This is a genomic window from Burkholderia sp. WP42 (genome assembly GCF_000745665.1).
Lineage (GTDB): Bacteria > Pseudomonadota > Gammaproteobacteria > Burkholderiales > Burkholderiaceae > Burkholderia > Burkholderia vietnamiensis.
In genome coordinates, this window is the sequence record NZ_JQJT01000022.1 from 112,879 (window position 1) to 167,472 (window position 54,594).

Below are 54,594 nucleotides of genomic sequence, written 5' to 3' on the forward strand. Positions count from 1 at the left end.
AGATCGGATCGAGGCCGGCGAACGGCTCGTCGTACATGATCAGCTCGGGATCGAGCGCGATCGCGCGCGCGAGCGCGATGCGTCGCGCCATCCCGCCCGATACCTCGGACGGCATCAGGTCGCGGGCGCCGCGCAGCCCGACCGCGTTCAGCTTCATCAGCACGAGATCGCGGATCAGGTCGTCGGGCAGGTCGGTGTGCTCACGCAGCGCGAACGCGACGTTCTCGAACACCGACATGTCGGTAAACAGCGCGCCGAACTGGAACAGCATGCCCATCTTGCGGCGCAGCGCGTACAGGCCGTCGCGCGTCTGGGCGCCGACGTCGGCGCCGTCGAACAGCACCTGGCCGCGGCTCGCGCGCACCAGGCCGCCGATCAGCCGCAGCACGGTCGTCTTGCCGCAACCCGACCCGCCCATCACGGCCACGACCCGGCCGCGCCCGAAGCGCATGTTCAGGTTCGACAGCACGAGGCGGTCGCCGTAGCCGAAGTCGACGTCGCGAAGTTCCAGCAGTGTGTCGGGAGGAGTGGGGCTCACGGAGCTGACAGTCCTTTTACGCAGAACGCCGAATTATAGGGCCTGCATCGGAATGATGTCGCGACGGCGTTTCGAGCCCTGCGGTCAACGATTGTCAAATTGTCGGGCAAACCATTGCTGCAACGCAATAACCGCCGCCCGATAATCGGCCGCGCCCGTGATGGCGCTGACCACCGCGACGCTGCCGACGCCCGTCGCCAGCACGTCCGGCAGCACGTCCAGGCTGACGCCGCCAATCGCCACCAGCGGCGCACGCGCCGCCGCGAAGCGCGCATAGCGCGCGATCCGCGCGAGGCCCTGCGGCGGCGCGGCGACCGCCTTGGTCGCGGTCGCGAACACGGGACCGAGCGCCAGATAGCTCGGGCGCTCGTGCAACGCGCGCAACATCTCGTAATAACCGTGGCTCGACAGTCCGAGCCGCAGGCCGGCCCGCGCGATGGTCGCGAGATCGGCCGTGTCGAGGTCTTCCTGGCCCAGATGTACGCCGTACGCGCCTTCTTCTACGGCGATCTGCCAGTGATCGTTGATGAACACGCGCGCATCCGGATAGCGCCGGCCTGCCGCCACCGCGCGCGCGATCTCGCGGCGCAGCGCGTCCGGAGTCGCGCCCTTGACCCGCAGCTGCACGGTGCGCACGCCGCAATCGAGCAGGCGTTCGACCCATTCGGCGTCGGGCACCACCGGATACAGGCCCAGTTGCGCCGGACACGGCGGGAACGCGGGCTCCGGCGCGGCCGGCAGGCCGGCTACGCGCGGGAATCGTGCCGGGTCGACGGGCCAGGGGTCCGCGTCGCCGGTTTCGTCGCCGTCGCGCCACGCCAGCGCGAGCACCAGCGCGTCGAGCGGCGCGAAGCCGCAATCGAGGAACGCCGCGAGCGCGGCGATCCAGTCGTCGGCGAGCGGATGGGCACCTTCGAGCGCATGGCGCGCGCCGGCGGCATGCAGCACCGCGCCGCGCTCGTCGAATTCGATCGCGACCGCGTCGGCGGACGCCGGGCGCGATGCGGCCGACGCGCGCACCTGGGCCGCCCGGTCGCCGGCCGACACGATCAGCACGTCGCCGTCGGCCGGCACGTCCGGCGCGGCGACGCAGATGCGCCACGGCGTCGCCGCGGCCGGCCAGTCGCCCAGGCGCGCGCGAATCCGCTCGGCCGCCTCGGCCAGTTCGTCGGCCGGCGGCCAGAACGCGTCGGCGAAGCGCGCGCTCATGCGCCGCCTCCGTCCTGGTGCCAGAACGGCATGCCGACGACCGGCGTGCTCGCATGCGCGGTCTCGCGGGCGTCCATCGGGCCGGCCAGGTATGCGGCGCGGCCGGCTTCGACGCCCTGGGCGAACGCACGCGCCATGATCTCCGGATGCGTGGCCTGCGACACGGCCGTGTTCAGCAGCACGCCGTCGAAGCCCCACTCCATCACCTGGCACGCATGCGACGGCACGCCGAGCCCGGCGTCGACGATCAGCGGCACGTCGGGCAGCCGTTCGCGCAGCACGCGCAGCCCGTACGGGTTCACGACGCCCTTGCCGGTGCCGATCGGCGCGCCCCACGGCATCAGCGCCTCGCAGCCGACGTCGAGCAGGCGGCGGCCGATCACGAGATCCTCGGTGCAGTACGGAAGCACCTTGAAGCCGTCCTTGACCAGTTGCGCGGCTGCCTCGATCAGCCCGACCGGGTCGGGCTGCAGCGTGTAGTCGTCGCCGATCAGCTCCAGCTTGATCCAGTCGGTGTCGAACACCTCGCGCGCCATGTGCGCGGTCGTCACGGCCTCGGCGACGGTCTGGCAGCCGGCCGTGTTCGGCAGCAGCGGCACCGCGTGGCGCTTGAGCAGATCGAAGAAGCCGGCCTCGGCTGTGCCGCCCGTCATCTGCCGGCGCAGCGCGACGGTCACCATCCCGGGGCGCGACGCGTCGATCGAATCGGACAGCGACTGCAGCGACGGATAGCGCGACGTGCCGAGCAGTACGCGGCTTGCGAAGGTTGCGCCGTAGAGCGTGAGTGCGTCGGCGGAAGTGTGGGACGTCATGTCGTTTTCCTGGAAGAGCGGGGGCAACGCGGCGACGCTCAGCCGCCTGCGACGGGATGCACCACGTCGAGCTTGTCGCCCGCCGCGAGTGCGCGCGCCGCATGCTGCGTGCGCGCGACGAACGTGCCGTTCAGCGCGACCGCGTACGGCGGGCGCGCGCCGTACGCGGCGAGCGCATCGGCGACGGTCGCGCCGTCGGGCAGCGTCAGGGTCTGCTGGTTGATCTGGATATCCATGAGGCTCGGTCGGATTCGGTCGGCGGCGCGCGTCAGGCCGGCTGGCGCGCGTCGTCGCGGTGATGAAGGAGCGTCGGCCAGCGCGCGGCGTCGCGCCACGCGGCAAACGCGTCGGCATCGGCGAACGCGCCGCCGAGCGCCGCCTGCGCGAGCGCGGCGGCCGCCTGCGCGACTTCCGGCGCGATCATGAAGCCGTGCCGGTACAGGCCGTTGACCGCGAGCGTCGTCGCGCCGTCCCAGATCACCGCGGGGCGGTGATCGGGCAGCGTCGGGCGGCACTGCGAATTCAGTTCGAGGATGCGCGCCTCGCCGAACGCCGGGTGCACGGAGAACGCCGCGCTCAGCAGCTCGAGCGCCGAGCGCACGCTGACGGGCGACATGTCCTCGCCTTCCACCTCGGTCGCGCCGATCACGTACAGGTCGTCCTGCTTCGGCGCGATGTACAGCGGATAGCGCGGATGCAGCAGCCGCACCGGCCGCGTGAGGCCGATGCCGGGCGCGTGCACGCGCGCGACTTCGCCGCGGATGCCGCGCAGCGCCGGCAGCGCCGGTTTCGCGCCGAGCCCGCGGCAATCGATCGTGAAATGCGCGTCGGGACGGTTCGCGTCGTCGATCGTCGCGTGCCAGTGCAGCTCGACGCTGCGTTGCGCGAGGCCGGCCGCCAGCGCGTGCAGCGCCTGCCGGTTGTCGAGCTGCCCTTCGCGCGGCAGCATCAGGCCGCGCGCGAAGCGGCCGGCGAGCGCGGGCTCGGCCGCATCCACCTGCGCGCCGGCCAGCGCCACGAAGCCGCCGTCGAACAGCTCGGCCGGCGCGTTCGCGCGCACGCGGCGCTCGAACAGCGGCGCTTCCGCGCGATCGGCGTGATGCCAGACGACCAGCGTGCCGCGATGCTGGAAGAACACGGGTTCCGGCAACTCGGCGAGCCATTGCGGCCAGCGCGCGAGCGACGCGACACCGAGCTCGGTGATCAGCAGCTCGGCGCTCGCCGCCTCGGCGACGGGCGCGAGCATCGCGGCGGCGATCCATGCGGCCGACTGCTCGCCGCCGGGGCCGCCGCGCTCGTACAGGGCGACGCGATGCCCGTCGCCGGCGAGTCGCCAGGCGACCATGCGGCCGACGAGGCCGCCGCCGAGTACCGCGAAATCCGGGCGCGACGCGCCGAGGTTCGACGTGCGGAGATTCATCGTGCGCCCTCCATGCGAAGCGCGCGGGCCTGAACGGCCGACGCAGGCGCGTGCGCGCCGCCTCGTGCAGACGCACGCGGCAGCGGATCGGGAACAGCGAAAAAGACTGAAGATTGAGCGGTCATCATTCCTTCCGTAACGCGCGATGCGCGTACCCAAAAGGACGAAACCGGCAGCAAAGGCCGGCCGGGCGGGACTCGGGCGCTGACCATGTGGGATGGCGGCCAGCGCGGCCCGGCGGGATCAGAAACTTCCCTCGCCGGTATTACCCGGATCGGGTGCGAAGGGTCTTTCTCAGCCTCGCAGCGCTGCCCGGAACTACCCGCGGCCGCACTCGAAGCACCCCTGTTTCGTCGTCGGCCATTAGACCATAAAAGCGGAAAGCGCCGCAAACTGTCCCCGTGCGGCAAATTCGCCCGTCGCAGCGCGCCGCTCTGGCACAATGCCCGCAGGCCGGCTGCGCGAGCGGCCGGTTGCCGCGTCACCGCCGGCCTTAAGTGCCGTTTAAGGCGCGCGGGCGACCATCCCGACGCCCGCTGTCGGTCGGCACCTCGTCGCCGGCATCTCGTATCGCGGCGCGCGTCCGGTCCGCCCGGCCCGCGCGCCGGCCACTCACCAGGAAGCACATGACCCAATCGATCGATCCCGTCCGCTCCGACGCCGCGCCGCAGGACGAGCGCCCGGTATCCGCGTGGAGCCTCATCAAGCCCTACTGGGTGTCGTCCGAATGGAAGGTCGCGTGGGGGCTGTTGATCACGATCGTCGCGATCAACCTCTGCGTGGTCTGGATCAACGTCAAACTGAACAAGTGGAACGCGCAGTTCTACAACGCGCTGCAGTCGAAGGACGTCCACGAATTCCCGAACCTGCTGATGCAGTTCTCCGCGCTCGCGTTCGGCTTCATCATCCTTGCGGTGTACGGCCGCTACCTGCGCCAGATGCTCGGCTTCCGCTGGCGCCAATGGCTCACCGACCGCATTCTGGGCCAGTGGCTCGGCGATCGCGCGTTCTACCGGATCGAGCGCGACCACCTCGCCGACAACCCCGACCAGCGGATCACCGACGACCTCCAGTCGTTCGCGACGACGACGCTCGCGCTGTCGCTCGACCTGCTGTCGACGGTCGTCACGCTCGTGTCGTTCATCACGATCCTGTGGTCGCTTGCCGGCGCGTTGAGCGTCTCGCTCGGCGCGACGCCGATCACGATTCCCGGCTACATGGTGTGGGCGGCCGCACTGTACGCAGTGGTCGGCTCGGTGATCATCCAGAAGGTCGGTCACCCGCTCGTGTCGATCAACTACCAGCAGCAGCGCGTCGAGGCCGACTTCCGCTTCGGGCTGATCCGCGTGCGCGAGAACGCCGAGCAGATCGCGTTCTACGACGGCGAGAAAACCGAGACCGCCAACGCGCAGGGCCTGTTCATGCGCATTCGCGACAACTGGTGGCGCGTGATGAAATACACGAAGCGCCTCACGTTCGTGCTGAGCTTCTACGGGCAGATCGCGATGATTTTCCCGCTCGTCGTCGCGGCGCCGCGCTATTTCGCGGGTGCCTTCTCGTTCGGCGTGCTGATGCAGATCTCGTCCGCGTTCAACACCGTCAGCGATTCGTTCTCGTGGTTCATCAACAGCTACGGCACCCTCGTCGAATGGCGCGCGACCGTCAACCGTCTGCGCGAATTCAAGCGCGTGATGGGCACGTCGCATCTGAAGGAAAGCCTGTCGCCCGCGACCGAGCATGGCGGCATCAACCTGCACTACGTCGATGCGGCGAAGCTGTCGACGTCGTCGCTGAAGCTCGCGCTGCCGAACGGCACCGCGCTCGCGAACATCGGCAACGTGACGATCGAGCCGGGCTCGCGCTGGCTGGTGGTCGGCAAGTCGGGTTCCGGCAAGAGCACCTTCATGCGCGCGCTCGCGGGCCTGTGGCCGTTCGGCGACGGCGCGATCGACGCGCCGGTCGGCGCGCGGTTGATGTTCGTGCCGCAGACGAGCTATCTGCCGATCGGCACGCTGAAGGCCGCACTCACCTATCCGGCCGCGCCCGATGCCTTCACCGACGACGCATGCCGCGACGCGCTGCGCGCGTGCCGCCTCGAAGGCTACGTCGACCGTCTGGACGAAACCGGCCACTGGACGCGCGTGCTGTCGCCCGGCGAACAGCAGCGGCTCGCGGGTGCGCGCGTGCTGCTGCACAAGCCCGACTTCCTGTTCCTCGACGAAGCGACGAGCGCGCTCGACGCCGACAACGAAGCGCGGCTCTATCACTTGTTCGCCGAACGGCTGCCGAAAGCGGCGATCGTCAGCATCGCGCATCGCGAGGCGCTGGCTGAGTTCCACGTCGGCACGATCAACGTCGAGCGCGTGAACGACGACGACAAGGTTGCCGCGTAGCGCCCTGTAACGCTGCGTTCCTGCATGGCGCGGCATTCCTGAGTAGCGCTGCACTCGTTATGCAGCGAAGCAACGAGCCGGCGCGCTGCACCGGCTCGCCGTCCCTTCTGCCCTACCCGCCCGCAGCCGCGATCGGCGCCGACACGATCGGCACATGCGACACGCCTTCGTGCGACAACCGGCTTTCGAACAACGTCAGCGCGTCGAAGCGCAGCGCGAGCGGCCGGCCGATCGCGCCGCCATGCGCGGGCTGCCCGTCCGCGTCGCGCGGCAGCCGTGCGAGCGTCACGTGCGGCCGGAACGGCCGGTGATCGGCCGGCACGCCGAGCTCGCGCAACACCGCAGACAACGCCGCGTTCAGCGCCGCGCACGCGGGATCGGCCGCGAGTTCGGCCACGATCAGCCTGGCGCGCGGCAGGCTCGGCCACCATGCGATCCGCTCGACCGGCTGCAGCGGCAGCGCGTGGGCGGCCGCGAGCGCCGGCAGACGCGCGGCCAGCAGATCGCACCGCGGGCGTTCGATCGCGCCGATGAACGCAAGCGTCACGTGAAGTTGGGCCGCCGGCGTGCGGCGTGCGCCGCGCGTGACCGGCAACGCATGCAGCGCGTCGCTCGATGCCCGATCGGGCATCAGCGCGACGAATGCACGGAGCCGGTCGCCGTTCATGATTCGCGCGCCGCGATGCGCGGGTCGGCCAGCGCATCGGCGCCGGCCGGCAGCACGCATGCGCGTGCCGGGATCGTGTGGCGCGCGAACGCCGGCTTAGCGATGCGCTGCCGGCGATAGTCTCCCCACGCGGCACGCGCATGCTTGCCGGGCGCGAGGCTCGCAACGAAGTTGACGACCGCCATCGCCGGCACGATCCCGTAGACGGCGTTGAACAGACCAGGCACGGATGCGCTCATCCTCAATCCTTCTACAGGGCTCGGTCATATGCGCCGGCCGCGCGAACGCCGCCGTCGGGACGACATGATCGGATCGGGCAGCCCGCCCGAAAACCGCAAACGGAAACGATCGGCGCTCGCATGACATCGCGACCCGATGTGATCAGATTAGGCGACGCATCGCGAAGATGCGTCGACGCGCGCGATGCGACCGCGCACCACGGGCGGTCGGCCGCCATAAAAAAACGGGCGCCCTCGCGGACGCCCGTCTCGTCGAAACCTGCTCGCGGCCGAAATCAGCGCGGCAGTTCCGAATGCCCCATCAGGTACGCATCGACCGAGCGCGCGCACTGGCGGCCTTCGCGGATCGCCCACACGACGAGCGACTGGCCGCGGCGCATGTCGCCGGCCGCGAACACCTTGTCGACCGACGTGTAGTACGAGCGCTCGCCTTCGGTGGCAGCACGCGCATTGCCGCGCGCGTCCTTCGCGACGCCGAACGCGTCGAGCACCGGCGCCGCCGGCTGCGTGAAGCCCATTGCGAGCAGCACGAGGTCGGCCTTCATCTCGAACTCGGAGCCCGGCACTTCCTGCATCTTGCCGTCCTTCCACTCGACGCGCACCGCGATCAGCTTCTCGACCTTGCCGTTCTTGCCTTCGAGGCGCTTCGTCGCGACCGCCCAATCGCGCTCGCAGCCTTCCTCGTGCGACGACGACGTGCGCAGCTTGATCGGCCAGTACGGCCACACGAGCGGCTTGTTCTCCTCTTCCGGCGGCTGCGGCAGCAGTTCGAACTGCGTGACCTGCTTCGCGCCGTGACGGTTCGACGTACCGACGCAGTCCGAACCCGTATCGCCGCCGCCGATCACGATCACGTGCTTGCCCTTCGCGAGCAGCTGGTCGGTGAGCTTGTCGCCCGCGTTCACGCGGTTCTGCTGCGGCAGGAAGTCCATCGCGAAATGGACGCCGGTGAGCTCGCGGCCCGGCACCGGCAGGTCGCGCGGCGTTTCCGAACCGCCCGCGATCACGACCGCGTCGAATTCTTCCTTCAGCGTGTCCGGCGAAATGGTTTCCTTCGCGAGGTTGCCGATCGACTCGGGCAGCGGCTCCTTGCCGATGAACACGCTGGTGCGGAACGTCACGCCTTCGGCTTCCATCTGGCGCATGCGGCGGTCGATCAGCCACTTCTCCAACTTGAAGTCGGGGATCCCGTAACGCAGCAGCCCGCCGACGCGATCGTTCTTCTCGAACACCGTTACGTCATGGCCGGCGCGCGCGAGCTGCTGCGCGGCCGCGAGGCCCGCGGGGCCCGAGCCGACGACCGCGACCTTCTTGCCCGTCTTGTGCTCGGCCGGCTGCGGCTTCACCCAGCCTTCGGCCCAGGCCTTGTCGATGATCGCGTGCTCGATCGACTTGATGCCGACCGGATCATTGTTGATCCCCAGCGTGCACGCCGCCTCGCACGGCGCCGGGCAGATGCGGCCCGTGAACTCCGGGAAGTTGTTGGTCGAATGCAGGACCTCGATCGCCTGCTGCCAGTCCTGGCGGTAAACGAGATCGTTGAAGTCCGGAATGACGTTGTTGACCGGGCAGCCGTTGTTGCAGAACGGGATGCCGCAATCCATGCAGCGCGCGCCCTGGACCTTCGCGTCCGCGTCGGTCAGCGCCGCGACGAATTCCTTGTAATGCTTCACGCGCGTGAGCGGTGCTTCGTACGCCTCGTGGCGGCGTTCGAACTCCAGAAAACCGGTTGCCTTGCCCATAAGGTGCTCTTCTGTTCGGTGTATCGGGTGGGGGAGCCGCGCGCAGCCGTCAGGCGCGCGCGGCATTCGCTATGTCGTTCGTCGCTCAGGCGGCCAGCGCTTGCTTCGCCGCCTTCTTCGCACCGATCTCGCCCAGCGCGCGCTTGTATTCGTTCGGGAACACCTTCACGAACTGGCGGCGCGCCGCGTCCCAGTTTTCCAGCAGCGACTTCGCGCGCGGCGAACCCGTGAACTGGAAATGACGCTCGACGAGCCCCTTGAGCAGCGCTTCGTCCGTCGTACCCGCGTGCCAGAGCGCGCGATCGACCGTGCGCTCCTGCTCGGCCTGCTGCAGCACCGGATCGAGCGCGACCATCGCCTTGTTGCACTTCGCCGCGAACGTGCCTTCCGGATCGTAGATGTACGCGACGCCGCCCGACATGCCGGCCGCGAAGTTGCGCCCGGTTTCGCCGAGCACGACCACCGTGCCGCCCGTCATGTATTCGCAGCCGTGGTCGCCCGTGCCTTCGACGACCGCCGTCGCGCCCGAGTTGCGCACGCAGAAGCGCTCGCCCGCGACGCCGCGGAAGAACGCCTCGCCTTCGAGCGCGCCGTACATCACCGTGTTGCCGCAGATGATGTTCTCTTCGGACTTGCCGCGGAAGTCGTTGGTCGGACGGATGATGATCCGGCCGCCCGACAGGCCCTTGCCGACGTAGTCGTTGCCGTCGCCGACGAGGTCGAGCGTCACGCCCTTCGCGAGGAACGCGCCGAAGCTCTGGCCGGCCGTGCCTTTCAGCTGGATGTGCACGGCGTCGTCGGCGAGGCCGTCGTGGCCGTGCTTCTTCGCGATCACGCCCGACAGCATCGCGCCGACCGTCCGGTTCACGTTGCGCACCGGCTGGATGAACGACACATGCTCGCCGTTCTCGATCGCGGCCTTCGCCTTCTCGATCAGCACGTGGTCGAGCGCGCGCTCGAGGCCGTGGTCCTGCCCTTCGACGTGACGGCGGGCGACGTCCTCGCAGCCTTCCGGCTGATAGAACACGCGCGAGAAGTCGAGGCCCTTCGCCTTCCAGTGCTCGATGCCCTTGCGGGTGTCGAGCAGGTCGGGGCGGCCGATCAGGTCGTCGAACTTCGCGATGCCGAGCTGCGCCATGATCTCGCGCACTTCCTCGGCGACGAAGAAGAAGTAGTTCACGACGTGCTCGGGCTGGCCCTTGAACTTCGCGCGCAGCACCGGATCCTGCGTCGCGACGCCGACCGGGCACGTGTTCAGATGGCACTTGCGCATCATGATGCAGCCTTCGACGACCAGCGGCGCCGTCGCGAAGCCGAATTCGTCCGCACCGAGCAGCGCGCCGATCACGACGTCACGGCCCGTCTTCATCTGGCCGTCGGCCTGCACGCGGATGCGGCCGCGCAGGCGGTTCAGCACCAGCGTCTGCTGCGTTTCGGCGAGGCCGAGTTCCCACGGCGTGCCCGCATGCTTGACCGACGACAGCGGCGACGCACCGGTGCCGCCGTCATGGCCGGCGATCACGACGTGGTCGGCCTTCGCCTTCGCGACACCGGCCGCGACCGTGCCGACGCCGACTTCCGACACCAGCTTCACCGAGATGCTCGAGCTCGGGTTGACGTTCTTCAGGTCGTGGATCAGCTGCGCCAGATCCTCGATCGAGTAGATGTCGTGGTGCGGCGGCGGCGAGATCAGGCCGACGCCCGGCACCGAATAACGCAGCTTGCCGATGTACTCGGACACCTTGTGGCCCGGCAGCTGGCCGCCTTCGCCCGGCTTCGCGCCCTGCGCCATCTTGATCTGGATCTGGTCGGCCGACGCGAGGTACTCGGCGGTGACACCGAAGCGGCCCGACGCGACCTGCTTGATCTTCGAGCGCAGCGAATCGCCGTCCTTCAGCGGAATGTCGCTGACGATCTCGTCGCCGATCACCGACTTCAGCGTCTCGCCCGCCTTGATCGGAATGCCGCGCAGTTCGTTGCGGTAGCGCTTGTCGTCCTCGCCGCCTTCGCCGGTGTTCGACTTGCCGCCGATCCGGTTCATCGCGATCGCGAGCGTCGCGTGCGCTTCGGTGCTGATCGAGCCGAGCGACATCGCGCCCGTCGCGAAGCGCTTGACGATTTCCTTCGCCGGCTCGACGTCGTCGATCGGGATCGCACGGGTCGGGTCGACCTTGAACTCGAACAGGCCGCGCAACGTCATGTGGCGCTTGGTCTGGTCGTTGATCAGGTGCGCGTATTCCTTGTACGTCTGGTACGAGTTGCTGCGCGTCGCGTGCTGGAGCTTCGCGATCGAATCCGGCGTCCACATGTGGTCTTCGCCGCGCACGCGGTAGGCGTACTCGCCGCCCGCGTCGAGCATGTCGCGCAGCACCGGGTTGTCGCCGAACGCATCGCGGTGCAGGCGGATCGCTTCTTCCGCGACTTCGAACAGGCCGATGCCGCCGACCTTCGATGCCGTGCCCTTGAAGTACTTCTCGACGAGGTCGCTCGACAGGCCGAGCGCTTCGAAGATCTGCGCGCCCGTGTACGACATGTACGTCGAGATGCCCATCTTCGACATCACTTTCTGCAGGCCCTTGCCGACCGCCTTCGTGAAGTTGTAGATCGCCTTCTCCGGCGACAGGTCGCCCGGCAGGCCTTCGGCCATCTTCGCGAGCGTTTCCATCGCGAGGTACGGGTGCACGGCTTCCGCGCCGTAGCCGGCGAGCAGCGCGAAGTGATGCGTCTCGCGCGCGGAGCCCGTCTCGACGACGAGGCCCGTGCTCGTGCGCAGCCCTTGCTGGACGAGGTGCGTGTGGATCGCCGACGTGGCGAGCAGCGCCGGAATCGCGACGTGGTCGGCGTCGGTCTTGCGGTCCGACACGATCAGCATGTTGTAGCCGGACTTCACCGCGTCGACGGCTTCGGCGCAAAGCGACGCGAGACGCGCCTCGATGCCTTCCTTGCCCCATGCGACCGGATAGCAGATGTTCAGCTCGTACGCGCTGAACTTGCCGCCCGTGTACTGGTCGATCGCGCGGATCTTCGCGATGTCCTTGAAGTCGAGCACCGGCTGCGACACTTCGAGACGCATCGGCGGGTTGATGTTGTTGGTGTCGAGCAGGTTCGGCTTCGGGCCGATGAACGACACGAGCGACATCACCATGTTCTCGCGGATCGGGTCGATCGGCGGGTTCGTGACCTGCGCGAACAGCTGCTTGAAATAGTGATAGAGCGTCTTGTTCTTGTTCGACATCACCGCGAGCGGCGAGTCGTTGCCCATCGAGCCGACGGCTTCCTCACCCTGCGCCGCCATCGGCGCCATCAGGAACTTCAGGTCTTCCTGCGTATAGCCGAACGCCTGCTGACGGTCGAGCAGCGCGGCGCCCTGCGTGCGGCCGGCCGCCACGTCCTCGGCCTTCGGCTCGATTTCGTCGAGCTTGATGCGCACGGCGTCGATCCAGCTCTTGTACGGCTTCGCGTTCGCGAGGTTGTCCTTGAGCTCCTTGTCGTCGATGATGCGGCCGTGCTCCATGTCGATCAGGAACATCTTGCCCGGCTGCAGGCGCCACTTCTTGACGATCTTCGATTCGGGGATCGGCAGCGTGCCGGCTTCCGACGCCATGATCACGAGATCGTCGTCGGTCACGATGTAGCGCGCCGGGCGCAGGCCGTTGCGGTCGAGCGTCGCGCCGATCTGGCGGCCGTCGGTGAACGCGATCGCGGCCGGGCCGTCCCACGGCTCCATCATCGCGGCGTGGTATTCGTAGAACGCGCGGCGGTTCTCGTCCATCAGCGTGTGCTGCTCCCATGCTTCCGGGATCATCATCATCACTGCGTGCACGAGCGGATAGCCGGCCATCACGAGCAGTTCGAGACAGTTGTCGAACGATGCGGTGTCGGACTGGCCCGGATAGATCAGCGGCCACAGCTTCGGCAGATCGTCGCCGAGCACGTGCGACGCGATCGCGCCGGTACGCGCGTTCAGCCAGTTCACGTTGCCCTTCACGGTGTTGATCTCGCCGTTGTGCGCGATCATCCGGTACGGGTGAGCGAGTTCCCAGGCCGGGAACGTGTTGGTCGAGAAGCGCTGGTGCACGAGCGCGAGCGCCGACACGACGCGCGCGTCCTGCAGGTCGCGGTAATACACGCCGACCTGGCCCGCGAGCAGCAGCCCCTTGTACACGATGGTGCGCGCCGACATCGACGGCACGAAATATTCCTTGCCGTGCTTGAGCTTCAGCGCCTGGATGCGGTGGCTGGCGGTCTTGCGGATCACGTACAGCTTACGCTCCAGCGCATCCGTCACCATGATGTCCTTGCCGCGGCCGATGAAGATCTGGCGGATCAGCGGCTCGCTCGCCTTCACGGTCGGCGAGATCGGCATCGCATGGTCGACCGGCACGTCGCGCCAGCCGAGCACGACCTGGCCTTCGGCGCGCACGGTGCGCTCGAGTTCCTGCTCGCAGGCGAGGCGCGACGCGTTTTCCTTCGGCAGGAAGATCATGCCGACCCCGTATTCGCCGGCCGGCGGCAGCGTCACGCCCTGCTTCGACATTTCCTCGCGATAGAACGCGTCCGGGATCTGGATCAGGATGCCCGCGCCGTCGCCCATCAGCGGATCGGCGCCGACGGCGCCCCGGTGATCGAGGTTCTCGAGGATCTTCAGGCCCTGCTGAATGATCTCGTGGCTCTTCTTGCCCTTGATGTGAGCGACGAAGCCGACGCCACAGGCGTCGTGTTCGTTTTGCGGGTCGTACAGACCTTGTGCGGCGGGCACCGCGGCGAGCGGCTTCTGGTGGTCGTTCATGGGGACACCGTCGTAAAGGGGCCTCGAGGGCCGTTGAACCATTTTTCTGTTGCCGTCGATCCCGCTCCGGCAGGAGACGGCACGGCCGACGGTGGTTGGGCATGCTGCATGCTGCATGCTGCATGCTGCATGCGCCCGGGCCACCGGAATTCGGAATATACGCGACGAATCAAGGGAATAGCAACAAAAACCGGATGATCGAACCCCAATTAAACAGATGCTCAGATGTGGTGCCTATTTATTGGGGCCGTAACGATTTGGTGCAAAAAGAAGCGGCGCCCGCAGCGCCGCTCCCCGCCCGCCTCCCCGGCGCTACTGCTGGGCCGGCGGCGTGTTTTCGCGCACCTTTCTGGGGCGTCCGCGCGGCAGCGGCGACACGCGCCGGTTCGCGGTGCGGGCGGCCCACTCGCGGTAGTTGTCGCCGCCGAGCACCCAGCCTTTCAGCGTCGCCTGCTGAAGCTGATCGGCCTGCCGCTCGTCGAGCGGTTGTTCGCACAGCTCCTTGTACGCGCGCTGACGGTCGAACGGCGTGTTGCCGAGCGCCCAGTAGAGCGGGTGGTCGGTAATCAGGCTGTCGACGGTCAGGCCCACGTGGTGCCGATAGCTCGACCATCGATACGCGTCGGCCGTCGCCACCAGCTGCGAGCGCACCGGGCTCATCTCGACCACGCGGCTCGCGAGCAGGAAATAGCGCTCGCCTTCGATCACCGTCGCGCGGTAGCGGCCTTCCCACAACGTGCCGCGGCGCGAGTAGCGCCGGTTGAAGTGCGCGACGTAGCGGCGGCCGACGGCCTGCATCGCCTTCGGCAGGCTCGCCTCGTCGCTCGGCGTGACGAGCAACTGCACCTGACGCGGCAGCAGCACGTACGCGTGCACCGAAAGATGGTGATCGCGTGCCGCCGCCTTCAGACAATCGATGAAGAGTTCGTAGTCCTGGTCGTCGACGAACGCGGGTTGCTGATCCAGCCCGCGCAGTATCACGTGCTGAGGCTGGTCGGGAACATAGAGTCGTGCTAACCGTGCCATGCTGAATGTCCGTTTGAACGCGTTAGGAAATACCCTGGGGTCCGAATTACGCATTTGCGTAGAATGCCTGTCCCTGCGGGGCGCGAAAGCGTACGGTCGTGCGGATCCTAGGGAGAAAGCTCTAACTTACGAGCTTGTTTGGTTTTAAACGCAGTCGTCATAATGAGCACGCCCTTGATCGGAGGAGACACAATGAAACGAAAACTGGCCATTACGGGGGCCGCTGCGCTCGCATTCGCGGCCGCAGGCGGCACGGCACACGCACAATCCGCAGGTGATTTCTACGTCAGCACCGGCTGGTTCCACCTGTCACCGCAAGACAGCAGCGACCCGCTGTTCGTGTACGGCGTCGGCGGCACGCCCGTCAATCAATCCGTTCCCAACACCGGCGCCGGCATCAACGACGCCGATACGCTCGGCTTCGCATCCGGCTACTTCCTTACCGACCACATCTCCACCGAATTCGTTCTCGGCATACCGCCAAAGTTCGACATCACCGGCAAGGGTCAGTTCTCGCGCTTCGGCGTGCTCGGCCGGGCATACCAGTGGAGTCCGGCGGTGTTGCTGCGCTACCACTTCAACGACGCCAACGCGAAGTTCCGGCCGTACGTCGGCGTCGGCGCTACCTACGTCTGGTTCACCGGCGCGAAGATCACCAACAGCACCTTCGAGAACGGCGTGCTCGGCGGCCCGACCAGCGCCACCACGAGCAACCAGTGGGCGCCCGTGTTCAACGCCGGCTTCTCGTACAACTTCACGAAGCACTGGTTCGCCGGGCTGTCGATCTCGTACGTGCCGGTGAGCGTCACCGCCACGTTCACGACCGCCCGCCGCACCCAGGTCGGCACGCTGACCGAGACGTCGAAGGCTCGCATCGCGCTGAACCCGATCGTCACGTACGTGAACGTCGGCTACCGCTTCTAAGCGTAGTCGAATATTTGGGGAATGGTTAATCCTGCTGCAATTTGTAGCGGATTTTTCCGAGCGTAACGTCTCCACGATGCAAAACGCCCCGGCGGGAAACCGCCGGGGCGTCGTTTTTTCGCGTCAGGCACGCTGGCGAAACGCGAAACGAATTCGGCTCGCGCGGGCTTACACGATGTCGTCGAGCGCCGTCGGGCCGATCAGGTCGATGCGGTCGGTGCAGATCGCGTCCACGCCCCAGCGCACGAGCTCGCGCGCCCTGCCGAGGTCGTTCACCGTGTAAACCAGGATGCGCAGGCCGGCCGCCTTGATTGCCCGCACGAGCGGCTCGCTCAATTGCGTGTGGTCCGCATGCAACGACGTGCAGTCGAGCGCGCCGACGGCCTGCGCGTGCCAGTCGTCGGGCACGCGCTCGTACAGCATGCCGCGCGGCAGCCCGGGCGCCGCGTCGCGCGCGTGCCGCAGTGCATCGAACGAGAACGACGACAGCAGCGGCGGCACGGCGGCGCCGTGCCAGTACGCCGCCGCATCGGCGGCCACCCGCCGCCCGGTGTCGGATTCTCGGCCGGGGCACGGCTTGATCTCGACGTTCGCGGCCAGCCCGAGCGTCATGCAGCGCGCCGCCGCCGCCTCGAGCGTCGGCATCCGCTCGCCGGCAAAGCGCGCGTCGAACCACGCGCCGGCGTCGAGCGCGGCCAGCGCCGCATAGCGCATGCCCGCCGCCGGCCCGCTTCCGTCGGACGTGCGATCGACCGTGTCGTCGTGCAGCAGGAACGTCACGTCGTCGCCGGACAGCTTCGCGTCGAATTCGACCATCCGGTGGCCGCGCCGCGCGCCCTCGTCGAGCGCGGCAAGCGTGTTCTCCGGCGCGAGCGTGCCGCCGCCGCGATGGGCGACGACGCGCGGATAGGGCCAGTCGGGTAGGGAAGTCATCGTCAGCCTCGTCGCTCGTTCGGAGGTTCGTCGGGTCAGCCGGCGCGCCGGCCGGTTTCGGGATCGAAGAAGTGCAGCCGGTGCGCAGGCAACGACGCAGCCAGCGCGGTGCCGCGCGCCGGACGGTCCGCGTGCGGCAGCCGCACCGCGACGTCGTGGTTGCCCCAGCGGCCGTGCGCGAGGTTGTCCGCGCCGAGCAGCTCGCACGAATCGACCGGCAACGTCGCCTGGGCGACGCCCGGCTGCGGCGTCATATGCTCCGGCCGCACGCCGAGCACCCAGTCGCGACCGGTGGCGATCGTCGTGCCGACGCCCGGTGCGCCGGCCACCGGCAGCGCCGGGCCGCCGCCCGCGACCGTGAACGTCGCGCCGTCCGCCGACAGCGCGCCGTGCATCAGATTCATCGCCGGCGAGCCGATGAAGCCGGCGACGAACACCGTCGCCGGCTTCTCGTACACGTCGACCGGCGCGCCGATCTGCTCCGCGTAGCCGCGGTTCATCACGATCACGCGCTGCGCCAGCGTCATCGCCTCGATCTGGTCGTGCGTCACGTACACGCTCGTGGTCGCGAGCCGCGCATGCAGCCGCTGGATCTCCAGGCGCATCTGCACGCGCAGCTTCGCGTCGAGGTTCGACAGCGGCTCGTCGAACAGGAACACCGACGGCTCGCGCACGATCGCACGCCCCATCGCGACGCGCTGGCGCTGGCCGCCCGACAGCTCGCGCGGCCGCCGCGCGAGCAACGGCTCGAGCTCGAGGATCTTCGCCGCCGCGGCCACCCGCTCGTCGATCGTCGCGCGCTCGACGCCGCGAATCTTCAGCCCGTAGCCCATGTTCTGCGCGACCGTCATGTGCGGATACAGCGCGTAGTTCTGGAACACCATCGCGATGTCGCGATCCTTCGGCTCCAGCGCGTTGACCACGCGATCGCCGATCGCGATTTCGCCGTCCGTCACCGTCTCGAGCCCCGCGATCATCCGCAGCAGCGTCGACTTGCCGCAGCCCGACGGGCCGACCAGCACGATGAATTCGCCGTCGGCGATCTCCACGTCGATGCCGTGCAGCACGTGCTGCTTGCCGTCGTAGGATTTCCTGACGCCCTTCAAGCTCAGCGCAGCCATACCTGGTCCTTCTCCCGGTTACCGGAGGTTGATCATTTTTCGGAATCGACGAGGCCGCGCACGAACCAGCGCTGCATCGCCAGCACGACGACGAGCGGCGGAATCATCGCCAGCAGCGTCGCCGCCATCACGTATTGCCATTCGGTCGCGGCGTCGCCGCTCGCGATCATCGTCTTGATGCCGACCACCGCCGTCGACAGCGACGCCTCCGTCGTGATCAGGATCGGCCACAGATACTGGTTCCAGCCGTAGATGAACGTGATCACGAACAGCGCGGCGATGCTCGTCTTCGACAGCGGCAGCACGACGTCCCAGAAAAACCGCAGCGGCCCCGCGCCGTCGATGCGCGCGGCGTCCATCAGCTCGTCGGGCAGCGTCATGAAGAACTGGCGGAACAGGAACGTCGCGGTCGCCGACGCGATCAGCGGCAGCGACAGCCCCGCGTAGGTGTTGGTCAGGTGCAGCGTCGACACGACCTGCACGGTCGGGAAGATCCGCACCTCGACCGGCAGCATCAGCGTGACGAAGATCAGCCAGAACGCGGTGTTGCGCAGCGGGAAGCGGAAATAGACGATGGCGTACGCGGACAGGATCGACACCGCGATCTTGCCGACCGCGATCCCGAGCGCCATCACGAAGCTGTTCACCAGCAGCCGGCCGAACGGCGCGGTCGTGCCGCCGCTGCCGTGGCTCCAGATGTACGCGACGTTCTCCAGCAGATGCGTGCTCGGCACCAGCGACAGCGGGATCGTGAACACTTCCTGCGCATTCATCGTCGCCGCGCAGAACGCGACGTACACCGGGAACACGATCACGACGACGCCCGCGAGCAGCACCGCGTGGCAGAACAGGTCGAAGCCCTTGCGATTTTCGATCATGCGTATTGCACCCTGCGTTCGACGAAGCGGAACTGGATCACCGTCAGGCCGACGACGATGATCATCAGCACGACCGACTGCGCGCCCGAGCTGCCGATGTCGAGGCCCTGGAAGCCTTCCGTGAAGATCTTGTAGATCAGTGTCTTCGTGCTTTGCGCTGGGCCGCCGCCGGTGGCCGCGTCGATCACCGGGAACGTGTCGAAGAACGCGTACACGAGATTGACGACCAGCAGGAAGAAGCTGGTCGGCGACAGCAGCGGCAGCACGATGTTGAAGAAGCGCCGCACCGGCCCGGCGCCGTCGATCGCGGCCGCCTCGATCAGCGAGCGCGGAATCGCCTGCAGGCCCGCGTAGAAGAACAGGAAGTTGTAGCTGACCTGCTTCCACACCGATGCGAGCACGACCAGGAACATCGCCTGGCCGCCGTTCAGCGCGTGGTTCCAGACGATGCCGCCCTTGGCGAGCGCATAGGTGACGAGGCCGATGCTCGGATTGAACAGGAACGCCCACAGCACGGCCGCGATCGTCGGCGCGACGGCGTACGGCCAGATCAGCAGCGTCCGGTACACGCGCGCGCCGCGGATCACGCGGTCGGCGCACGCGGCGAGCAGCAGCGACACGACGAGCCCGCTCACCGTGACGAGCGTGCTGAACACCAGCGTCGTGCGGAACGAGTCGACGTAGAGCGGATCGGCGAACAGACGCGTGAAATTCGCGAAGCCGACGAATTCGCTCGACGTGCCGAAGGCGTCCTGCATCTGCGTCGACTGCCACAGCGCGACGCCTGCCGGCCACAGGAAGAATACGGCGGTGATCGCGAGCTGCGGCGCGATCAGCAGATACGGCAGCAGGCTCGCGCCGAAACTGGAACGGGATTGCATCGCGGAGATCCGGTCAGGCAAAGCGGAAAGGAGGCCGTGCCGCCGCCCGCGCGCGCCACTGCGACGCGCCGGCCGGCGACACGAACGCGACGCGGGCTCAGCCGCCCGACTTCTCGAAGCGGCGCAGCAGCTCGTCGCCGCGCGATGCGGCCGAGTCGAGCGCGTCCTTCGGCGACTTCTTCTGCGCCCAGACCTGCTCGAGCTCCTCGTCGACGACGGTGCGGATCTGCGGCATGTTGCCGAGCCGCAGCCCCTTCGTGTAAGGCAGCGGCGGCTTGTTCATCATCTGCTTGATCGCCGTTTCCGCGCTCGGGTTCTTCGCATAGAAGCCCTGCTGGCGCGTGAGCTCGTACGCGGCGGTCGTCACCGGCAGATAGCCGGTTTCCTGATGCCACTTCGCGGCGATCGGCGGCGACGCGAGGAACGCGAGAAATTTCGCGACGCCCTTGTAGGTGGCCGCGTCCTTGCCGCCCAGCACCCACAGGCTCGCGCCGCCGATGATCGCGTTCTGCGGCGCGCCCTTCACGTTCGCGTCGTACGGCATCATGCCGGTGCCGTAGTTGAACTTGGCGAACTTCTGCACGTTGGCGAGCGCGCCCGACGACGTCGTCAGGATCCCGCAGTCGCCGCTGTAGAACTTCGCGGACGCTTCGTCCTTGCGGCCCGCATACGTGAACGTGCCGTCCTTCACCATCTGCTGCAGGAACGCGATGTGAGCGATCTGCTGCGGCTTGTTGAATTCGAGCACCGCGTCGGCGCCGTCGAAGCCGTTGTTGCGGCTCGCGTACGGCAGCGCATGCCACGCGCTGTAGTTCTCGAGCTGGATCCAGCCCTGCCAGCCGGTCGTGAAGCCGCAGGACATCCCGGACTTGCGCAGCTTCTCCGCGTCGGCCTGCACGTCGGCCCAGGTCTTCGGCGGCTGGTTCGGATCGAGCCCGGCCTTCTTGAACGCGTCCTTGTTGTAGTACAGCACCGGCGTCGAGCTGTTGAACGGCATCGACACCAGATGGCCCGTCTTCGCGTCGCTGTAGTAGCTGGCGATGGTCGGCACGAACGCCTTTTCGTCGAGCGGCACGCCGGCCTGCTTGAACACGTCGTAGACGGGCACGACGGCCTTCTTCGCCTGCATCATCGTCGCGGTGCCGACTTCATAGACCTGGAGGATTGCCGGCGCGTTGCCGCTGCGATACGCGGCGATGCCGGCCGCGAGCGCCTGGTCGTAGGTGCCCTTGAAGACCGGCACGATCTTGTAGTCGCTCTGCGATGCGTTGAACTGCGCGGCGAGCTCGTTCACGCGCTCGCCGAGCGCCGACTCCATCGCATGCCAGAACTGGATTTCCGTCGCGGCCCATGCCGCGTGCTGCATCCCGAACATCAACGCGCCGCCGAGCGCGATCGAGCGAACCAGGGTCCCCGCAGGCTTCTTATTCATCGACCTCTCTCCTATGAAAACGTTACCAACAGCGTGTGCAACATTCCCATCGCCATTGAACCGGCGAAGTCTAGTGATCGTTTGTGACAGTCAGTTGTCGTTGACGACGAACAGGCGCTGATATTCCTTCAGCGCGAAGCGGTCGGTCATGCCGGCGATGTAGTGTGCGACGAGCCGCGGCTGCTGTGCGGGATCGTCCGACTGGTACGGCGGCGGCAGCAGGCGCGGATCGTCGATGAACGCGTCGAACAGCCCGGTGACGACGCGCTGCGCCTTGTTGGCCATGCGCATCACCTTGTAGTGGCGGTACAGGTTCTTGAACAGGAAGCGCTTGAGCGCGGCGGCCTGCGCGGCGACGGGCTCGCTGTGCGCGACGAGCTGCGGCGCCGCGCGCACGTCGTCGAGCGAGGCCGGTGCGACGCGGGCGAGATTGCGCGTGGTCTCGTCGATCAGGTCGACGATCAGCGTGTTGATGATGCGGCGCACCGTCTCGTGCACGAGGCGGCGGCCTTCGAGATGCGGGAACTCGGCGAGCGCGGCGTCGTAGTGGCGCTGCCACAGCTCGACTTCGGCGAGCTGCTCGATCGTGATCAGCCCGGAGCGCAGGCCGTCGTCGACGTCGTGATTGTTGTACGCGATTTCGTCGGCGATGTTCGCGAGCTGCGCTTCGAGCGACGGCTGGCGGCCTTGCAGGAAGCGCTCGCCGAGCGCGCCGAGCTTGCGCGCGTTCTCGCGCGAGCAATGCTTGAGGATGCCTTCGCGCGTCTCGAAGCACAGGTTCAGGCCGTTGAACGCGCCATAGTGTTCCTCGAGCTCGTCGACGACGGCCAGGCTCTGCAGATTGTGCTCGAAGCCGCCGTGCTCGCGCATGCACGCGTTCAATGCGTCCTGCCCGGCATGGCCGAACGGCGTATGGCCGAGATCGTGCGCGAGCGAAATCGCTTCGACGAGATCCTCGTTCAGGCGCAGGTTGCGCGCCACCGAACGCGCGATCTGCGCGACTTCCAGGCTGTGCGTGAGACGGGTGCGGAACAGGTCGCCTTCGTGATTGACGAACACCTGGGTCTTGTATTCGAGCCGGCGGAACGCGGTCGAGTGAACGATGCGGTCGCGGTCGCGCTGGAACTCGGTGCGGGCCGCCGGCGGCTGTTCGGCATGACGGCGCCCACGCGACTGCGACGCATGAGCGGCATACGGAGCGAGATGGGCTTCCAGCGCCGCCAGCGTCGGCGGCTCGGCCGGCGCCGCGACGGATGCGCGGCCGGCTTCGATCGGTTTGCTGCTGGATGTCTCGCTCACGTGTGCTCCATGTCAGGGGCGCCGGGCCATCCGGAGCGCCGTTACCGGGTGGTCTTCGCCAGCGTGGCGAACACGGCTTCGTCGGGTGCCGGCGCGATCAGCGTATCGCCGAATCGCTTCAGCAGGATGAACTTGATCGCGCCGGCCTCGGCCTTCTTGTCGACGCGCATCAGGTCCATATAGCGCGCCTCGCCGAGCGCCGGCCCGCTCACCGGCAGACGGGCCGCGGCGATCACCGCATCGAGCCGCTGCCGCGATGCTTCGTCGAGCAGGCCGAGCCGCACGGACAGATCGCCCGCCATCACCATCCCGCAGCCGACCGCCTCGCCGTGCAGCCATTCGCCGTAGCCGAGCCCGGCCTCGATCGCATGACCGAACGTATGGCCGAAGTTCAGGATCGCGCGCAGGCCGCCTTCGCGCTCGTCGGCGGCGACCACGCTCGCCTTGATCTCGCACGAGCGCTTCACCGCATGCACGAGCGCGGCCGGCTCGCGGCGGTTCAGCGCGTCGACGTTGGCCTCGATCCAGTCGAAGAATTCGGCATCGGCGATCGCGCCGGTCTTGATGACCTCGGCGACGCCGGCCGCCAGCTCGCGATCGGGCAGCGTCGCCAGCGCGCCGATATCGGCGACGACCGCCTGCGGCTGGTAGAACGCGCCGATCATGTTCTTGCCGAGCGGATGATTGATGCCCGTCTTGCCGCCGACCGACGAATCGACCTGCGACAGCAGCGTCGTGGGCACCTGGATGAACGGCACGCCGCGCATGTAGCAGGCAGCCGCGAAACCGGTCATGTCACCGATCACGCCGCCGCCGAGTGCGATCAGCGTCGTCTTGCGATCGGCACGCTCGGTGAGCAGCCCGTCGAAGATCAGGTTGAGCGTTTCCCAGTTCTTGTAGGCCTCGCCGTCCGGCAGGACGACGGTGGACACGCGCTTGCCGAGCGGCGCGAGCGCGGCGCGCAGCGCATCGCCGTACAGCGGATCGACGGTCGTGTTCGTGACGATCGTCACCGACGAACCGTTGATGTGAGGAGCGAACAGCTCGGTGCGGCCAATCAGGCCGGCACCAATGTGAATCGGGTAGGCGCGGTCGCCCAGATCGACGTTGACGGTAATCATGCTTGTAGCGGCTTGGCGATGACGCCTGCGAGTTCGAGTTGCATCAGCACCATGTTGACGAGGCCGTTGACCGACGGGCGGCCCGTCTCGATGATGAAATCCGCGCATTCGCGGTACAGCGGGTCGCGCGCTTCGTACAGCGCTTCGAGGCGGGCTTTCGGATCGTCGGTCTGCAACAGCGGGCGGTTCTTGTCCTTGCGCGTGCGCAGCCACAGATCGTGCGGATTGGCGCGCAGATAGATGACGATGCCGTGGTTTTTGAGGCATTCGCGATTTTCGGCGCGCAGCACCGCGCCGCCGCCGGTCGCCAGCACGATGTTCTCGCGCTGCGTCAGCTCGGCGATCACCTGCGATTCGCGGTCGCGAAAGCCGGCCTCGCCCTCCATCTCGAAGATCACCGGGATGCGGGCGCCCGTGCGGGCCTCGATTTCGTGGTCGGAGTCGAAGAACGTCCTGTCGAGCCGGCGCGCGACCGCACGGCCCACGGTGGTCTTACCCGCTCCCATAAGGCCGACGAAAAATACGTTTGCGTGTGGGTCCCGCGCTTGCAACGGCTTCCTCTGCTTGAATCTTGCTGGTGTGTGGCGCAGCTTACTGGCAAAGCGGCCGCCTTGTCGAGCCTGCGCCGTCGGCTTCCGGCCCCGTTTGTGCCGGATCGGCGTCGCTCGTCACGGCGGGGTCGCAACGTGCGCCGACGACCGTCGGCGTGATGAAGACGACCAGTTCGCTGCGCTGGTCGCTGCGCGCGCGGTGTCGGAACAGCGCGCCCAGAACCGGTATTCTGCCCAACAGCGGCACGCGCGTCACATCGTCCCGCCTCAGTTGCTCGTAGATCCCGCCGATCGCGACCGTACCGCCGTCCTCCACCTCCACGCGCGTCTGAACGTGCTTCGTATGAATCGCCGGACCGGCCGCGGTCGGCTCGCCGATGCTGTCCTTCGTCACGTCGAGGTCGAGCACGACGCGCCCGTCGGGCGTGATCTGCGGCTCGACCTCGAGCTTCAGCGTCGCGCGGCGGAACTGCACGCCGCTCACGCCGTTGCCGACCTTTGCCTGGTACGGCACCTCGGAACCCTGTTCGACGATCGCCTTCACGCGATCGGCCGTCACCACGCGCGGCCTGGAAACGATCTGGCCGCGCCCTTGCGCCTCCAGCGCGCTCAGCTCGATGTCGAGCACGCGACTGAGCGGCGCGGCGAATAGTGTGAAACCGGCCGTGGCCGCGTCGAAGCCGCCGATGGCGCGGGCCGTCAGATCGAGCGCATTGCGCGTGTCGGTTGCGGCCGCCGCGCCGTCGGCCGCCGGGGCGCGCCCGTGGGCGCGCAGCGCGACGCGCGCGCCGAGGTTGCGCGAAAAGCCCTGTTCGCCTTCGACGATCCGCGCCTCGATCCGGACCTGTCGCGAAGCTCGGTCGATCGCGTCGATCAGCTCCGCAATCTGGGCGATGCGCGGCGCAAGATCGGTGACGAACAGCAGGTTCATCCGCGGATCGGCGGCCGCGGCGCCGCGTCTGGACAGCAGGCGCTGGCCGGTCGCGCCGGCCAGCAGCCGCTGCACGTCCGCCGCACGCGGGTAACGCAGCGCGAAGGTGCGGCTCGCGAGCGGCTCCAGCTCGGCCGCACGCGCATGGGTTTCGAAGCGCTCGCGCTCCCGTGCGGCCAGTTCAGCCGCCGGCGTGACCCAGATCACGTTGCCGCGCCGGGACATCGCGAGCCCGTGCGTGTCGAGCAGCGTATCGAACGCATCGCGCCAACGGACATTGTTCAGACGCAACGTGACGGTGCCGCGCACCTGCTCGCCGACGATGATGTTCAGGCCGGTGAAGCGCGCGAGCGCGTCGAACGCAGCGGCCAGCGCGGCGCCTTGCAGATTCAGCGAGATTCGCCGTGCATCGTCCGCGTCGCCCGCATGCCGCGCCGCGGGGTCGTTCATCCGCGTGGGCGGCGGCAATGGAATCGGCGGACCTTCCAGCACCGGCTGCTGCTGCGGCGGCGCCGACGACGCGCTCGCGCCTGCGTCGTGCACCGTGCGCGCCGCCGCGTCGAACGGCGCTGGCTCGGCCGGCGCGCGGGCCGGCGCGTCGGCGGCAACGGTCGGGCCGTCGGGCGCGCCTTGCGGCAACGGCACGTCGGCGCCGTGCAGCGATATCGACGCGATCGGCCATCCTGACGGCGGCAAAGGAGGCAGCGGCGGCAGCGGCGCCTGTGCCGCCGATGCGTCCAGCCCCGCGCAGAGTACGATCGCCCACCACGCATGCCGGCTCATGGGTGCCCTCCGTCGTCCACGACGAACCGGCGTGCGCCGTCGGCCGTCGCGAGCGTTACCGCGCCAGCCTCGACACGCGTCACGCGCGCCGCGCCGAGAGCGTCGCCGGGCGCGACCGTCGAGAACTTGCCGTTGCCGGATTCGAACAATGCGAGCGCCGCACGAGCGTCGCGAATCGTGCCGGCGAGGCGCGGTGCGGAATTATCGGACATCGGCTCCCCCCCCCCGCCGAACGGATCGCCGGCCGCCGTTACGGCAGGCGGCGCAGCGGCATCGCCGGGCATCGAAGCGGGCCGCAACCCCGGGAACACGTCGAGCGTCACGTCCATCCGGGCGGCGGACGCCTTCCGCTCGATCTGCAGGAGCGTGGGCACCACGAGCGCTCGCAAGCGCGCCAGGCCGTCCATCAGCCGCAGCAGCGCCGCGAAACCGCCTTCCGCGACCATTCGCACGGTTCGCCGGCCATCCGGCGCAGTCTGGTCTGCACGCCCCGGCTCGATCGACACGATCCGCAAGCCGCTCGCGCCGGCCAGGTCCGCCAGTTCCAGCAGCAGCGCGGGCCACGCCGGTGTGGCTGGCGCGCCGCGGTCGCGCTGCTGCGCGGCTGCCGTCGGAAGCATCCGCCGTGCAGCAGCGACGCGCGCGTGCGCGGTCGCCAGCAGTGCACGGCTGCGGTGGAACCCGCTCGCGTCGGCGGCGTCCATCAGATATATGACGCCGCACGCGACGGCGGTAAATGCCAGCACGCAGCCTATCGCGTGGGCGACCGCCGGCGACATCCGCGTCACGCGGCCGAGGCGCTGCGCAACGCCGGGCATGGAGCGATACGCGAGCGCCGTCATGCGCCGCCTCCCTTCACGTTAGGCCGTGGCGACGCATCGTGCCAGCGCACCTGCACGGAGAACCGGAACGGCGCGGCGGCGCCCGCGTCCGGCGCACGCGAAGCAGGCGTCAGCGCGCCGAGGTCGAATTGCCAGCCGGGCTGCCCGGCCGCGATCCGAGCAAGCCACCGTGCGGCCGCAGCGTAGGTCGACGCGCGCGCGTCGAGCACGGCTCCTGACGAAGTCGTCCGCAGCGCGTCGAGTTGCACCGAGTCGTCGGGCGCATGCGCCAGTATCGCGATCAACGCGACGACGCGCCGGGACGGTGCAGCCAGCTCGGCCGCCCGCGCGTCGCGTTGCGTGGCATCCGCGGCCGCGCTGGCGGCGCGCCGGGCGGCGTCCAGCTGCGGCTGCCACTGGTGCAGCTGCGCGTCCAGCCGCGCGCGCTCGGCGTCGAGCTTCCATCGCCATACGGTGGCGGCTCCCGTCCAAAGGCCGGCCGCGAGCACGCCGAGCACGATGGCCGCGCCCAGATGCGTCGCGCGCCGACGGCGCAACGCCTGGGCGAGCCGCTCTCGGTACGGCAGCAGATTGAAGCCGCCGAGCGCGGCTCGGCTCGCGATAGCCGGCCCGGCTCCCATGCCGGCCATCATTCCCACACCCCGCGCAGCGCCAGCCCGATCGCGAGCGCAAATGCCGGCTCGCCCGCGGAGCCTGCGGGCTCGCTGGGCAGCCCGTCCCATCCGGTGCAGTCGAACGGCACCGCCGCTACGCCGAGCGCATCGCCGATGTCGGCGACCGACGTGCCGCAGCGGGCCATGCAGCGCTCGTCGCCGGCCACCAGCGCGCAGCGCACGGGCTCGAGAGCGCAGCGCCGCAACGCGTCCGGCAACCCCGACCGCTCGTTGCCCGACATCGCGAGCACCGAGGCGGCGACCGGTCCGTCGACCCGCCAACCGTACACGCCCGAATCGCCGAACCAGAACGCGGCGTACGACCCGTGCGCGTCGTGCTCGAACTACGCGGCATAGCGCAGCGCGCGCAGCGCGGCCGCCGACTCTGCGTCGACCGCCGTCAGGTCGATGCCGGCCTGCGCAGCGACGTCGATCCGCCGCTCGAGCAACGCCTGCGGCGCCACGGCGACCGCAATCTCGCCCACGCATGCGCTATCGTCCTGCCGCCAGTCGTACGCGAGACTGTCGGGCGCCAGCCCCGAGATGCGCTCGGCGGCCTGACGGGCGGCATCAGCGACGTCGGCGCGTCCGGCCAGATCGAGCGTCGCCGTGCGCATCTCGTCGTCGCGCAGCGCCATCACGCCGCGCGTGTCGCAGCGCACGCCAGCCGCGGACAGCCGCGCCACGGCCGCCGCCAACGCGCGCGCCACCGCGGCCCAGCGCGCATCGTCGGGCCCGCCCGCGAGGCCCACCGACTCCCGTTCGAGGCCGTCGACACGCACCTCCGCGGCCCGGCCGCGCCGGCTCAGCACGGCCACTCTCACCTCGTCAGCCGCGACGTCGATCCCCGTCGAACGGTGCCTGCCCGGCGCGAAGCGCGCCGCCCATCGTCCAGCCATCCCAGCCTCCCGCGATCGTTGCGGCCCACGCCGCGTTTCCGAGCACTGATTCTGCTGAGCGGCGGGCGCGGCCGACAGTCGGCCGAACGGCCAGTTGTGGCGCGAGCCGAGCGCGTGGACACTGTGTCGGCGACACCGCGATTGGCCGCTTCGCCGCGCGCGCGCGCCGTGTCAGGACCGGTCGTACCGGGCAGCTATAATCGCGGGACTGTTTTCCGGTATGCCTATGCAATCCACGTCTCCTACGTCCCCGCCTCCCGCGCCCGAGCCGAAGAAGCGCCCCTGGTGGCTGAAGGCCCTGATCGGGCTCGCCGCGATGTGCGTGGCCATCGTCGTGGCCGGCGGCCTCGTGCTCGGCTATGCGCTCGTCGTCGCATGGCCGAACATGCCGTCGCTCGACGCGCTGACCGACTACCGCCCGAAGGTGCCGCTGCGCATCTACACGTCCGATCACGTGCTGATCGGCGAATTCGGCGAGGAACGGCGCGACATCGTCCATTTCAAGGACGTGCCGGATTCGCTGAAGAAGGCGATCCTCGCGATCGAGGACGCACGGTTCTACGATCATGGCGGCGTCGACCTCACCGGCATCGCCCGCGCGGGCTTCGTCGCGTTGACGAACGGCCATGCGTCGCAGGGCGCGAGCACGATCACGATGCAGGTCGCGCGCAACTTCTTCCTGTCGAGCGAAAAGACCTACACCCGCAAGATCTACGAGATGCTGCTCGCGTACCGGATCGAGCGCGCGCTGACGAAAGATCAGATTCTCGAGGTCTATATGAATCAGATCTACCTCGGCCAGCGTGCATACGGCTTCGCGAGCGCGGCGCGGGTCTACTTCGGCAAGGACCTGAAGGACATCACGCTCGCCGAGGCGGCGATGCTCGCGGGGTTGCCGAAGGCGCCGTCGGCGTATAACCCGGTCGTCAATCCGAAGCGCGCGAAGGTGCGTCAGGAGTACATCCTGCAGCGGATGCTCGAGCTGAACTTCATCACGCGCGAGCAGTACGACGAAGCCGTCGCGCAGCCGCTCGTCGTCAAGGGCGCGGGGCGCGAGTTCAGCGTGCACGCCGAGTACGTCGCGGAGATGGTCCGGCAGATGATGTACGCGCAGTACCGGGAAGAAACCTACACGCGCGGCTTCAACGTGGTCACGACGATCGACTCCGCCGATCAGCAGGTCGCGTACACCGCGCTGCGCAAGGGCATCATGGATTACGAGCGCCGTCACGGCTATCGTGGGCCGGAGGGCTTCATCGAGCTGCCGTCCGGCGCGGACGATCGCGAGCAGGCGATCGACGACGCGCTGCTCGAGCATCCCGACAACGGCGAGCTGATCGCGGCAGTCGTCACGGCGACGAGCCCGCGCCAGATCACCGTGGCGTTCATCGACGGCAGCAGCGCGACGATCGACGGCGACAATCTGCGCTTCGCGTCGAGCGCGCTGTCGGCCAACGCGCAGCCGAACCGCCGCATCCGGCCGGGCGCGATCGTGCGCGTCGTGAAGAACGACACCGGCAAATGGTCGATCACGCAGTTGCCGCAGGTCGAAGGCGCGTTCATCTCGATCGTCCCGCAGGATGGCGCGATCCGCTCGCTCGTCGGCGGCTTCGATTACAACAAGAACAAGTTCAATCACGTCACGCAGGCGTGGCGGCAGCCCGGCTCGTCGTTCAAGCCGTTCATCTATTCGGCGTCGCTCGACAAGGGGCTCGGGCCGGCCACCGTGATCAACGACGGCCCGCTGTATTTCAGCGCAGCCGAAACCGGCGGCCAGCCGTGGGAACCGAAGAACTACGGCGGCGGCTTCGAAGGCCCGATGTCGATGCGCACCGCGCTGCAGCGCTCGCGCAACCTCGTCTCGATCCGGATCCTGAACCACATCGGCACGAAGTACGCGCAGCAATACATCACGCGCTTCGGCTTCGACGCCGAGCGCCATCCGGCCTACCTGCCGATGGCGCTGGGCGCGGGCCAGGTCACGCCGCTGCAGATGGCCGGCGCGTACTCGGTGTTCGCGAACGGCGGCTTCCGCGTGAATCCGTATCTGATCGCCGAAGTGACCGATCCGAGCGGCGCGATCGTCGCGCGCGCGCAGCCGCTCATCGCCGAGCAGAACGCGCCGCGCGCGATCGACGCGCGCAACGCATACGTGATGAACAGCCTGCTGCAGAGCGTCGCGCAGCGCGGCACCGGCGCGCGCACCAACGTGCTCAAGCGCACCGACCTCGCCGGCAAGACGGGCACGACGAACGATTCGCACGACGCGTGGTTCGCCGGCTATCAGCACACGCTCGCGGCGATCGCGTGGATCGGCTACGACAACCCGCGCAGCCTCGGCGATCGCGAAACGGGCGGCGGGCTGTCGCTGCCGGTCTGGATCGACTACATGGGCGCGGCGCTGAAGGACGTGCCCGAGTTCAAGCCGACCATGCCCGACGACGTCCAGTCGCTCGGCGGCGAGCTGTACTTCACCGAGTTCACGCCGGGGCACGGCTTCGTGTCGACGGTCGGCGTACCGCAGGCGGCGACTCCGCAGAACGTCGACGAAGAAGCGCCGCATGTCGACGAGCAGGAAAAGCAGGACATCATGAACCTGTTCCGCGGCCACTGACGCTCCGGCGGCCCGGAAATGAAAAAAGCGCCCGCGGGCGCTTTTTTTCATGCCGCTGCGCCGAGCGCCGGCGTCACGCGCGGAACGTGATCGGCAGGCCGGCCTGTTGCGTCGCGTAGTCGGTCAGTGCGGAGAAGAACTCGGTGCCGGTGCGCGTATCGCGCCATTCGCCGTCCACGAACCGGTAGTGGAATCCACCGGCCTTCGCGGCGATCCACAGCTCCTTCATCGGCGGCTGCAGATTGACGATGATCTTCGAGCCGTTCTCGAACGTCAGCGTCAGCACGCTGCCGTTGCGCTCCAGATCGATGTCGTGATCGCCGTCGTTCGCGGCGTCGACGGTACGTTCCACGGCCGCCAGCACGGCCTCTGCGCGAGCCAGGTATTCAGTATCGGACATGCTAAACTCTATCGGTTAAATTGTTCAGGGACGATCATGCGAGTCGTTTTCCGGATGAGCGCGATTGTAGCGGCTTTGGCGATTCTTGCCGGCTGCGGTCAACGCGGTCCGCTCTATCTGCCCACCGTGCCCCCGTTGCCGGCCAAGCCCATTCAGCAGCAGGACACGCCGCCGTCGGACGTCACGCCGACCGATGAAAACGCGTCGTACGACAGCATCCCCGACTCTTCCGGCACGCCGCTGACACTGTCGCCGGAGCTCTCGAGCAGCACGTCGAAGGCGGCAACGGCAGCATCGAGCCCGGCGGCCGCGAAGTAATCGAGCGCTGCGCCGCTCGCGGTTCACCTGTCGACACGACAAAAGGCGATGACTCCCCGTCATCGCCTTTTGTTTTTCCGCGCGTGCGTCGTTCATCGTCACGCGCGAATGCGACGTCGGCTCCATTCGAACAGCCGCCAGCCGAGCAGCACGGCGACGATCGCCGCGTACAGCTTCGGCTGCGCGAGATCGTGCTTGCCGGCCCGCATCCACCAGAAATGCAGCACGCCGAACAGCGCGATCGCATAGATCGCCCGGTGCAACGTCGCCCAATGACGGCCGAGCCGACGCGCCATCGCACGCGGCGACGTCGCGGCCAGCGGAATCAACAGCACGAACGCGGCGAAACCGACGGTGATGAACGGACGCTTGCCGACGTCCTTCAGGATCGCCAGCACGTCGAACCACTTGTCGAACCACACGTACGTTGCGAAGTGCAGCGTCGCGTAAAAGAACGCGAACAACCCGATCATCCGGCGCAAGCGCAGCAACGCGGCCACGCCCGTCATGCGCCGCAGCGGCGTGACAGCGAGCGTGGCGCAGAGGATCACGAGCGTCCACCGGCCGGTGGAGCGCGTGATGAATTCGATCGGGTTCGCGCCGAGCCGGTGGGTCAGCCCGAACAGCACCAGACGCGCGAGCGGATAAAGGCCGACCGCAAACACCAGCAGCCTGGCCGGCACAAGCCAGCGCTGCGGCGCAGCCCGCGCCGCAGTGCCCGCCCGCGCAACACCGGCGGCCGCCGCACGCGGGCTGGACGCCCGCTGCGGCTCCAGCGTCGACGGATGCATGTCGTTTCTCACGGTCGTCGCACTCAGAAGTTCTTCTTCAGGTCCATGCCCTGATACATCGATGCGACCAGATCGCCGTAGCCGTTGAACATCAGCGTCTTGCGCTTCGGCGTGAAGAACCCGTCGTCGCCGATCCGCCGCTCGGTCGCCTGGCTCCAGCGCGGGTGGTCGACATTCGGATTCACGTTCGAATAAAAGCCGTATTCGTTCGATGCGTAGGTGTTCCAGCTCGTCTTCGGCTGCTTGTCGACGAAGCGGATCTTCACCAGCGACTTCGCGCTCTTGAAGCCGTACTTCCACGGCACGACGATACGCACCGGCGCGCCGTTCTGATTCGGCAGCACCTGGCCGTAGACGCCCATCGTCAGCAGCGTGAGCGGGTTCATCGCCTCGTCCATGCGCAGCCCTTCGGAGTAAGGCCAGTCGAGTACCGGCGTCGACAGCCCCGGCATCTGCGACGGATCGGCCAGCGTGATGAACTGCACATATTTCGCGTTGCCGGTCGGCTGCACGCGCTTGACCAGTTCGGAGAACGGCACGCCGATCCACGGAATCACCATCGACCAGCCCTCGACGCAGCGCAGCCGGTACACGCGCTCCTCGAGCGGCGCCAGCTTCAGCAGTTCGTCGAGATCGAACACCTTCGGATGCAGCACCTCGCCTTCGACGCTCACCCGCCACGGGCGCGGCCGCAGCGTGCCGGCGTTCTGCGCCGGGTCGCCCTTGTCGGTGCCGAATTCGTAGAAGTTGTTGTAGGACGTGATGTCCTTGAACGGCGTGACCTTGTCGGCCGCGATGAATTTCGGATTGGTCTTCGCCGCGAGCTTCGCGGCCCGCGCGTCGGGCGACGCATACGCGCCGAAGGCCGCGCCGCTGCCGCCGAGCAATCCGCCCGCCGCCGCAAGGCCAGCCGCCTGCAATACGCGGCGCCGGTTCTCGAACACAGCGCGCGCGGTGATCTCGCTCGGCGCAATGTCGGCGCCGGTCAACAGGTTGCGCAGGGAATCCCTGATCCACATGGTGCTGCTCCTCATGCATGCGCGGCGCGCACGCTTCATCTGCGTTCGACCCGGCCCGTCATGCGCCGTTCGACGCGCGGCGCGCCCGTCGGTAACAAAAGAAAACCGCCGGGGCACGCAGTGCGCCGGCGGTCTTTTGTCGGACCCGCATCGGAAATCTTACAGCTTGCCGTAGCTGTGCAGCCCGGACAGGAACATGTTGACGCCGAGGAACGCGAACGTCGTCACGAGCAGGCCCGTGAGCGCCCACCATGCGGCGACCGTGCCGCGCAGCCCCTTCATCAGGCGCATGTGCAGCCACGCCGCGTAATTGAGCCACACGATCAGCGCCCAGGTTTCCTTCGGATCCCAGCTCCAGTAGCCGCCCCACGCTTCCGCCGCCCACAGCGCGCCGAGAATCGTCGCGATCGTGAAGAACGCGAAGCCGACGGCGATCGACTTGTACATCACGTCGTCGAGCACGTCGAGCGTCGGCAGCCGATCGGCCAGCATGCCGCGTTCCTTCATCAGATACGCGACCGCCACCATCGCCGACAGCGCGAAGCTGCCGTAGCCGATGAAGTTCGCCGGCACGTGGATCTTCATCCACCAGCTCTGCAGCGCCGGCACGAGCGGCTGGATCTGCTGCGCGTCGCGCGCGACCGAGTACCACATCAGGAAGCCGACGGCCGCGCTGATCACGAGCAGCACGAACGCACCGAGCGCACGCGTGCCGTAATGGCCTTCGTAATACAGGTAGAGCAGCGCGGTGATCAGGCTGAACAGCACGAACACTTCATACAGGTTCGACACGGGGATATGCCCGACGTCGGCGCCGATCAGATAGGACTCGTACCAACGCACCATCAGGCCGACGAAGCCCATCAGCACGGCGGCCCACGTGAGCTTCTGGCCGATCGCGGAGCCCGTCGCGGCGCGCGCGAGCAGGCCGATCCAGTAGAAGATCGTCGCGAGCACGAACAAGGCGCTCATCCAGAGGATCGCCGACTGGCTCGACAGGAAGTACTTCAGGAAGAACGCCGAATCGGCGCGCGCGAGGTCGCCCTGGTAGATCTGGATCGACAGCAAGGACAGCACGGCGATCGCCGCCATCAGCAGCCGCGCGGGTTTCCAGCGCCAGCCGAGCACGACCAGCGCCGGCACCGTGCCGATCATCACTGCCTTGTCGTAGTAATTCATGTGCTCGTTGTAGTGCACGAACGCATAGCCCGCGCCGACCACGAGCGCCAGCGCGAACAGCCAGTCGAGCACGGACAGGCGCGAGAGGAACGGACGGCCGTCGAACAACGGCGCCGGATTCGGGGCCTTGACGGTCCCCGGACGGGAAGAGGAGGCTTGAGTGAGATCCATGATGTTACCGGGTGGAATTCTCGGAATCGGAATCGCCGCCGACGGGCGGGCGGGCAGTTGCAGCCGCGCCGGCGGGCGCGGCGTCGCGGGGTGCGGCGCCCAGGGCGGCGCCGGCCGCATCGCGCGTCTGCACGAATTCTTTCTCGAAATCGAACGTCTTGCGCGCCGTGGACATCGCCATCACCACTTCGACGCCCGCACCGGCATCCTTGAGCCAGAACCACAGGCGCCGCTCGCGCACGTAGAACATCGAGAAGATGCCGGCGACCAACAACAGGCTGCCAAGATACACCAGATTCTTGCCGGGCGCGCGCGTCAGCTGAAATACCGAGGCTTGCACCTGCTTGAAGGAATCGAGCTGCAAATAGACCGGCGATCCGTACAGGAAGCTGTCGGATAGCGCATTGATCGCGTTCTGCACGAAGCGGACCGTGTCGGCGCCCTGCTGGACGGCCGGCTCGCCGGCCCGCTCGCGCGCGATCTGCCAGACCTCCCACATCGAGCCCTCGAGCATGCGCAGCAGCAGGCTCGCCGCCTTTTCCTGCTCGGCCTTCGGCACCGACCGGTCGATGAAGGTGGCCACCGCCTGGAAGCCGCCGACCGGCTGCCCGTCCGCACCGCGACCGACGCTGTCGTCGCTCGCCGCAAAGAGGGTCAACACCTTGAACGCGCTGTCCTGCAACCGGCCGCGCAGCGACGCGTCGGTGGTCGGCAGCGAACGCTGGGCGAAACGGGCGGCGGCGTCCGCGCGCACCGCCGGATCCTCGAGCGCGGCGCGCAGGCGCATCCATTCGCCGATCGAATCCTCGCTGTCGGCCGGAATCCGCATGTAGCGGAACGCGTCGTTCGGGCTCGCGCGCACGCCCGCGAGGAACACGCGCGCGCCGCCCATGTCGACCGGCAGCATGTAGTTGTTGAACTCGCGCGCCTGGCCGTCCTTGCCGCGGATCTTGTACTGCACGGACGGCCCGATGTTATGAAGCTGCATCGGCTTCGACGTCTTCGCGCCCGAGCCGAGCCGTTCGTCGAACGCCTGCTTCAGCGACTCCGTCTTCGCCACGCCGCGCACGTCCGGCTTGCCGTTCGCGTCGGCCATGTTCTCGACGTTGATCGCGCGGAAGTCCGAGAACTCGATCGTGTCGCCGTCGCTGCCCGGCATCTGCAGCGGCGCCGTGCTGCCGATCGTGCCCTTCACGGCGAACGTCTTCGCGGTGTCGCCCGTCATCGGATAGGCCGTCATCTGCATCTGCGAGCCGCCGTCCTGGAAGCTCGACTGATAGATCGACACGCCCTTGTAGGTGAACGGCTTGTTCACTTCGACGCGCGCCGGAATCTTCCGGCCCGTCTCGCGATCGATCACGACGATGTCGCTCGCAAACAGCTTCGGCATCCCGGTCGTGTAGTAATCGACGATGAACTTGTTCAGCTGGATCGAGAACGGCAGGTCCTGGATCAACGAGCCGTTCGGCTGGTTGAGGATCGCGGTGGACACGAACTGGCCTTCGGGCACCCACGCGTAGCCGCGGAACGTCGGGTTCGACGCGGACAGCCGGTGATCGGGCGAGATCTCGCTGATCGTCGCGCTCGTATTGACCGGGCTCTTGCCGAACATCCACATCTGGAATTTGATCGGCAGGTTGCTGTCGAGCAGGCCGCCGATACAGATCACGACGATCGCCAGGTGCGCGGAAATGTAGCCCCACTTCGTCAGCGCGCCGCGTTTCGCGGAGATCAGCGTCGCGCCGTCGGTTTCGCGCACGACGTGCTTGTAGCCGCCCTTCGCGACGAATGCGGCGAGCGTCGCCGCGACGCTCGCGCGCGTGCCGGCAACGGTGTATTCGGCCTTGTGATGGAACGCGCGCAGGCTGCCTTCGCGGACCTTGTCCTTCCAGCTCTTCGCGTCGGCGAGCATCTTCGGCGCGTTGCGGATCACGCACAGCGAGATCGACGCGACCAGGAAGATCAGGATCAGCATGAACCACCACGCGCTGTACACGTTGTACAGGCCGAGCGAGCGGAAGATGTCCGCCCAGAACGGCCCGAACTGGTTCACGTAGTTCGGATAGGGGTCGTCCTGGGTCAGCACCGTGCCGATGATGCTCGCGATCGACAGCACCACCAACAGTGCGATCGCGAAGCGCATCGAGCTGATCAGCTCGATCGCGCGCCTGGACGCACTTTGACCCGACTTCGACTGCAACCCCGACGTGGTAACGCTCATTCAAACTCCGACTGACAACAAAAAAGGGCAAGGCGGCCGCAAGCATGCGGCGCCCCACCCTTTTCTTGTTCTGACTCCGGCCGCCGTTCCGGCGACCGGTCATTCCATTCGCGACGGACCGCTCAACGCAGGCCCGCGATGTAATCCGCGACGGCCTTGATCTCGGTGTCCGACAGACGCGAGGCGATCTGATGCATCGCCTCGTTGTTGTTGCGCGCGCCGGCACCTTGCTGGAACGCGGTCAACTGGGCCACCGTGTAATCGGCCCACTGCCCCGACAGACGCGGGTACTGGACCGGTATCCCTTGCCCCGTCGGCCCGTGGCAGCTCGCACAGGCCGGTACGCCCTTTTCCGCGATGCCGCCGCGATAGATCTTCTGGCCGATCGGCACGGTCGCCGCATCGCGTGCGGTGCCGAGCTTGGTCGTTTGCGAGCCGTAATACGCGGCGACGTTGCGCATGTCGTCCGCGCTCAATGCGCTCGCAAATCCGACCATCACCGAATTGTTCCGCGCCGGCCCCTTCGCGCCCGGCTGCGTCTTGAAGTCGTTCAACTGCTTGACCAAATATTCGGGATGCTGACCGGCGAGCTTCGGGAAACTGCCCGACGCACTGTTGCCGTCGGCGCCGTGACACGACGCGCACACCTGCCCGGCAATCGCCTTGCCGCGGTCCAGATCCGGCTTTGCCGCACCTGCCGCATTTGCCTCCGCCACGAAACCTACGAATCCTGCTGCAACCTGAAGCACCATCAGAGACTTGCACAGTCGATTCATTCGCACACCCTGTTTCGTCTTGTGGGAATTTGAGGTTCTGCAAAAAACGACGTCGACCAGTCTACCGCAGAAGCTGCATAAAAGCGCGAGGCGGGCGCCCGCAACCCTTCGGCAAAACCGCCGTATTGTACAATATCGCGTTGAAAGCTCCCGCGCCTATCGGGGCTACCCCGCCTCCACCAAGCGGCTCGCGCCGCCCGTCCCACCGGTTTCCCCCATGGCCTTTTTGCTCCATCAAGCTCGCTTCTACACGACCGTCAACCATCTGCGCGACCTGCCGCCGACGGTGCAGCCGGAAATCGCATTCGCGGGCCGTTCGAATGCCGGCAAATCGACGGCGATCAACGTGCTGTGCAATCAGAAGCGACTCGCGTTCGCGTCGAAGACGCCCGGTCGCACGCAGCACATCAACTACTTCTCGGTCGGCCCCGCCGCGGAGCCCGTCGCGAACCTCGTCGACCTGCCCGGCTACGGCTATGCGGAAGTGCCCGGGGCCGCGAAGGCCCACTGGGAAATGCTGCTGTCGTCCTATCTCGCGACGCGCTCGCAGCTCTGCGGCCTGATCCTGATGATGGATTCGCGCCGCCCGCTGACCGACCTCGATCGCCGGATGATCGAGTGGTTCGCCCCGACCGGCAAGCCGATCCACACGCTGCTGACGAAGTGCGACAAATTGACGCGACAAGAGAGCATCAACGCGCTGCGCAACACGCAGAAAGGGCTCGACGCGTACCGCGACCAGGGCGTGAAGGGCAAGCTGACCGTCCAGCTGTTCTCGGCGCTGAAGCGCACGGGGCTCGACGAGGCGCACGAATTGATCGAGAGCTGGCTGCGGCCGTCCGTCGCCGACGCAGAAGGCGCACCTGTAGCACAATGAACGGGCAGCGCTCGGCCGGCAGCGGCCGGGCGCACCTGACGGTGTCTGCGGATTCGGCCGGCTCATAAAAAAACCCGCCGTCGAACGGCGGGTCAAACAGCCTAATCGAAAAACGACAGGCACCCGCTCAGGGAGGAGAAGCGGGGAGCAGCACGCAACGCGCGCCGCTCGATCGCTATCATATACCAACGATCTCGAAAATGACCTAAGGGATCCGTAAGGTCCTTCTTGCCCCGATTTCATTCACATCGCACATGAGCTTCCATCCTCTTCATCGTCCGCGCCGCATGCGCCGCGACGACTTCTCCCGGCGCCTGATGCGCGAAAACCGCCTGACCACCGACGACCTGATCTATCCGGTGTTCGTCGTCGACGGCACCAACCAACGCCAGCCGGTGCCGTCGATGCCGGGCGTCGAGCGCGTATCGGTCGACCTGCTGATGCACGTCGCCGAACAGTGCGTCGAACTCGGCGTGCCCGTGCTGTCGCTGTTTCCGGCCATCGAAACGTCGCTGAAAACGCCTGACGGCCGCGAGGCGGCCAACCCGGAAGGGCTGATTCCGCGCGCGGTGCGCGAGCTGAAGAAGCGCTTCCCCGAACTCGGCGTGCTGACCGACGTCGCGCTCGATCCGTACACGAGCCACGGCCAGGACGGCGTGCTCGACGAGAACGGCTACGTGATCAACGACGACACGATCGAAATCCTGATCGAACAGGCGCGCGCGCAGGCGGAAGCCGGCGTCGACATCGTCGCGCCGTCCGACATGATGGATGGCCGCATCGGCGCAGTGCGTGAAATGCTCGAAAGCGACGGGCATATCCATACGCGCATCATGGCCTATTCGGCCAAGTTCGCGTCCGCGTTCTACGGTCCGTTCCGCGACGCGGTCGGCTCGGCGTCGAATCTGGGCAAGGGCAACAAGATGACCTACCAGATGGACCCGGCGAACAGCGACGAAGCGTTGCGCGAGGTGCGCCTCGACATCGACGAAGGCGCCGACATGGTGATGGTCAAGCCGGGCATGCCGTATCTCGACATCGTGCGCCGCGTGAAGGACGAGTTCCGCTTCCCGACGTACGTGTACCAGGTGAGCGGCGAATACGCGATGCTGAAGGCGGCCGCGATGAACGGCTGGCTCGACCACGACAAGGTCGTGCTCGAATCGCTGCTCGCATTCAAGCGTGCGGGCGCCGACGGCGTGCTCACGTACTTCGCGCTCGATGCGGCGCGGCTGCTGAAGGCGCAGCGCTGAGCCGCGCTGCCGATCGGCACGCAAGATGAAAAAACGGCGGGACACCGAAGTGTCCCGCCGTTTTTTTGTGCGCTGGGCGGCCAGGTCGGTCCAGCTCGGATCAGACCGTCGGCACCGCTGCGCGATCGAGGCTGCGCAGGAACGTGTCGGCTGCCTGATAGCCGACCACCCGGCCGATCTCGTTACCGTTGCGATCGAAGAAGATGATGCCCGGCGGGCCGAACAGGTTGAACCGCTTGAGCAGTGCCTGATCGTCGGAATTGTTCGCGGTGACGTCCGCGCGCACCAGATGCAGCTGCGCGAGCCGCGCCTGCACGCGCGAATCGGTGAACGTCAGATGCTCCATCTCCTTGCAGCTCACGCACCAGTCCGCATAGAAATCGAGCATCACGGGCCGGCTCGACGTCTTCAGCAGCGCGTCGAGTTCGCCGCTGGAGCGCACCGCGGCGAACGCGGGCGCAGCCTGCCCGGCCGCCTGGCCGGCCGCCGACGTCGCAGCGCCCGACGCAACCGTACGCGCGGCCAGCACGGCGAGCGGCTTCACCGGATCGGTCGAACCGGCGGCCAGGCCGACGAGCAGCGTCGCCGCCCAGATCGCGAGCGCGGCGCCGAGGCCGCGGCCGAACCGGCGCCAGATGGAGGCGGCTCCGGCATGGGGCGTGAACAGTCCGAGCGCCGCTGCGGCGATCAGCAACCACAACGCGGCGAGCATCATCTTCAGGCCGCCCGCCAGCACCGGCCATACGATCCAGAGCGCGGCGGCGAGCAGCACGATGCCGAAGAACACCTTGACGCCATCCATCCATGCGCCGGCGCGCGGCAGCACCGTGCCGGCGCCGAGCCCCACGACGAGCAGCGGCACGCCGAGCCCGAGCCCCATGGCGAACAGCGCCGCGCCGCCGAGGAACGCGTTGCCGGTGTGCGCGATGAAGGCGAGCACCGCGAACAGCGGCGCCGTCATGCATGCGCCGACGACCAGCGCCGACAGTGCACCCATCGCGGCAACCGCGGCGAAATGGCCGCCCTGGCGCGCGCTCGACACCTGCGCCGCGCCGTTCTGCCAGCGCGCCGGCAGCATGAGGTCCTTGCCGGAGATCAGCGACACCGCGAACGCGGTGAGCAGCAAGCCGAAGGCGCCGAGCACCCACGGATTCTGCAGCCATGCGCCGAGGCTCTGGCCGACCAGCGCGGCAGCGATGCCGAGCGCCGTATAGACGAGCGCCATGCCGACCACATACGTCAGCGACAGCGCAAAGCCGCGCGCATGCGTTGCGCGCGTGCCCTGGCCGATGATGATCGCGGAGACGATCGGAATCATCGGGTACGAACACGGCAGCAGGCTCAACACGACGCCTGCGACGAAATACAGCGCGACGATCGTGAGGAAGCCGTGCCCCTCGAGCAGCGATTGCGCGAAATCCGCGCTGGTGACCTTGTCGAACCAGCTGCCCGATGCGGCCGCGCCGTCAGCCGCTGCGGCCGCGCCGAGCGCCGCGCCGTCGATCTTCACGACGTGTTCGGCGGGCGGGTAGCAGATCCCTTCGTCGGCGCACCCTTGCGACGTCACCGTGAGCTCGAACGGCCCGGCCGCCTGCTTGACCGGCACGTGGACCACGACGTCGTCGCGATAGGTTTCGACTTCCTTCTGGAACGTCTGGTCGAACTTCACGTGGCCGGGCGGAAACTGCGGCGCGCCGAGCGTCGCATTGCCGCTCTTCACCGCGAACGCGAACCGCTCGCGGTAAAGGTAATAGCCGTTGGCGATCTTGAAGCGGACGTCGACCTGTCCCGGGGCTTCGCTCGCGCTGAACTTGAATGCGACCGACGGATCGAGAAAATCGTCGGCCGCGCGCGCGACCGACGGGCCGCCCAGCACCAGCACGAACGACAACAGAGCCGCGAATGCGCGCAGCGCGCGCACGGAAAGCGCCATACCGTTAAACATGAAATAGACGTTGAGTTTCGCTCGTCACCCACTGGCCGTACGCGGCAGAGGCCGCGGCCTGCCACGAGACGATTTCGGGCGTCTCGTAAGGATGATGCGCGAGGATGAATCGCTCCAGTTCCAGCGAGCGCACCGCGCTCGTCTTGAACAGCAACTGGATCTCGTCGGCCGTTTCGACCTTGCCCTGCCAGTGATAGCGCGACTTGATCGTACCGAGCTCCGATACGCAGGCGGCAAGCCGCGCGTCGAGCGCGCCGGTGGCGAGGGCCTCAGCCGTTGCTGCATCGGGCACCGTCGTCAGCATCAACACCACCATACGCACTCTCCTGGCTGATTTCCGCGCTTCGGCCGCCCGCTGCGCGCACCTCGCGCCCTCGACAGCCCCTTATCGTAGCGCAGCGCGCGCAACGTTGCCGGCAGCGGCCGGTGAAAATCGATCGCGACGCGGCGCCGCCAAAAAGCAAAAAGGGCCAAGCAATTGCTCGGCCCTTTCGGATTCTGCTACGTACCGAAGCTTATTCAGCTTCTTGCACGTTTTCCGTTTCGTCGACTTCCGGACGATCGAGCAGCTCGACCAGTGCCATCGGTGCGTTGTCGCCGACGCGGAAGCCGAACTTCAGCACGCGCAGGTAGCCGCCCGGACGGTTCGCGAAACGCGGACCGAGGACGTCGAACAGCTTCGCGACCGAGTCACGATCGCGCAGGCGGTTGAATGCCAGGCGACGGTTTGCCAGCGACGGCTTCTTGCCGAGCGTGATCAGCGGCTCGACGACTTTACGGAGTTCCTTCGCCTTCGGCAGCGTCGTCTTGATGACTTCGTGCTCGATCAGCGAGTTGGACATGTTACGGAGCATAGCCAGACGGTGGCTGCTCGTGCGGTTCAGTTTCCGCAGACCATGACGATGGCGCATTTCAGTTTCCTTGATTCAAAGTTTTGATCCAGCTCTTCTATCGCACCTCGGCGGGTGCACGGGCCGGTAACGAAAAAGGCAAGATGCGGATTTTAAAGGAAAATCCGCATCTTTGCCAACTACGACTACAGCGCAGCTACAGTCGGGCTTACTTGTCGAGACCAGCCGGCGGCCAGTTTTCGAGCTTCATGCCCAGCGTGAGGCCGCGCGAAGCCAGCACTTCCTTGATCTCGTTCAGCGACTTGCGACCGAGGTTCGGCGTCTTCAGCAGTTCGTTTTCCGTGCGCTGGATCAGGTCGCCGATGTAGTAGATGTTCTCGGCCTTCAGGCAGTTCGCGGAACGAACCGTCAGCTCGAGATCGTCCACCGGACGCAGCAGGATCGGATCGATCTGCGGTGCACGCGACGGTGCTTCGGCAGCCGTTTCCGTGCCTTCCAGCGCCGCGAACACGGACAGCTGGTCGACCAGGATGCGGGCCGATTGACGGATCGCCTCTTCCGGGGTGATCACGCCGCTCGTCTCGATGTTCATCACGAGCTTGTCGAGGTCGGTACGCTGCTCGACACGTGCGCTTTCGACTGCATAGCTCACGCGGCGAACCGGCGAGAACGATGCGTCGAGGACGATGCGGCCGATGATCTTGGCCGTGTCTTCGCCGTAGCGACGAACGTTGCCCGGCACGTAGCCGCGACCCTTCTCGATCTTGATCTGAACGTCGAGCTTGCCGCCCTTGGACAGATGTGCGATCACGTGATTCGGGTTGATGACTTCGCAATCGTGCGCGAGCTCGATATCGCCGGCCGTGACGACGCCTTCGCCTTCCTTGCGCAGCGTGACCGTGACTTCGTCACGGTTGTGCAGCTTGAACACCACGCCCTTCAGGTTCAGCAGCAGGTTGACCACGTCTTCCTGCACGCCGTCGAGCGTCGAATACTCGTGCACCACGCCGGCGATCGTCACTTCGGTCGGCGCGTAGCCGACCATCGACGACAGCAGCACGCGGCGCAGCGCGTTGCCCAAGGTGTGGCCGTAACCGCGTTCGAACGGTTCCATGACCACCCTCGCGTGGTTCTCGCCCAGCGATTCCACGGCGATGATCTTGGGTTTCAGCAAACTGGTTTGCATGGGCTTTCCTTTTCAATACCCTCGGCTCGTTACACCGATAAGGCTGACCGGTAACAACCAGAAAATAAACAGCCGAGGCCCCTCCTTGCGAAACGCAATCGGGGTACCTCGGCCGTCAATCGGATTAACGCGAATACAATTCGACGATCAGGCTTTCGTTGATGTCGCCTGCGATGTCAGCGCGTTCCGGCATTTGCTTGAACGTGCCTTCGAACTTCTTCGCATCGACTGCAACCCAGTTCGGCATGCCGCCTTGCTCGGCGAGCGACAGCGCTTCGATGATACGCGCCTGCTTCTTCGCCTTTTCGCGGATCGCGATCACGTCGCCAGCCTTCACTTGTTGCGACGGCACGTTCGCGACGACGCCGTTCACGGTGATCGACTTGTGGCTCACCAGCTGACGCGCTTCTGCGCGGGTCGAGCCGAAGCCCATGCGATACACGACGTTGTCGAGACGCGACTCGAGCAGTTGCAGCAGGTTTTCACCCGTGTTGCCCTTGCGGCGGTCGGCTTCAGCGAAGTAGCGGCGGAACTGACGTTCCAGCACGCCGTAGATACGCTTGACCTTTTGCTTTTCGCGCAGCTGCGTACCATAGTCGGACGTACGAGCGCCCGAGGTACGGCCGTGCTGACCCGGCTTGCTGTCGAGCTTGCACTTGTCGGCGAGCGAGCGGCGCGCGCTCTTCAGGAACAGGTCGGTGCCTTCACGGCGGGACAGCTTGGCCTTGGGGCCGATATAACGTGCCACGTTGCATTCCTTTATCAATCGGTCACGCGGATCGAAATCCGCGCTAGTTCGCGCCCTTTGGGGCGAACGGTGGGCTTAGTCAATCAAAAAAGCAACGCCCGTCGGCGCTATGCGACGACAGGCAATGCGCCAGCACGAACGTGCCAGCAGCATTCTTAGATACGACGGCGCTTCGGCGGACGGCAGCCGTTGTGCGGAATCGGGGTGACGTCCGAAATCGCGGTGATCTTGATGCCGAGGCCGTGCAGTGCGCGCACTGCCGACTCACGACCCGGGCCCGGGCCCTTGATCCGCACTTCCAGATTCTTCACGCCATATTCCATCGCCACACGACCGGCCGACTCAGCAGCAACCTGAGCAGCGAACGGCGTCGACTTGCGCGAGCCCTTGAAGCCCTGGCCGCCCGACGTCGCCCATGCCAGAGCATTGCCCTGACGATCGGTGATCGTGATGATCGTGTTGTTGAACGACGCGTGAACGTGCACCACGCCTTCAGCGACGTTCTTCTTGACCTTCTTGCGAACGCGTTGCGCCGCGGTGTTCGAAGCCTTAGCCATTACGTTTTCCTGTAACTGTCAGTTCCGCTTACTTCTTCAGCGCTTGCGCTGCACGACGCGGACCCTTGCGGGTACGTGCGTTCGTACGCGTACGCTGACCACGCATCGGCAGGCCCTTGCGATGACGAACACCACGGTAGCAACCGAGGTCCATCAGGCGCTTGATGTTCATCGTCACTTCACGGCGCAGGTCGCCTTCGACGATGAACTTGCCCACTTCCTCACGCAGCTTTTCGAGGTCTGCGTCGGTCAGGTCCTTGACCTTCTTCGAGAATTCCACGCCAGCTGCCGAGCAGATGCTGCGCGAGCGCGTGCGGCCGATACCGAAGATTGCCGTCAGGCCGATCTCGGTATGCTGGTGATTCGGGATGTTAACCCCTGCGATACGAGCCATTGTTTTTCCTCAAACAAAAAGCGCAAACAAACGCGCGGTCAGCCTTGGCGCTGCTTGTGGCGCGGATCCGAGCTGCAGATCACGCGAACGACGCCTTTGCGCTTGATGATCTTGCAATTGCGGCAAATGCGCTTAACCGATGCCATCACTTTCATGATAATACCCTTTTTTCAAATCACTTCGCCCGGAACACGATCCGCGCACGAGACAGATCGTAAGGCGTCAATTCAACCGTGACCTTGTCGCCCGGCAAGATACGGATGTAGTGCATCCGCATCTTCCCGGAGATATGCCCCAACACGACATGGCCGTTTTCCAGCTTCACACGGAAGGTCGCATTCGGGAGGTTTTCGATCACCTCACCCTGCATCTGGATTACATCGTCTTTGGCCATAGTCCTTAATTAACGCATTGGGATGTTGCCGCCCTTGAAGTTTGCCTTCTTGAGCAGCGACTCATACTGTTGCGACATAACGTACGACTGCACCTGCGCCATGAAGTCCATCGTGACGACGACAATGATCAGCAGCGACGTTCCACCAAAATAAAACGGCACGTTCCAGCGCAGCACCAGGAATTCCGGCAGCAAACAAACGAAGACGATATAGATCGCACCGGCCAGCGTCAGACGCGTGAGGATGCGGTCGATATATCGCGCAGTTTGGTCGCCCGGACGGATGCCAGGAACGAACGCCCCGCTCTTCTTCAGGTTGTCCGCGGTTTCCCTGCTGTTGAACACCAGTGCGGTGTAGAAGAAGCAGAAAAACACGATCGCCAGCGTGTACAGCAGCACATAGACCGGCTGGCCCGGCTTCAGCGCCTCCGCGACGTTATGCAACGTGTTGGAGATCCAGCTTCCCGACGGTTGACCCGTGCTGAACCAGCCGAGAATCGTGGCCGGGAACAGGATGATCGACGATGCGAAGATCGGCGGAATCACGCCCGACATGTTCAGCTTCAGCGGCAAGTGCGACGACTGGCCACCATAGATCTTGTTGCCGACCTGGCGCTTCGCGTAGTTCACGAGGATCTTGCGCTGACCGCGTTCGATGAACACGACCAGGTAAGTCACCGCGGCGATCAGGACGACGATGATGATCGCCGAAATGATGCTCATCGAACCCGTACGCACCAGCTCGAACAGCCCACCGACGGCATTCGGGAACCCTGCTGCGATCCCGCCGAAGATGATGATCGAGATGCCGTTGCCGAGACCACGCTCGGTGATCTGCTCACCCAGCCACATCAGGAACATCGTGCCGGTAACCAGCGTCACGACCGTCGTCAGCCGGAACAGCATGCCGGGATCGATCACGAGGCCAGGCTGGTTTTCCAGCGCAGCCGCGATACCGAACGCCTGGAAGGTCGCGAGCACCACGGTGAAATACCGCGTGTACTGCGTGATCTTCCGTTGCCCTGCCTGCCCTTCCTTCTTCAGCGCCTCGAGCTGCGGCGAGACGATCGCCAGCAACTGCATGATGATCGACGCCGAGATGTACGGCATGATCCCCAGCGCGAAGATCGTGAAGCGGGACAGTGCGCCACCCGAGAACATGTTGAACATGCCCAGGATGCCGCCCGCCTGACTCTGGAACAGCTTCGCCAGTTGATCCGGATCGATGCCCGGCACGGGGATGTGCGCGCCGATGCGATAGACGATCAGCGCCAGGAGCAGGAACATCGCTCGCCGACGCAGATCGCCGAATTTCGCCGTGCTTCGACCGGGTTTTGCAAGACTCGGGCTGTTAGCCAAGTACCTTCTCCGATGAATGCAAGTAACGACGCGCTACGCGTGTCACTCGGCGAACGAACCGCCAGCCGCTTCGATCGCAGCGCGCGCACCCTTGGTGGCGCCCAGACCCTTCACGACGATCTTGCGCTTCAGTTCGCCCGTCGCGATGATCTTTGCGCTCTTCGTCAGCTCGCCGACCAGGCCGGCTTGCTTCAGTGCGAGCAGATCGATTTCATCGACCGGCAGCTTCTCGAGGTCGCCCAGGCGAACTTCACCGACGAATTCCTTCGTCAGCGACGTGAAGCCGCGCTTCGGCAGACGACGTTGCAGCGGCATCTGACCGCCTTCGAAACCGACTTTGTGGAAGCCGCCCGAACGCGATTTCTGACCCTTGTGACCACGGCCAGCCGTCTTGCCGAGGCCCGAACCGATGCCGCGGCCGACGCGACGCTTGGCGTGCTTTGCACCAGCGGCCGGCTTCAGGTTATTCAATTCCATATCAACTCCTTGATCCGTAGGGCCGCTTACGCGATGACCTTAACGAGGTACGAGACCTTGTTGATCATGCCGCGGACCGCCGGCGTATCCTGCAGCTCGCTAACCGAGTTGAGTCGGCGCAGGCCCAGGCCACGCACGGTCGCACGGTGCGATTCGCGGGTCCCGATCAGGCTCTTCACGAGCTGAACCTTGACAGTTTTTTCAGACATGGTGACCACCCGGGCTTAGCCCAAAATATCTTCGACGGACTTGCCGCGCTTCGCCGCGATGTCTGCCGGGGTCGACTGCTTGCGCAGACCGTCCAGCGTGGCGCGAACGAGGTTGTACGGGTTCGTCGAACCGTGGCTCTTCGCCACGACGTTCTGCACGCCCATCACGTCGAACACTGCGCGCATCGGGCCGCCGGCGATCACGCCCGTACCTGCCTTCGCCGGAGCGAGGAGGACTGCGGATGCGCCATGCTTGCCGTGCACTTCGTGCTGCAGCGTGCCGTTCTTGAGCGGCACCTTGAACATGTTGCGGCGAGCCTGTTCCATTGCCTTCTGGACAGCGACCGGCACTTCCTTCGCCTTGCCCTTGCCCATACCGATGCGGCCATCACCATCGCCGACCACGGTCAGTGCGGCGAAGCCGAGAATACGGCCACCCTTCACGACCTTGGTCACGCGATTGACCGAAATCATCTTTTCGCGAAGGCCGTCGTCGCGTTCGTCAGCCTGAACTTTCGCTTGCATCTTTGCCATGACGAATTCCTTCCCTTAGAACTTGAGCCCAGCTTCGCGAGCTGCCTCAGCCAGCGCCTTGACGCGGCCGTGGTAGCGGAAGCCCGAGCGGTCGAAGGCGACGGATTCGATGCCGGCAGCCTTTGCCTTTTCGGCAATACGCTTGCCGATCAGCGTCGCGGCATTAACGTTGCCGCCCTTGCCCGACTTGTCGGCCAGTTCGGCGCGCACTTCTGCTTCGAGCGTCGACGCGCTGGCGAGCACCTTGGTGCCGCAGGGCGAGAACACTTGAGCGTAGATGTGCGTGTTCGTGCGATGCACGGCGAGACGCGCGACCTGCAGCTCAGCGATCTTGATACGCGTCTGGCGAGCGCGGCGCAGGCGAGATTGAGTCTTATCCATGATTGCGCACCCTTACTTCTTCTTCGTTTCTTTGAGGATCACAACCTCGTCGGAATAGCGCACGCCCTTGCCCTTGTAGGGCTCCGGCGGACGGTAACCGCGAACTTCCGCAGCTACTTGACCGACTTGTTGCTTGTTGATCCCCTTGATCACGATTTCGGTTTGCGTCGGAGTTTCAGCCTTGACGCCTTCCGGCATCTGGTGCACCACCGGGTGCGAGAAACCCAGCGACAGGTTCAGCTTGTCGCCTTGCGCTTGCGCACGGTAACCGACGCCAACCAGCGTCAGCTTGCGCTCGAAACCCTTGGTCACGCCGTGCACGGCGTTCGCGATGATCGCGCGCATCGTGCCCGACATTGCGTTTGCTTCGCGGCTTTCGTTGACCGGCGCCAGATTCAGCGTGCCGTCGTTGTTCGCCACGTTCACGAGCGGATTCACCGGCTGCGTGATGGTGCCCAGCGGGCCCTTGACGGTGATAGCACCGTCGGCCAGCTTGACTTCCGCGCCTTGCAGCGCGATCGGGCTCTTACCTACTCGAGACATGTTTCTCTCTCCTCGGCTTTAAGCGACGTAGCAGATGACTTCGCCGCCGACGCCGGTAGCGCGCGCCTTGCGGTCGGTCATCACGCCCTTCGGCGTCGAAACGATTGCCACGCCCAGGCCGTTCATGACCTGCGGAATGTCGTTACGACCGCGGTACACGCGCAGACCAGGCTTCGACACGCGCTCGAGGCGTTCGATGACCGGGCGACCTGCGTAGTACTTCAGCGCGATATTCAGTTCGGACTTCGCACCTTCCGCCTTCACGGCGAAATCGTCGATATAACCTTCGTCCTTCAGGACTTGCGCGATTGCAACCTTGACCTTCGACGAGGGCATCGCGACCGATACCTTCTCGACCATCTGCGCGTTGCGGATGCGAGTCAGCATATCGGCGATAGGATCACTCATGCTCATTTACGTTTCTCCTATTACCAGCTCGCCTTGGTCAGGCCAGGAATCTCGCCACGGAATGCGATTTCACGAATCTTGTTGCGCGCGAGGCCGAATTTACGGAACGTGCCACGCGGACGGCCCGTGATCGCGCAGCGGTTACGCTGGCGGGTCGGGTTCGAGTTGCGGGGCAGTTGCTGCAGCTCCAGGCGTGCTTCGTAGCGCTCTTCTTCCGACTTGCTTTGGTCTTCGACGATCGCCTTCAGCGCTTCGCGCTTTGCTGCGAACTTCGCGACCAGGCGGGCGCGCTTCTTTTCACGTTCGATCAGTGCCAGTTTAGCCACGGTAACCTCAGTTTCTGAACGGGAACTTGAAGCTGGCGAGCAGAGCCTTTGCTTCGTCGTCGGTCTTCGCAGTCGTCGTGATGCTGATGTTCAGCCCACGCAGTGCGTCGATCTTGTCGTAGTCGATTTCGGGGAAAATGATCTGCTCTTTCACACCGATGTTGTAGTTGCCGCGGCCATCGAAGGCACGACCCGACACGCCGCGGAAGTCACGCACGCGGGGCAGGGCAACGGTCACGAAACGGTCGAGGAATTCGTACATCGCACGGCCGCGCAGCGTCACCATCGCGCCAATGGGATAGCCCTGGCGGATCTTGAAGCCTGCGATTGCCTTGCGTGCCTTCGTGACGACCGGCTTCTGACCGGCGATCTTCGTGAGGTCGCCAACGGCGTTCTCGATGACCTTCTTGTCAGCGATCGCTTCGCCAAGACCCATGTTCAGCGTGATCTTGGTGATGCGCGGCACTTCCATGACCGACTTGTAACCGAACTTCTCGATCAGGCCGGGCACAACCTTTTCTTTGTAAAACTCTTGAAAACGAGCCATTTTTTACTCCGCTGCGTCAGGCGCTCAGTACGGCACCGGTCGTCTTCAGGAAGCGAACCTTCTTGCCTTCCTCGACCTTGATGCCAACACGCGACGCCTTGCCATTCGCGTCGACCAGTGCGACGTTCGAAATATGCAGGGGCATCGTCTTCGCTTCCACGCCGCCCGTCGTACCCTTCATCGGGTTCGGCTTCACATGCTTCTTGACGAGGTTGATACCCTCAACCGTCACATGTTCAGCACCGACAGCCAGCACGACGCCGCGCTTGCCCTTGTCCTTGCCAGTGACGACGATCACTTCGTCACCTTTGCGAATCTTGTTCATCGCGACTCCTTACAGCACTTCCGGCGCCAGCGAAACGATCTTCATGAATCGTTCGCTACGCAGCTCACGCGTCACCGGCCCGAAAATGCGGGTGCCGATCGGCTCAAGCTTGTTATTCAAAAGCACAGCGGCGTTGCCGTCGAACTTGATCAGCGAGCCGTCTTGACGGCGAACACCCTTGGCGGTGCGGACCACCACGGCGTTGTAGATTTCGCCTTTCTTCACGCGCCCGCGCGGCGTTGCTTCTTTGACGGTCACCTTGATGATGTCGCCAATGCCGGCATAACGACGCTTCGAGCCGCCGAGCACCTTGATGCACATGACTTCACGCGCACCCGTGTTGTCGGCTACTTCGAGCCGAGATTCGGTCTGGATCATGGTTTGTCTTTCCCAACTTAATCCGGATGCACCACCATGATGCATACGGTCAGTCTTGGTCCCGTCAGCCAATCGGCTGCTTGGGTTGGAACAGCAGCGACGGCAAACGAAACCCGCCATCGCAATTCGGTGAATCTTTCGGACAGGCTGGCGCCAGTCCGCTTCCCCCACCAACTTCGCCCGCGACGGGGCTCCCATAAAGAGGGAAGACCGGGATTATAACAAATAATCCCGGTCACGCAAGCAAAAACTTTGCGATTTCAAGCACTTCATGGCGAAGTGCCTGTTACTGCCTACTGCTCTGCCCGCTTAGATGACGCGAGCTGCTTCGACGAGGCGCGACACCGTCCAGGCCTTCGTCTTCGAAACAGGACGGGTTTCCTGGATTTCGACGAGATCGCCTTCGTTGCAGGTGTTCGCTTCATCGTGCGCGTGGTACTTCTTCGAACGCACGACATACTTGCCGTAGATCGGGTGCTTGACGCGGTGCTCGATCAGCACGGTGACGGTCTTGTCCATCTTGTTGCTGACGACCCGACCGACCAGCGTCCGCTTCAGCGAGGTTTTCACGCTATCGTTCATTTCTGGTTCGCCTTCTGAGTCATGACGGTCCGCACACGTGCGATGTCGCGACGAACCTTCTTCAGCTGGCTCGTGTTCGTGAGCTGCTGGGTCGCGAGTTGCATGCGCAGGCCGAATTGCGCCTTCAGCAGGTCCGCCAGCTCCTTGTTGAGCGCGGCCTGGTCTTTCTGGAGAAGTTCGGAAGCCTTCATGTTTTCTCCTTAGGCGCCGAGCTGGCGCACGATGAACGCCGTCTTCAGCGGCAGCTTCGCTGCAGCCAGACGGAACGCTTCGCGTGCCAGTTCTTCGGTTACGCCGTCCATTTCATAGAGCATCTTGCCCGGCTGGATCTCGGCGACGTAGTACTCCGGGTTACCCTTACCGTTACCCATACGCACTTCGGCCGGCTTTTGCGAGATCGGCTTGTCCGGGAAGATCCGGATCCAGATGCGGCCGCCACGCTTGATGTGACGCGTCATTGCACGACGCGCTGCTTCAATTTGACGCGCGGTCAAACGGCCGCGACCGATCGCCTTCAGGCCGAATTCACCGAACGACACCGCGTTGCCGCGCGTCGCCTTGCCGGTGTTACGACCCTTCTGCTCTTTGCGATACTTCCTGCGTTTCGGTTGCAGCATCGTTATTCTCCAGTCTTGCCGTCTTCCGGCTTGCCGGCGCCGCGGCGCGGTGCGCCACGACGAGCACCCGGAGCGCCGCCTTCGCCGTCACGGCGCGGACGACGGTCGCCCGGACGCGCATTGCGACGCGGACGCTTGTCTTCGGCTACTTCTTCGACCACCGGCGCGTCATTGCGGCCGAGCGTGTCGCCCTTGTAAACCCAAACCTTGACACCGATGATGCCGTAGGTCGTCTTCGCTTCCGAGGTTGCGTAGTCGATATCGGCGCGCAGCGTGTGAAGGGGCACGCGACCTTCGCGATACCACTCCGTGCGAGCGATTTCGATACCGTTCAGACGGCCTGCGCTCATGATCTTGATGCCCTGGGCACCCAGACGCATCGCGTTCTGCATCGCACGCTTCATCGCGCGACGGAACATGATCCGGCGCTCGAGCTGTTGCGTGATCGAGTCAGCGATCAGTTGAGCATCGGTTTCCGGCTTGCGGATCTCTTCGATGTTGACGTGAACCGGCACGCCCATGCGGCGTTGCAGTTCCGTCTTCAGCTGTTCGATATCCTCGCCCTTCTTGCCGATGACGACGCCCGGACGCGAGCTGTAAATCGTGATGCGCGCGTTCTTTGCCGGACGCTCGATGACGACCCGACCGACCGAAGCGTTCTTCAGCTTCTTCTTCAGGTATTCACGAACACCGATGTCTTCCTGCAGCATCGCCGCGAAATTGTTGTTGTTCGCGTACCAACGCGAAGCCCAATTGCGGCTGACAGCCAGGCGGAAGCCAGTCGGATGAATTTTCTGTCCCATCGTATGGCTCCTTAATTCCCGACCGTCACAGTGATGTGACAGGATTGCTTCTCGATGCGGTTACCGCGGCCCTTGGCGCGCGCGGTGAAACGCTTGAGCGATGCAGCCTTGTCGACGTAGATGCTCTTGATCTTGAGCTCGTCGATATCGGCGCCTTCGTTGTGCTCCGCATTCGCGATTGCCGACAGCACAACCTTCTTCACGATGCCAGCCGCCTTCTTCGGCGAGAACGTCAGAACGTTCAGCGCCTTGTCGACCGGCAAACCGCGGATCTGGTCAGCCACAAGGCGCGTTTTTTGCGCCGAGATGCGGGCACCGCGATGAATTGCTTTCACTTCCATCTTGATTGCCCCTTATTTCTTGGCCTTCTTGTCGGCTGCGTGACCCTTGAACGTACGGGTCAGTGCGAACTCGCCAAGCTTGTGGCCGACCATGTTTTCCGAAATGTACACCGGAACGTGTTGACGGCCGTTGTGAACAGCGATCGTCAGGCCGATGAAATCCGGCAGAATCGTCGAGCGACGCGACCAGGTCTTGATCGGCTTTTTGTCGCGCGAAGCTGCAGCCGCCTCAACTTTCTTCAGCAAATGGGCGTCGCAGAACGGACCTTTTTTTACAGAACGTGCCATTGCCTACTCCTTAACGCTTGTGACGGCGCTGGACGATCATCGTCGTCGTGCGCTTGTTGCTGCGGGTGCGATAACCCTTGGTCGGCGTGCCCCACGGGCTCACCGGATCGCGACCTGCAGCCGTCTTGCCCTCACCACCACCGTGCGGGTGATCGACCGGGTTCATCGCAACGCCACGCACCGTCGGGCGGATACCGCGCCAGCGGTTCGCGCCAGCCTTGCCGATCTGGCGCAGGCTATGCTCTTCGTTGCCGACTTCACCGATCGTTGCACGGCACTCGATGTGCACGCGGCGGATTTCGCCCGAGCGCAGACGAACCTGCGCGTAGACGCCTTCACGCGCCAGCAGCATGGCCGACGTGCCAGCCGAACGCGCCATTTGCGCGCCCTTGCCCGGCAGCATCTCGATGCAGTGGATCGTCGTACCGACCGGAATGTTGCGGATCGGCAGCGTGTTGCCTGCACGGATCGGCGCTTCCGAACCCGACATCAGCTGTTGGCCGACGGTCAGGCCCTTCGGGGCGATGATGTAGCGACGTTCGCCGTCAGCGTAGAGCACCAGCGCAATGTTCGCGCTGCGGTTCGGGTCGTACTCGAGACGCTCGACCTTTGCCGGAATGCCATCCTTCGTGCGACGGAAGTCGACGATACGATAGTGATGCTTGTGACCACCGCCCTTATGGCGGGTGGTGATGCGAC

At 65.9% G+C, this 54,594-nt stretch carries 60 protein-coding genes, 1 pseudogene and 1 riboswitch (2 of these 62 cut by a window edge); of the genes and pseudogenes, 6 read left to right on the forward strand and 55 right to left on the reverse strand.

Features of this window, described 5'->3' with window-relative positions:
* The 5 genes from EX20_RS14815 to EX20_RS14835 form a co-directional block, all read right to left on the reverse strand.
* A protein-coding gene (locus EX20_RS14815; protein WP_011883043.1) for an ABC transporter ATP-binding protein crosses the window boundary here: on the reverse strand, positions 1-538 show its 5' portion. It extends 284 nt beyond the left edge of the window; only the first 538 of its 822 coding nucleotides appear in the window; it begins with the start codon at positions 536-538; the stop codon falls past the left edge of the window.
* Positions 539-622: 84 nt separating this feature from the next.
* Positions 623-1,747, reverse strand: coding sequence for a thiamine phosphate synthase (gene thiE, locus EX20_RS30745; protein ID WP_034193999.1), 1,125 nt, complete (start codon positions 1,745-1,747; stop codon positions 623-625).
* A complete protein-coding gene (locus EX20_RS14825) occupies positions 1,744-2,559 on the reverse strand; it encodes a thiazole synthase (protein WP_011883041.1) in 816 nt (271 codons plus the stop codon). The genes thiE and EX20_RS14825 overlap by 4 nt, the downstream gene beginning before the upstream one ends.
* 38 nt (positions 2,560-2,597) lie before the next feature.
* Positions 2,598-2,795 carry a sulfur carrier protein ThiS gene (thiS, locus tag EX20_RS14830; RefSeq protein ID WP_011883040.1) on the reverse strand — a complete coding sequence of 66 codons (198 nt, stop codon included), beginning with the start codon at positions 2,793-2,795 and terminating at the stop codon, positions 2,598-2,600.
* Between the two features lie 32 nt (positions 2,796-2,827).
* Positions 2,828-3,979, reverse strand: a complete 1,152-nt coding sequence (locus tag EX20_RS14835) for an FAD-dependent oxidoreductase (protein WP_034194000.1) — start codon at positions 3,977-3,979, stop codon at positions 2,828-2,830.
* A 234-nt stretch (positions 3,980-4,213) separates the two neighbouring features.
* Positions 4,214-4,336, reverse strand: a riboswitch (TPP riboswitch).
* Between the two features lie 269 nt (positions 4,337-4,605).
* Here EX20_RS14835 and EX20_RS14840 point away from each other — a divergent pair.
* The gene (locus EX20_RS14840; protein ID WP_014722304.1) at positions 4,606-6,372 is read left to right on the forward strand and encodes an ABC transporter ATP-binding protein/permease; all 1,767 of its coding nucleotides are present in this window, start codon (positions 4,606-4,608) and stop codon (positions 6,370-6,372) included.
* A 112-nt stretch (positions 6,373-6,484) separates the two neighbouring features.
* Here the strand turns inward: EX20_RS14840 and thpR are convergent, their stop codons facing one another.
* The 5 genes from thpR to EX20_RS14865 all read right to left on the reverse strand — a co-directional run bounded on the left by thpR (position 6,485) and on the right by EX20_RS14865 (position 14,835).
* A complete protein-coding gene (thpR, locus tag EX20_RS14845) occupies positions 6,485-7,039 on the reverse strand; it encodes an RNA 2',3'-cyclic phosphodiesterase (protein WP_034194001.1) in 555 nt (184 codons plus the stop codon).
* Entirely contained in the window at positions 7,036-7,278 is a 243-nt protein-coding gene (locus tag EX20_RS14850) for a hypothetical protein (RefSeq protein ID WP_034194002.1), read from the reverse strand. The genes thpR and EX20_RS14850 overlap by 4 nt, the downstream gene beginning before the upstream one ends.
* A gap of 275 nt (positions 7,279-7,553) precedes the next feature.
* A complete protein-coding gene (locus EX20_RS14855) occupies positions 7,554-9,020 on the reverse strand; it encodes a glutamate synthase subunit beta (protein WP_014722301.1) in 1,467 nt (488 codons plus the stop codon).
* A gap of 85 nt (positions 9,021-9,105) precedes the next feature.
* Positions 9,106-13,809, reverse strand: coding sequence for a glutamate synthase-related protein (locus EX20_RS14860; RefSeq protein WP_011883035.1), 4,704 nt, complete (start codon positions 13,807-13,809; stop codon positions 9,106-9,108).
* 312 nt (positions 13,810-14,121) lie between these two features.
* Positions 14,122-14,835: a transposase gene (locus EX20_RS14865; RefSeq protein WP_034194003.1), complete on the reverse strand. Its 714-nt coding sequence runs from the start codon at positions 14,833-14,835 to the stop codon at positions 14,122-14,124.
* Positions 14,836-15,027: 192 nt separating this feature from the next.
* On the opposite strand from EX20_RS14865, the gene EX20_RS14870 reads away from it, so the two are divergent.
* Entirely contained in the window at positions 15,028-15,759 is a 732-nt protein-coding gene (locus tag EX20_RS14870) for an OmpW/AlkL family protein (RefSeq protein ID WP_011883033.1), read from the forward strand.
* 168 nt (positions 15,760-15,927) lie between these two features.
* Here EX20_RS14870 and ugpQ read toward each other — a convergent pair whose 3' ends face one another.
* The 12 genes and pseudogenes from ugpQ to EX20_RS14930 all read right to left on the reverse strand — a co-directional run bounded on the left by ugpQ (position 15,928) and on the right by EX20_RS14930 (position 28,083).
* A complete protein-coding gene (gene ugpQ, locus EX20_RS14875; protein WP_034194004.1) occupies positions 15,928-16,692 on the reverse strand; it encodes a glycerophosphodiester phosphodiesterase in 765 nt (254 codons plus the stop codon).
* Positions 16,693-16,727: 35 nt separating this feature from the next.
* Entirely contained in the window at positions 16,728-17,813 is a 1,086-nt protein-coding gene (locus tag EX20_RS14880) for a sn-glycerol-3-phosphate import ATP-binding protein UgpC (protein ID WP_011883031.1), read from the reverse strand.
* Positions 17,814-17,845: 32 nt separating this feature from the next.
* The gene (ugpE, locus tag EX20_RS14885; RefSeq protein WP_011883030.1) at positions 17,846-18,691 is read right to left on the reverse strand and encodes a sn-glycerol-3-phosphate ABC transporter permease UgpE; all 846 of its coding nucleotides are present in this window, start codon (positions 18,689-18,691) and stop codon (positions 17,846-17,848) included.
* Positions 18,688-19,572, reverse strand: coding sequence for a sn-glycerol-3-phosphate ABC transporter permease UgpA (gene ugpA / locus EX20_RS14890; RefSeq protein WP_011883029.1), 885 nt, complete (start codon positions 19,570-19,572; stop codon positions 18,688-18,690). Before ugpA ends, ugpE begins: the two co-directional genes overlap by 4 nt.
* Positions 19,573-19,669: 97 nt before the next feature.
* On the reverse strand, positions 19,670-21,004 hold the full coding sequence (ugpB, locus tag EX20_RS14895) for a sn-glycerol-3-phosphate ABC transporter substrate-binding protein UgpB (protein ID WP_011883028.1): 1,335 nt from the start codon (positions 21,002-21,004) through the stop codon (positions 19,670-19,672).
* A gap of 90 nt (positions 21,005-21,094) precedes the next feature.
* Positions 21,095-22,303 carry a deoxyguanosinetriphosphate triphosphohydrolase gene (locus EX20_RS14900; protein WP_011883027.1) on the reverse strand — a complete coding sequence of 403 codons (1,209 nt, stop codon included), beginning with the start codon at positions 22,301-22,303 and terminating at the stop codon, positions 21,095-21,097.
* A gap of 41 nt (positions 22,304-22,344) precedes the next feature.
* Positions 22,345-23,424, reverse strand: a complete 1,080-nt coding sequence (gene aroB, locus EX20_RS14905; RefSeq protein WP_034194005.1) for a 3-dehydroquinate synthase — start codon at positions 23,422-23,424, stop codon at positions 22,345-22,347.
* On the reverse strand, positions 23,421-23,975 hold the full coding sequence (locus EX20_RS14910) for a shikimate kinase (RefSeq protein WP_011883025.1): 555 nt from the start codon (positions 23,973-23,975) through the stop codon (positions 23,421-23,423). The genes aroB and EX20_RS14910 overlap by 4 nt, the downstream gene beginning before the upstream one ends.
* A gap of 40 nt (positions 23,976-24,015) precedes the next feature.
* Positions 24,016-25,689 carry a type IV pilus secretin PilQ gene (locus EX20_RS14915; protein ID WP_034194006.1) on the reverse strand — a complete coding sequence of 558 codons (1,674 nt, stop codon included), beginning with the start codon at positions 25,687-25,689 and terminating at the stop codon, positions 24,016-24,018.
* Positions 25,686-26,531: a hypothetical protein gene (locus EX20_RS14920; protein WP_034194007.1), complete on the reverse strand. Its 846-nt coding sequence runs from the start codon at positions 26,529-26,531 to the stop codon at positions 25,686-25,688. The genes EX20_RS14915 and EX20_RS14920 overlap by 4 nt, the downstream gene beginning before the upstream one ends.
* Positions 26,528-27,151, reverse strand: a complete 624-nt coding sequence (locus EX20_RS14925; protein WP_034194008.1) for a hypothetical protein — start codon at positions 27,149-27,151, stop codon at positions 26,528-26,530. Before EX20_RS14925 ends, EX20_RS14920 begins: the two co-directional genes overlap by 4 nt.
* Positions 27,152-27,159: 8 nt before the next feature.
* Positions 27,160-28,083, reverse strand: a pseudogene (locus EX20_RS14930) (competence protein ComA).
* Positions 28,084-28,309: 226 nt separating this feature from the next.
* On the opposite strand from EX20_RS14930, the gene EX20_RS14935 reads away from it, so the two are divergent.
* Positions 28,310-30,697 (forward strand): penicillin-binding protein 1A, encoded by a 2,388-nt coding sequence (locus EX20_RS14935; protein WP_131753402.1) that lies wholly within the window; start codon positions 28,310-28,312, stop codon positions 30,695-30,697.
* Positions 30,698-30,770: 73 nt separating this feature from the next.
* Here the strand turns inward: EX20_RS14935 and cyaY are convergent, their stop codons facing one another.
* Complete coding sequence (gene cyaY / locus EX20_RS14940; RefSeq protein ID WP_011883019.1) at positions 30,771-31,097, reverse strand: iron donor protein CyaY; 327 nt, start codon at positions 31,095-31,097, stop codon at positions 30,771-30,773.
* 36 nt (positions 31,098-31,133) lie between these two features.
* On the opposite strand from cyaY, the gene lptM reads away from it, so the two are divergent.
* Positions 31,134-31,415, forward strand: coding sequence for an LPS translocon maturation chaperone LptM (lptM, locus tag EX20_RS14945; protein WP_034194009.1), 282 nt, complete (start codon positions 31,134-31,136; stop codon positions 31,413-31,415).
* A gap of 98 nt (positions 31,416-31,513) precedes the next feature.
* Here the strand turns inward: lptM and msrQ are convergent, their stop codons facing one another.
* The 5 genes from msrQ to EX20_RS14970 form a co-directional block, all read right to left on the reverse strand.
* Positions 31,514-32,206, reverse strand: coding sequence for a protein-methionine-sulfoxide reductase heme-binding subunit MsrQ (gene msrQ / locus EX20_RS14950; protein ID WP_034194010.1), 693 nt, complete (start codon positions 32,204-32,206; stop codon positions 31,514-31,516).
* Between the two features lie 23 nt (positions 32,207-32,229).
* Entirely contained in the window at positions 32,230-33,225 is a 996-nt protein-coding gene (msrP, locus tag EX20_RS14955) for a protein-methionine-sulfoxide reductase catalytic subunit MsrP (RefSeq protein WP_034194016.1), read from the reverse strand.
* A gap of 159 nt (positions 33,226-33,384) precedes the next feature.
* On the reverse strand, positions 33,385-34,575 hold the full coding sequence (gene ccsB / locus EX20_RS14960; RefSeq protein ID WP_011883015.1) for a c-type cytochrome biogenesis protein CcsB: 1,191 nt from the start codon (positions 34,573-34,575) through the stop codon (positions 33,385-33,387).
* Between the two features lie 4 nt (positions 34,576-34,579).
* On the reverse strand, positions 34,580-36,796 hold the full coding sequence (locus EX20_RS14965; protein ID WP_014722288.1) for a cytochrome c biogenesis protein ResB: 2,217 nt from the start codon (positions 36,794-36,796) through the stop codon (positions 34,580-34,582).
* Positions 36,797-36,918: 122 nt separating this feature from the next.
* Positions 36,919-37,572 (reverse strand): c-type cytochrome, encoded by a 654-nt coding sequence (locus EX20_RS14970; RefSeq protein WP_034194011.1) that lies wholly within the window; start codon positions 37,570-37,572, stop codon positions 36,919-36,921.
* Between the two features lie 217 nt (positions 37,573-37,789).
* On the opposite strand from EX20_RS14970, the gene yihA reads away from it, so the two are divergent.
* Both yihA and hemB read left to right on the forward strand, forming a co-directional pair.
* Positions 37,790-38,449 carry a ribosome biogenesis GTP-binding protein YihA/YsxC gene (yihA, locus tag EX20_RS14975; RefSeq protein ID WP_011883012.1) on the forward strand — a complete coding sequence of 220 codons (660 nt, stop codon included), beginning with the start codon at positions 37,790-37,792 and terminating at the stop codon, positions 38,447-38,449.
* Between the two features lie 254 nt (positions 38,450-38,703).
* The gene (gene hemB, locus EX20_RS14980; RefSeq protein ID WP_011883011.1) at positions 38,704-39,702 is read left to right on the forward strand and encodes a porphobilinogen synthase; all 999 of its coding nucleotides are present in this window, start codon (positions 38,704-38,706) and stop codon (positions 39,700-39,702) included.
* A gap of 100 nt (positions 39,703-39,802) precedes the next feature.
* On the opposite strand, the gene dsbD is transcribed toward hemB, so the two are convergent.
* The 27 genes from dsbD to rplB all read right to left on the reverse strand — a co-directional run.
* A complete protein-coding gene (gene dsbD / locus EX20_RS14985) occupies positions 39,803-41,647 on the reverse strand; it encodes a protein-disulfide reductase DsbD (protein ID WP_034194012.1) in 1,845 nt (614 codons plus the stop codon).
* Positions 41,640-41,963, reverse strand: coding sequence for a divalent-cation tolerance protein CutA (gene cutA / locus EX20_RS14990; RefSeq protein ID WP_014722285.1), 324 nt, complete (start codon positions 41,961-41,963; stop codon positions 41,640-41,642). The genes dsbD and cutA overlap by 8 nt, the downstream gene beginning before the upstream one ends.
* A 199-nt stretch (positions 41,964-42,162) precedes the next feature.
* Entirely contained in the window at positions 42,163-42,558 is a 396-nt protein-coding gene (rplQ, locus tag EX20_RS14995) for a 50S ribosomal protein L17 (RefSeq protein WP_006477175.1), read from the reverse strand.
* Between the two features lie 148 nt (positions 42,559-42,706).
* Positions 42,707-43,684, reverse strand: a complete 978-nt coding sequence (locus EX20_RS15000; protein WP_006477176.1) for a DNA-directed RNA polymerase subunit alpha — start codon at positions 43,682-43,684, stop codon at positions 42,707-42,709.
* A gap of 124 nt (positions 43,685-43,808) precedes the next feature.
* Entirely contained in the window at positions 43,809-44,432 is a 624-nt protein-coding gene (gene rpsD / locus EX20_RS15005) for a 30S ribosomal protein S4 (protein ID WP_034194013.1), read from the reverse strand.
* Positions 44,433-44,587: 155 nt separating this feature from the next.
* The gene (rpsK, locus tag EX20_RS15010) at positions 44,588-44,989 is read right to left on the reverse strand and encodes a 30S ribosomal protein S11 (protein WP_004197937.1); all 402 of its coding nucleotides are present in this window, start codon (positions 44,987-44,989) and stop codon (positions 44,588-44,590) included.
* A 28-nt stretch (positions 44,990-45,017) separates the two neighbouring features.
* Positions 45,018-45,383, reverse strand: a complete 366-nt coding sequence (rpsM, locus tag EX20_RS15015) for a 30S ribosomal protein S13 (RefSeq protein ID WP_006752933.1) — start codon at positions 45,381-45,383, stop codon at positions 45,018-45,020.
* Positions 45,384-45,421: 38 nt separating this feature from the next.
* Positions 45,422-45,538 carry a 50S ribosomal protein L36 gene (gene rpmJ / locus EX20_RS15020; RefSeq protein WP_004199844.1) on the reverse strand — a complete coding sequence of 39 codons (117 nt, stop codon included), beginning with the start codon at positions 45,536-45,538 and terminating at the stop codon, positions 45,422-45,424.
* 20 nt (positions 45,539-45,558) lie between these two features.
* On the reverse strand, positions 45,559-45,777 hold the full coding sequence (infA, locus tag EX20_RS15025) for a translation initiation factor IF-1 (RefSeq protein ID WP_004521905.1): 219 nt from the start codon (positions 45,775-45,777) through the stop codon (positions 45,559-45,561).
* A gap of 9 nt (positions 45,778-45,786) precedes the next feature.
* Positions 45,787-47,136 (reverse strand): preprotein translocase subunit SecY, encoded by a 1,350-nt coding sequence (gene secY / locus EX20_RS15030; protein WP_006400642.1) that lies wholly within the window; start codon positions 47,134-47,136, stop codon positions 45,787-45,789.
* A gap of 42 nt (positions 47,137-47,178) precedes the next feature.
* A complete protein-coding gene (gene rplO / locus EX20_RS15035) occupies positions 47,179-47,613 on the reverse strand; it encodes a 50S ribosomal protein L15 (protein WP_006482880.1) in 435 nt (144 codons plus the stop codon).
* Between the two features lie 26 nt (positions 47,614-47,639).
* Positions 47,640-47,822, reverse strand: coding sequence for a 50S ribosomal protein L30 (gene rpmD, locus EX20_RS15040; protein WP_006400644.1), 183 nt, complete (start codon positions 47,820-47,822; stop codon positions 47,640-47,642).
* Between the two features lie 15 nt (positions 47,823-47,837).
* The gene (rpsE, locus tag EX20_RS15045; protein WP_006752931.1) at positions 47,838-48,356 is read right to left on the reverse strand and encodes a 30S ribosomal protein S5; all 519 of its coding nucleotides are present in this window, start codon (positions 48,354-48,356) and stop codon (positions 47,838-47,840) included.
* A 15-nt stretch (positions 48,357-48,371) separates the two neighbouring features.
* A complete protein-coding gene (gene rplR, locus EX20_RS15050; protein ID WP_006477183.1) occupies positions 48,372-48,737 on the reverse strand; it encodes a 50S ribosomal protein L18 in 366 nt (121 codons plus the stop codon).
* A 12-nt stretch (positions 48,738-48,749) separates the two neighbouring features.
* Positions 48,750-49,280, reverse strand: a complete 531-nt coding sequence (gene rplF / locus EX20_RS15055) for a 50S ribosomal protein L6 (RefSeq protein WP_011883007.1) — start codon at positions 49,278-49,280, stop codon at positions 48,750-48,752.
* Positions 49,281-49,298: 18 nt separating this feature from the next.
* Positions 49,299-49,694 carry a 30S ribosomal protein S8 gene (gene rpsH / locus EX20_RS15060; RefSeq protein ID WP_006477185.1) on the reverse strand — a complete coding sequence of 132 codons (396 nt, stop codon included), beginning with the start codon at positions 49,692-49,694 and terminating at the stop codon, positions 49,299-49,301.
* A gap of 14 nt (positions 49,695-49,708) precedes the next feature.
* Positions 49,709-50,014, reverse strand: coding sequence for a 30S ribosomal protein S14 (gene rpsN / locus EX20_RS15065; protein WP_011883006.1), 306 nt, complete (start codon positions 50,012-50,014; stop codon positions 49,709-49,711).
* A 7-nt stretch (positions 50,015-50,021) separates the two neighbouring features.
* Positions 50,022-50,561 carry a 50S ribosomal protein L5 gene (gene rplE / locus EX20_RS15070; RefSeq protein ID WP_011883005.1) on the reverse strand — a complete coding sequence of 180 codons (540 nt, stop codon included), beginning with the start codon at positions 50,559-50,561 and terminating at the stop codon, positions 50,022-50,024.
* A gap of 16 nt (positions 50,562-50,577) precedes the next feature.
* Complete coding sequence (gene rplX, locus EX20_RS15075; protein ID WP_006477187.1) at positions 50,578-50,886, reverse strand: 50S ribosomal protein L24; 309 nt, start codon at positions 50,884-50,886, stop codon at positions 50,578-50,580.
* Positions 50,887-50,895: 9 nt separating this feature from the next.
* Positions 50,896-51,264 carry a 50S ribosomal protein L14 gene (gene rplN, locus EX20_RS15080; protein WP_006752929.1) on the reverse strand — a complete coding sequence of 123 codons (369 nt, stop codon included), beginning with the start codon at positions 51,262-51,264 and terminating at the stop codon, positions 50,896-50,898.
* Positions 51,265-51,573: 309 nt separating this feature from the next.
* The gene (gene rpsQ / locus EX20_RS15085) at positions 51,574-51,846 is read right to left on the reverse strand and encodes a 30S ribosomal protein S17 (protein ID WP_006752928.1); all 273 of its coding nucleotides are present in this window, start codon (positions 51,844-51,846) and stop codon (positions 51,574-51,576) included.
* Entirely contained in the window at positions 51,843-52,037 is a 195-nt protein-coding gene (gene rpmC, locus EX20_RS15090) for a 50S ribosomal protein L29 (RefSeq protein ID WP_006400652.1), read from the reverse strand. The genes rpsQ and rpmC overlap by 4 nt, the downstream gene beginning before the upstream one ends.
* A gap of 9 nt (positions 52,038-52,046) precedes the next feature.
* Complete coding sequence (rplP, locus tag EX20_RS15095) at positions 52,047-52,463, reverse strand: 50S ribosomal protein L16 (RefSeq protein WP_006482873.1); 417 nt, start codon at positions 52,461-52,463, stop codon at positions 52,047-52,049.
* A gap of 2 nt (positions 52,464-52,465) precedes the next feature.
* Positions 52,466-53,266, reverse strand: a complete 801-nt coding sequence (rpsC, locus tag EX20_RS15100; protein ID WP_006482899.1) for a 30S ribosomal protein S3 — start codon at positions 53,264-53,266, stop codon at positions 52,466-52,468.
* Between the two features lie 11 nt (positions 53,267-53,277).
* Positions 53,278-53,607, reverse strand: coding sequence for a 50S ribosomal protein L22 (gene rplV, locus EX20_RS15105; RefSeq protein WP_004199272.1), 330 nt, complete (start codon positions 53,605-53,607; stop codon positions 53,278-53,280).
* A 12-nt stretch (positions 53,608-53,619) separates the two neighbouring features.
* Positions 53,620-53,895, reverse strand: a complete 276-nt coding sequence (gene rpsS, locus EX20_RS15110) for a 30S ribosomal protein S19 (RefSeq protein ID WP_004199273.1) — start codon at positions 53,893-53,895, stop codon at positions 53,620-53,622.
* Positions 53,896-53,905: 10 nt separating this feature from the next.
* On the reverse strand, positions 53,906-54,594 hold the 3' portion of the coding sequence (gene rplB / locus EX20_RS15115; protein ID WP_011883004.1) for a 50S ribosomal protein L2. 139 nt of this gene lie beyond the right edge of the window; the window shows 689 of its 828 coding nt (coding positions 140-828); its start codon lies off the right edge, out of view; it ends in the stop codon at positions 53,906-53,908.

What these genes read in the sequence shown, in the direction of transcription:
- thiE (WP_034193999.1), bottom strand. Translation starts at nt 1,747, where the DNA reads ATGAGCGCGCGCTTCGCCGACGCGTTCTGGCCGCCGGCCGACGAACTG.
- EX20_RS14825 (WP_011883041.1), bottom strand. Translation starts at nt 2,559, where the DNA reads ATGACGTCCCACACTTCCGCCGACGCACTCACGCTCTACGGCGCAACC.
- thiS (WP_011883040.1), bottom strand. Translation starts at nt 2,795, where the DNA reads ATGGATATCCAGATCAACCAGCAGACCCTGACGCTGCCCGACGGCGCG.
- EX20_RS14835 (WP_034194000.1), bottom strand. Translation starts at nt 3,979, where the DNA reads ATGAATCTCCGCACGTCGAACCTCGGCGCGTCGCGCCCGGATTTCGCG.
- EX20_RS14840 (WP_014722304.1), top strand. Translation starts at nt 4,606, where the DNA reads ATGACCCAATCGATCGATCCCGTCCGCTCCGACGCCGCGCCGCAGGAC.
- thpR (WP_034194001.1), bottom strand. Translation starts at nt 7,039, where the DNA reads ATGAACGGCGACCGGCTCCGTGCATTCGTCGCGCTGATGCCCGATCGG.
- EX20_RS14850 (WP_034194002.1), bottom strand. Translation starts at nt 7,278, where the DNA reads ATGAGCGCATCCGTGCCTGGTCTGTTCAACGCCGTCTACGGGATCGTG.
- EX20_RS14855 (WP_014722301.1), bottom strand. Translation starts at nt 9,020, where the DNA reads ATGGGCAAGGCAACCGGTTTTCTGGAGTTCGAACGCCGCCACGAGGCG.
- EX20_RS14860 (WP_011883035.1), bottom strand. Translation starts at nt 13,809, where the DNA reads ATGAACGACCACCAGAAGCCGCTCGCCGCGGTGCCCGCCGCACAAGGT.
- EX20_RS14865 (WP_034194003.1), bottom strand. Translation starts at nt 14,835, where the DNA reads ATGGCACGGTTAGCACGACTCTATGTTCCCGACCAGCCTCAGCACGTG.
- EX20_RS14870 (WP_011883033.1), top strand. Translation starts at nt 15,028, where the DNA reads ATGAAACGAAAACTGGCCATTACGGGGGCCGCTGCGCTCGCATTCGCG.
- ugpQ (WP_034194004.1), bottom strand. Translation starts at nt 16,692, where the DNA reads ATGACTTCCCTACCCGACTGGCCCTATCCGCGCGTCGTCGCCCATCGC.
- EX20_RS14880 (WP_011883031.1), bottom strand. Translation starts at nt 17,813, where the DNA reads ATGGCTGCGCTGAGCTTGAAGGGCGTCAGGAAATCCTACGACGGCAAG.
- ugpE (WP_011883030.1), bottom strand. Translation starts at nt 18,691, where the DNA reads ATGATCGAAAATCGCAAGGGCTTCGACCTGTTCTGCCACGCGGTGCTG.
- ugpA (WP_011883029.1), bottom strand. Translation starts at nt 19,572, where the DNA reads ATGCAATCCCGTTCCAGTTTCGGCGCGAGCCTGCTGCCGTATCTGCTG.
- ugpB (WP_011883028.1), bottom strand. Translation starts at nt 21,004, where the DNA reads ATGAATAAGAAGCCTGCGGGGACCCTGGTTCGCTCGATCGCGCTCGGC.
- aroB (WP_034194005.1), bottom strand. Translation starts at nt 23,424, where the DNA reads ATGATTACCGTCAACGTCGATCTGGGCGACCGCGCCTACCCGATTCAC.
- EX20_RS14915 (WP_034194006.1), bottom strand. Translation starts at nt 25,689, where the DNA reads ATGAGCCGGCATGCGTGGTGGGCGATCGTACTCTGCGCGGGGCTGGAC.
- EX20_RS14920 (WP_034194007.1), bottom strand. Translation starts at nt 26,531, where the DNA reads ATGACGGCGCTCGCGTATCGCTCCATGCCCGGCGTTGCGCAGCGCCTC.
- EX20_RS14925 (WP_034194008.1), bottom strand. Translation starts at nt 27,151, where the DNA reads ATGGGAGCCGGGCCGGCTATCGCGAGCCGAGCCGCGCTCGGCGGCTTC.
- EX20_RS14935 (WP_131753402.1), top strand. Translation starts at nt 28,310, where the DNA reads ATGCAATCCACGTCTCCTACGTCCCCGCCTCCCGCGCCCGAGCCGAAG.
- cyaY (WP_011883019.1), bottom strand. Translation starts at nt 31,097, where the DNA reads ATGTCCGATACTGAATACCTGGCTCGCGCAGAGGCCGTGCTGGCGGCC.
- lptM (WP_034194009.1), top strand. Translation starts at nt 31,134, where the DNA reads ATGCGAGTCGTTTTCCGGATGAGCGCGATTGTAGCGGCTTTGGCGATT.
- msrQ (WP_034194010.1), bottom strand. Translation starts at nt 32,206, where the DNA reads ATGCATCCGTCGACGCTGGAGCCGCAGCGGGCGTCCAGCCCGCGTGCG.
- msrP (WP_034194016.1), bottom strand. Translation starts at nt 33,225, where the DNA reads ATGTGGATCAGGGATTCCCTGCGCAACCTGTTGACCGGCGCCGACATT.
- ccsB (WP_011883015.1), bottom strand. Translation starts at nt 34,575, where the DNA reads ATGGATCTCACTCAAGCCTCCTCTTCCCGTCCGGGGACCGTCAAGGCC.
- EX20_RS14965 (WP_014722288.1), bottom strand. Translation starts at nt 36,796, where the DNA reads ATGAGCGTTACCACGTCGGGGTTGCAGTCGAAGTCGGGTCAAAGTGCG.
- EX20_RS14970 (WP_034194011.1), bottom strand. Translation starts at nt 37,572, where the DNA reads ATGAATCGACTGTGCAAGTCTCTGATGGTGCTTCAGGTTGCAGCAGGA.
- yihA (WP_011883012.1), top strand. Translation starts at nt 37,790, where the DNA reads ATGGCCTTTTTGCTCCATCAAGCTCGCTTCTACACGACCGTCAACCAT.
- hemB (WP_011883011.1), top strand. Translation starts at nt 38,704, where the DNA reads ATGAGCTTCCATCCTCTTCATCGTCCGCGCCGCATGCGCCGCGACGAC.
- dsbD (WP_034194012.1), bottom strand. Translation starts at nt 41,647, where the DNA reads ATGTTTAACGGTATGGCGCTTTCCGTGCGCGCGCTGCGCGCATTCGCG.
- cutA (WP_014722285.1), bottom strand. Translation starts at nt 41,963, where the DNA reads ATGGTGGTGTTGATGCTGACGACGGTGCCCGATGCAGCAACGGCTGAG.
- rplQ (WP_006477175.1), bottom strand. Translation starts at nt 42,558, where the DNA reads ATGCGCCATCGTCATGGTCTGCGGAAACTGAACCGCACGAGCAGCCAC.
- EX20_RS15000 (WP_006477176.1), bottom strand. Translation starts at nt 43,684, where the DNA reads ATGCAAACCAGTTTGCTGAAACCCAAGATCATCGCCGTGGAATCGCTG.
- rpsK (WP_004197937.1), bottom strand. Translation starts at nt 44,989, where the DNA reads ATGGCTAAGGCTTCGAACACCGCGGCGCAACGCGTTCGCAAGAAGGTC.
- rpsM (WP_006752933.1), bottom strand. Translation starts at nt 45,383, where the DNA reads ATGGCTCGTATCGCAGGGGTTAACATCCCGAATCACCAGCATACCGAG.
- rpmJ (WP_004199844.1), bottom strand. Translation starts at nt 45,538, where the DNA reads ATGAAAGTGATGGCATCGGTTAAGCGCATTTGCCGCAATTGCAAGATC.
- infA (WP_004521905.1), bottom strand. Translation starts at nt 45,777, where the DNA reads ATGGCCAAAGACGATGTAATCCAGATGCAGGGTGAGGTGATCGAAAAC.
- rplO (WP_006482880.1), bottom strand. Translation starts at nt 47,613, where the DNA reads ATGGAATTGAATAACCTGAAGCCGGCCGCTGGTGCAAAGCACGCCAAG.
- rpmD (WP_006400644.1), bottom strand. Translation starts at nt 47,822, where the DNA reads ATGTCTGAAAAAACTGTCAAGGTTCAGCTCGTGAAGAGCCTGATCGGG.
- rpsE (WP_006752931.1), bottom strand. Translation starts at nt 48,356, where the DNA reads ATGGCAAAGATGCAAGCGAAAGTTCAGGCTGACGAACGCGACGACGGC.
- rplR (WP_006477183.1), bottom strand. Translation starts at nt 48,737, where the DNA reads ATGGATAAGACTCAATCTCGCCTGCGCCGCGCTCGCCAGACGCGTATC.
- rplF (WP_011883007.1), bottom strand. Translation starts at nt 49,280, where the DNA reads ATGTCTCGAGTAGGTAAGAGCCCGATCGCGCTGCAAGGCGCGGAAGTC.
- rpsH (WP_006477185.1), bottom strand. Translation starts at nt 49,694, where the DNA reads ATGAGCATGAGTGATCCTATCGCCGATATGCTGACTCGCATCCGCAAC.
- rplE (WP_011883005.1), bottom strand. Translation starts at nt 50,561, where the DNA reads ATGGCTCGTTTTCAAGAGTTTTACAAAGAAAAGGTTGTGCCCGGCCTG.
- rplX (WP_006477187.1), bottom strand. Translation starts at nt 50,886, where the DNA reads ATGAACAAGATTCGCAAAGGTGACGAAGTGATCGTCGTCACTGGCAAG.
- rplN (WP_006752929.1), bottom strand. Translation starts at nt 51,264, where the DNA reads ATGATCCAGACCGAATCTCGGCTCGAAGTAGCCGACAACACGGGTGCG.
- rpsQ (WP_006752928.1), bottom strand. Translation starts at nt 51,846, where the DNA reads ATGAACGATAGCGTGAAAACCTCGCTGAAGCGGACGCTGGTCGGTCGG.
- rpmC (WP_006400652.1), bottom strand. Translation starts at nt 52,037, where the DNA reads ATGAAGGCTTCCGAACTTCTCCAGAAAGACCAGGCCGCGCTCAACAAG.
- rplP (WP_006482873.1), bottom strand. Translation starts at nt 52,463, where the DNA reads ATGCTGCAACCGAAACGCAGGAAGTATCGCAAAGAGCAGAAGGGTCGT.
- rpsC (WP_006482899.1), bottom strand. Translation starts at nt 53,266, where the DNA reads ATGGGACAGAAAATTCATCCGACTGGCTTCCGCCTGGCTGTCAGCCGC.
- rplV (WP_004199272.1), bottom strand. Translation starts at nt 53,607, where the DNA reads ATGGAAGTGAAAGCAATTCATCGCGGTGCCCGCATCTCGGCGCAAAAA.
- rpsS (WP_004199273.1), bottom strand. Translation starts at nt 53,895, where the DNA reads ATGGCACGTTCTGTAAAAAAAGGTCCGTTCTGCGACGCCCATTTGCTG.